Below are 48,193 nucleotides of genomic sequence, written 5' to 3'. Positions count from 1 at the left end.
GGTCGCCAGCCAGACCTTCACACCAGCAGGAACCGGGATCATCGCAGACCCAATACGCAATCGAGAATCCGGCCAAGCGCGTCCGTGTCGATATCGCTGTCCACGCGGACACGTCGGCCCCGACCAAGTTCGATCGTTACATCACTGCGCTTCCGGCGAGATGTCATCGGCGCTTCTGTGGACGTGGGCTGCGCTGCTTCGGATACGATAACCGGCACCAAGGTCGTGGTCGCCTGTTTTGCTGGTTCGTCGGATTGGCAAAGCTCCTTGTGCCACCGGAACAACTGACTGACATGGATACCGGCCGCGCGGGCAATGTCGGAGATAACCGCGTCGGGCTCAAAGCATGCCGCGACGAGCCGCACCTTGTCCTCATGTGTCCAGCGCCGACGGCGCTCTACAGATGTGATCACCTCGATGGGATGCTTCGTCATATGACTACTCCTAGTGTTACCACTAGGACTGGCAGTCAGCAGGCCGTCATCGCAAGACGGCCTTCACCGTGGGCTTACGGGAGAGGGGCGGAAATCCGGGCAACAAAAAAGGCGCGGAGCCGAATGGCTGACGCGCCTTAAAAGCCGGAACCATGGGATCAATTACTTGATCTTGGTTTCCTTGAACTCGACGTGCTTCTTGGCAATCGGGTCGTACTTGGTCTTGCTCATCTTGTCGGTGAACGTACGGCTGTTCTTCTTGGTGACGTAGAAGAAACCCGTGTCCGCCGTCGACAGCAGCTTGATCTTAATGGTCGTAGCTTTCGCCATGGTTTTCTGCCTTCTGGAAAAATGTAAGCCGTGGACGGCCAGTCGGAGCCCACGGCGAAATCTGGCGCGAAATTACAAATCGCGGGCGAAAAGTCAACTCTGTTTCGACTGGAAAAGCGGTCTGGCCAGGGAAACCAGCACGTAAAAGGCGAAGAAAGCCGCCAGCGCCCAGGCAAAACCGTCATTGCCGGCCACATCCATGGCCGCACCGATTCCCTGTGGACCGGCAACCGTCCCCACCGCGTAACAGAAGATGAAGGCCGCATTGGCGGCCGCAAGGTCGGGTCCGCTGAGGCGCGCGCCCAGATGCGCGAGGCCCACCGTATAGAGGCCGGAGACGCAGCCGCCCCAGAAAAACAGCACCACGGCCATCATCAGCCAGTTGTGGATGAGGAAGGGCAGGGACAGCGCGCCGATCACGCCGAGCACGGCCATGCCGAACAGCAACGGACGACGGTCACGCATCTTGTCGGAGATCAGGCCGAGCGGGATCTGGAACGCCATGTTGCCGACACCCATGATGGTCAGCAGCACGGCCGCATCCGGCTCCGGCATGTTTTCGCGCAGGGCGTAGATCGTGAACAGTGACAGGCCACCAGCCGACACCGCGCCGAATGCGAAGACGGCTGCCGTCGCGGAGGGCACGAGCAGGATATAATGGAAGAAATGGCGTTCCGGCTTTTCGTCCAGCACCGGGCTTTCGCCGCGCGCGATGAAAATCGGGATGATCGCCATGAGGATGATGATCGCGCCAACGGCAAAGGGAAGAATGCCGTCGCTGCCCAGCTGGGAGAAGAGAAGGGGGCCAAGCGCAAAGCCGACGGCCAGCATGGTGGCATAAATGCCGAGCACAAGCCCGCGTCTGCGTGGTGGCGCCGCCTGGTTGATCCAGAACTCGGACAGGATGAACAGCATGGTGGTGGCGCCATGGAATGTGAAGCGCAACGGGAACCACATCCAGAAGGCCTGGGCATAATAGAAACCGAGGCCGCTCGCCGCCGCAATCACGATCGCCAGGATCATGGTGCGGGCAACGCCGAAATCATGCGCGAGCTTGGTTGTCAGCGGCGCTGCCAGCATGGAGGCGACACCAGCCATGGCGGCATTCAGGCCGATCTGTGTTGCCGGGATGCCGCGTTTTTCGAGGATGATGCTGAGAAGGGGCAGGCCGAGACCGATGGCGATGCCAACCGCGCTTATGGCAGCCGTGGCTGCGATGAGAGACGGCCAATGAATCTTTTCGACATGGCCGTTCTCGTCGGTCGTCGGCTGCGACATTCAACAATCCTTACAGTCGGCTGCGGACGAAACGCCCGTGACGCGTGGTATAGAAGGGGACGGGATTTTCGAATGAGAGGTCGCGATCCGCTTCCATCAGTCTCTTCACGTCTTCCAGCACCATTTGTGTGATGCGGGCGAGTTTCACACCCGAAATCGCTGCAATGTCAAGCCATTGCAGGTCTTCCAATTCGTCCGTATCGCGCAATTGCGTCAGGTCGAAGACGGTTTCGTCGCAAAAGGCCAGAAAGAAGTGGGTATCGTAACGCCTCACATGACCGGGCGGCGTGATGGCGCGGGCAATATACCGCAGTCGGGAAAGGTCGGGTGCTGGGCCTGCAGGCACGATGGCCGTTTCCTCATTCAACTCCCGCAGGGCGGCCAGCGCCAGAGCGCGGGCGCGACGTGATGTCATGCGGGTGGACGGGCCGGCCAGCAGCTTCTCCAGAACCTGTGGATGGAGATCTCTGGAAAAGGGTAGTGCATGGTCCCCGGGATCGCGCCGGCCACCGGGAAACACATAGACATCCGGCATGAAGACATGGCCGCTGGCACGCCGACCCATCAGCACGCGCGGTGCGGAACCGGAACGATCAATCAGGATGAGGGCGGCGGCATCCCTTGGGCGAAGACGGGCGGTCACCGTCCTTGCGGAAGGCTCGTCTGGTGCCGGCGTAAGGTTCACCGGCACGTCGCTCATTCCAGAGGTCCGCCCCGGCCGGGATCAATGTCTTCGCGTTCGCCGCCGAAGCCATGCATCTTCAAGGCCCATTGCAGGCCGATGACACCGCCCTTGATGGGCTGGATGGTGAGGATGGCGGACAGCACCGTCAACGGCGCCCAGATGGCCAGATGTATCCAGGGCGACATGTCCCACACCATATCGGTCATCATGAAGCCGCCGAGCGCCACATGGCCGACGATGACGATGACGAGATAAGGCGGCAGGTCGTCGGAGCGGTGGTGATGCATGTCGGCGCCGCAATGGGCGCAGCTATCGACGGGTTTCAGGAAGGCGCCGAACAGGCGGCCGGTGCCGCAGGCCGGGCAACGGCATTTGAGGCCGCGCATGATGGAGCGGCCGAGAGGACGCTCGGTCTCGCCGGCATCGACACTGTTGCGGACCGGTTGCCGGTTTGCAGTTTCCTCTGTGGTCGCTTCCGTGGCCGTCATCATCCGTTCCTATCGTCTCGGGTGCATGCCTGCCTTGCCACGCGCGGTGCGGCGCTGGCGGCCGGCCTTGTGGAAGGAGCGTGTGCCGCCTGCCATCTTGCGACCTTCGCTGAGCATCTCGAAACGCAGCGCACCGGCAAGCGGGATCGCCTCGACCAGCTTCACATCGACCGAATCGCCGAGCTGGAAACCGAGGCCGGTTTTGTCGCCGACCAGCGCCTGATGCGCTTCGTCATAGATAAAATAGTCGCGTCCGAGCGTGGAGATAGGCACAAAACCGTCGGCGCCATAGGTCGGCAGCGACACGAACAGTCCGGCCTTGGTGACGCCCGAAACTCGGCCTTCGAATTCCTGGCCGACGCGCTCAGACAGATGATGGGCGATCAGGCGGTTGATCGTGTCACGTTCTGCTGCCATGGCGCGGCGTTCAAAGGTGGAGATTTCCGCCGCGATATCTTCCAGCTGCGCTTCTTCCGCCGCGGTGATGGCGCCTTCGCCAAGCCCCAGCGCACCGACGAGACCGCGATGCACGATCAGGTCGGCATAACGGCGGATCGGCGAGGTGAAATGCGCGTATTTCATCAGGTTGAGGCCAAAATGGCCGAGATTGTCCGGGCTGTAGATGGCCTGGCTCTGCGAGCGCAGCACCATCTCGTTGACCATGATCTGATGGGCAGTATCGGCGGCTTTCGCGAGAATGCCGTTGAACGAATTGGCACGTACCTGACCGCCCTTGGCCATCGGAATGCCCAATGTTGCCAGAAACTCGCGCAGCACTTCCTGCTTGGCGAGCGACGGGCCATCATGAATGCGATAGACGAGCGGTTGTTTTTTCTTTTCCAGCGTCTCGGCGGCAGCGACATTGGCCTGGATCATCATTTCCTCGATGAGCTTGTGCGCATCGAGACGTTCCGGGATGATCACCTTGTCGACCGTGCCGTCGGATTTGAGAACGATCTTGCGTTCCGGCATGTCGAGTTCGAGCGGCTGGCGACGGTCGCGGCCACGCTTCATCACCTCATAGGCATGCCAGAGCGGCTTCAGGATCGGTTCGAGCAACGGGCCGGTCTTGTCGTCCGTCTTGCCGTCGATGGCCGCCTGCGCCTGCTGATAGGAGAGCTTTGCGGCGCTCTTCATCATGATGCGGTGGAACGTGTGGCCGGCCTTGCGGCCTTCCTTCGAAAACGTCATGCGCACGGCAAGCGCCGGACGGTCTTCGCCTTCACGCAGAGAGCAGAGATCGTTGGAAATACGCTCCGGCAGCATCGGCACGACGCGGTCCGGGAAATAGACGGAATTGCCGCGCTTCAGCGCCTCGCGATCGAGTTCCGAACCGGTGCGGACATACCAGGAGACATCGGCGATCGCGACGGTGACGATGACGCCATCCGGATTGTCCGGCGATGGGTCTAGCTCGGCATAAACGGCGTCGTCATGGTCCTTTGCATCGGCCGGGTCGATGGTGACGAGCGGCAGGGCGCGCCAGTCCTCGCGTTTCGACATGTTGGCCGGCTGTGCAGCCTCGGCCTCGTTCATGACCGACTGCGGGAAGATGTGCGGAATGCCGTGCGCATAGATGGCGATCATCGAGATCGCCTTTTCGCTGGCGACCGAGCCGACGATATTGAGCACCTTGGCGCGTGTCAGGCCAAACCGGTTGCCACGCAGGATATCGGCCTCGATCAGGTCGCCATCCTTGGCGTTGCCAAGGTCTTCGGCGGAAATCTGCATTTCCTCGCCACGACGGTCGATCGGCATCAACCGCGCGCCGCCATCGGCCATCATGCGGATGACGCCGAGCGAAGCGTTCTGGCGCTTGTCGATAACCTTGATGATGCGGGCGGTATAGGCCGGGCCGGAAAGGTCCTTGTTCGGAAAGATCTTTGCCAGAATGCGATCATTGAGCCCGGCGGTAACCGCCTTGCCCTTGCCGCGCTTTTCCGAACTCATGCGGATCAGCACGGCGGGTGCCGCACCGGCATCATCCGGCCATTCGGCCGGCCGGCCGATCAGTTCGCCGTCCTTGTCGCGGGTGGTGATGTCGAGAACCGTGACCGGGGGCAGGGCGCCCGGCCGCGACAGCGACTTGCGGTCCTTCTTCAAAAGACCTTCCGACTCGAGATCGCGCAAAACATCCTTCAACTCGACGCGGGTTTCGCCTTTCAGGCCAAAAGCCTTGGCGATCTCGCGCTTGGAGGCGCGATCCGGATTGTCGGCGATGAATTCAAGCAAAACCTCGCGCGGCGGAACGGCACCATGAACGATGCCGGAACCCTGACTTGCGACCTTCGGTTCGCCATTGGCGCGCCGGTCGGTGCGCCTGCTTTTCGGTTGGTCGCCGTTGCGGCCGGGCTTGTTCCTGTCGCGCGGAGTCTTCACGTGATCGTCTTCTTTGCCTTGGTTGCGGCAGTTTTTGCCGGAGCTTTTTTCGCGGCCGCCTTTTTCGGTGCGGCCTTCTTGGTCTCGCCGTCAGCCGTCTTGGCGGCAGCCTTGGCCTTTGCAGGCGCCTTGGCTTTCGCCGGTGCCTTGGCCTTTGCTGGTGCCTTTTTGGCCTTGCCCTTGACCGGCGTCTTGCCGCCCTTTTCAACGATCAGGGCAAGCGCTTCTTCAAGCGTTACTGCCTGCGGATCCTTGCCCTTCGGCAGGGTGGCGTTCACCTTGGCCCAGTTGACATAGGGGCCATATTTGCCGTCACGCACGGTGATCGGGCCGCCATCTGGATGTTCGCCGAGTTCCTTCAGCGCTGCCGGGGTACCGCGGCCGCGACCGCCCGGACCCTTCGCTGCCTTTTCGGCAATCACGGTGACGGCGCGGTTGAGGCCAATGGAAAACACGTCCTCGATGCTTTCCAGATTGGCGTAACCGCCATCATGCAGCAGGAAGGGACCATAACGGCCAAGGCCTGCAGAAATCATCTTGCCGCTTTCCGGGTGCTGGCCGACATCGCGCGGCAGGTTGATCAGTGCCAGTGCCTTTTCGTGGTCGATGTCTTCCGGCTTCCAGCCCTTGGGCAGCGACGAGCGCTTGGCTTCCTTGCCTTCACCACGCTGGATATAGGGTCCGAAACGGCCCGAACGCAGTGTCAGTTCCTCGCCAGTCATCGGATCGGCGCCCAGCGCCTTCGGCTCGTTGAGACCGGATGCATCCGCTTCATTGCCATCCGACGACAGCTGGCGGGTGAAATTGCATTCCGGATAGTTCGAGCAGCCGACGAAGGCGCCGTATTTTCCGAGCTTGAGCGACAGGTTGCCGGTGCCGCAGACCTGGCAGATGCGCGGATCAGAGCCGTCTTCGCGGGTCGGGAAGACCAGCGGCGCCAGCGTCTCGTTCAGCGCGTCGAGAACGTTGGTGACGCGCAGTTCCTTGGTGTCTTCGATCTGGGCAAAGAAATCCGTCCAGAAATCGCGCAGAACCTGCTTCCAGTCGAGTTCACCGGCGGAAATCCGGTCGAGCTTTTCTTCGAGGTCAGCGGTGAAATCGTATTCCACATACTTCGTGAAGAAGCTTTCGAGGAAGGCCGTCACCAGCCGGCCCTTGGAATGCGGGATCAGCTTGCGCTTGTCGATGACGATATATTCGCGGTCGGACAGTGTCTTCAGCGTCGCGGCATAGGTGGAAGGACGGCCGATGCCGAGTTCTTCCATCTTCTTGATCAGCGAGGCTTCCGAATAACGCGGCGGCGGCTCGGTGAAATGCTGGGTCGAGTTGACCTTGTTTTTGTCGAGCTTCTCGCTGGCATTGATCTGCGGCAGACGACCATCGTCGTCGTCATCATCGCTTTTTTCGCCTTCTTCCTTCTGGTCCATGTAGGCGCCAAGGAAGCCGTCGAAACGGACGACAGAACCGACAGCACGCAGGCCGGCCTTCTGGCCATTGTTGTCGGCGATGATTTCGACCGTGGTGCGTTCGATTTCGGCCGACGCCATCTGGCTGGCAATGCCGCGCTTCCAGATCAGATCATAAAGGCGCAGCTGGTCGCCATCGAGATACTGGCGCACCTTGTCGGGCGAGCGGTTGAAATCGGTCGGTCGGATGGCTTCGTGCGCTTCCTGGGCGTTTTTCGCCTTGGTGGAATAATGACGCGCCTTTTCCGGCAGGTAACGCTGACCGAACTGGCCGACAATCGCGTCGCGGGCGGCGTCGATCGCTTCCGGAGCCATCTGCACGCCGTCGGTACGCATATAGGTGATCAGGCCGACGGTCTCGCCGCCGATATCGACACCTTCATAAAGCTTCTGCGCCACCTGCATGGTGCGCGAGGCATTAAAGCCGAGATTGGAGGAGGCGGCCTGCTGCAATGTCGATGTGGTGAAGGGAGGGCCGGGATTGCGCTTGACGGGCTTTGCCTCGACGGTATCGACCGTATAGGCGGCACCATCCAGTAGCGATTTCAGGCGGCCGGCTTCCTCACCGTTCTTGATGCCACGCGGCGGTAGACGCTTGCCATCGGCAGCCGTGAGCTTCGCTTCGAACTCGTCACCACGCGGCGTCTTCAGCAGGGCCGAGAGGTTCCAGTATTCTTCCGAAACGAAACGTTCGATCTCGTTTTCGCGGTCGCAGACGAGGCGCAGCGCCACGGACTGCACGCGGCCGGCGGAACGCGCACCCGGCAGCTTGCGCCACAGGACCGGCGACAGGTTGAAGCCCACGAGATAATCCAGCGCGCGGCGGGCCAAATAGGCATCGACCAGCGGCACGTCGATATCGCGCGGATTGGCAATCGCGTCGAGCACGGCCTTTTTGGTGATGGCGTTGAAGACGACGCGCTCCACCGGCTTGTCGCCGAGCACACGCTTCTTCTTCAACACGTCGAGAACGTGCCAGGAAATGGCTTCACCTTCGCGATCCGGGTCGGTCGCGAGAATGAGGCCATCCGAGCTTTTCACGGCATCGGCGATATCCTTGATACGCTTCTGGGACTGGGCATCGACTTCCCAGGACATTTCGAAATCCTGATCGGGCAACACCGATCCGTCCTTGGCCGGCAGATCCCGCACATGCCCGAAGGACGCCAGAACCTTGTAGCCCGCGCCGAGATACTTGTTGATGCTCTTAATTTTCCCGGGGGATTCTACGACGACAACTTTCATTCTGCTTTTCTCTGGAACGAGGCAGGCCACATAAAAACCGCGGTATTGTTGCGGCAGGGCCGGAAATCTGACCTCCCGACATGGAGGGCGTTTGCTTCGGGGTCAAGAGGGCACGGCCAAATTAGCTTGCTCAACGCAATTCAACCTATGCGATATCTCGCGTTGAGTGCAATTTTAAATAAATGCGCTATTCCTGATGAAACGTGGTGTTGAACCGGCCGTTTGGCCGCGATTTTCCGCTCGTTGGTAGGGGGTAGAATGATCTCGGGATTTGGACATGCCGGTGGCAGAGATGAGACGCGGCAGAACATCGCCTATATCCACGAGATGCTGGGACAGTTGCGTCATGTTGCGCAAGTGGAAGGGGCCGACATGCTCTGTTACCTGATCGAGATGGCCTATGTGGAGGCGGGAGATCTGCAGGCGGGACGGCGTCCGCTGTCGTCGACCAAACCGAACGGGTTGGAGCAGCGACCCTGATTATTCAGAACCATTTTTGGCACAGATCGGCCAGACGCCGATGTCAGTAGGCCAGCGACACCATGCCGCCCGAATGGCGGTGCAGCCGTCCGGCAAGATCAAGCTCCAGCAGGATGAGATAGACGGTGGAGGCTGGCAGTTCGGTGTGGCGGATGATGTCGTCCACCTCGACCGGTGTGGGCCCAAGTGCATTGACGATGATACCGCGTGCATCGTCATCCGGCGGCATCATGTCGCTGCTGTCCTTGGTCGGTTCCTCAATGATCGGCGGTGAGAACAGGTCGAGCTGCGAGAGCGGAGCGAGGGCTGCCAGCACATCGTCCGGCCCGGTGGTGATGATAGCGCCTTCCTTCAAAAGACCGTTGGTGCCGTGGCAGCGCGGGTCGAGCGGTGAGCCGGGCACGGCAAAGACCAGCCGTCCGAAATCCGCCGCCATGCGTGCGGTGATGAGTGATCCCGAACGCTCCGCCGCTTCCACCACCACGACGCCGAGTGAAATGCCGGCAATCAACCGGTTGCGGCGGGGAAAATCACGGGCGCGCGGCTCCCAGCCAAAGGGCATTTCGCTGACCGAGAGGCCGTTGCCATCGGTGATGTCATCGAGCAGGCCGAGATTTTCAGGTGGGTAGGGTTGGTCGAGGCCGCCGGCCAGCACGGCAATCGTGCCGGTATCGAGGCTGGCGCGGTGGGCAGCGGTGTCGATGCCGCGTGCCAGCCCGGAGGTGACGACATAACCGGCGCGACCGGCATCCCGCGCGATCATCGCCGCAAATTTGGCGCCGCTGATCGAGGCATTGCGTGAGCCGACGATACCGACGGATGGTTTGGTGAGGGTCGAAAGATTGCCTTTGACGGCGATCAGCGGCGGCGCGCCATCGATCTGGCGCAGCGCCGGCGGATAATCCGGTTCGCCGATTCCGATGAAAACTGCGCCATAGCGGGAAGCCGCTTCCAGTTCCCGTTCCGCTTCATCGCGTGAAGCGATGCGGACGGAACGGGTGGCACCGCCGCGGCGGGAAAGTTCCGGCAGGGCTTCGATCGCGGCCTCGGCGGAGCCGAAATGATTGATGAGATCGCGAAACGTGGCGGGGCCGACATTGTCGCTGCGGATCAGCCGCAGCCACGCCAGTCTCTGGCGGTCGGTCAGCGCAATTCCCGTTCGTCCTGCGCTGCCCCCCGGCATGTCTCCCTTTCGCCGGCCTAACCCTTCTGGCCGATCCTGCTTTCCGTGCCCGCGATCAGGCGCCTGATATTGGCCTCGTGTTTCCACCACGAGATCACCGTCATGATGGCCATGACGAGCGCGATCCTTGGTTCATTTATGAACCACAACACAACCGGAATGACAAGTGTTGCAACCAGAGCGGATAGCGAGGAATATTTGGTAATCTTCACCATCGACAGCCAGACGGCGGCAAACACCAGAACCATCCATGGGGCGACGCCGAGCAGCGTGCCGATATAAGTCGCGACACCCTTGCCGCCCTTGAAACCGAGCCAGACCGGGTAGAGATGGCCCAGAAAGGCTGCAAAACCGGCCAGCGTGCCGGCATCCTTGCCGAAGAAGGCGTAGGCGATGACGGCGGCGGCCGTCGCCTTCAGGGCATCGAGCAGCAGCGTTGCGGCGGCAAGCTTCTTGTTGCCGGTGCGCAGCACGTTGGTGGCGCCGATATTGCCCGATCCGATCGAGCGGATATCACCAAGACCGGCGGCGCGTGTCAGAAGCAGGCCGAAGGGAATGGAGCCGAGCAGGTAGCCGAAGATAAGCGCGCCGAGTGCGACGCTCCAGGTAATCTGCCAGTTGAAGAGTTCGCTCACGCCTCGTCTCCCTTAAAGCGCATGCACGCAGCGACCGTTAACATAGGTGGCAACCACCCGGCCGCTGAAACGGGCATCATCGAACGGTGTATTCTTCGAACGCGACAGCAGCATGTCCTTCGACAGCAGCCATGGTTCTTCGAGATCGATCAGCGTGATATCGGCCTTGGCGCCCGGCTTCAGCGTGCCTGCGTCGAGACCAAAAATCTGCGCGGGCCGCGTCGACATGGCGTCGATCAGGCGCATCAGCGGCACCTGTCCGGCATGGTGCAGGCGAAGGGCTGCGGCCAGCATGGTTTCAAGACCGACCGCGCCATCTTCGGCATCGGCAAACGGCAGGCGCTTGGTATCGACATCCTGCGGATCATGCGAGGAAACGATGATATCGATCGTGCCGTCGGCCAAAGCATCGACCATGGAAATGCGGTCGTCTTCGGTGCGCAGCGGCGGCCACAGCTTGAAGAAGGTGCGGTATTCGCCGATGTCGTTTTCGTTGAGCGTCAGGTTGTTGATCGACATTCCGCAGGTGACATTGGCGCCGCGCTCGCGGGCAAGCCGCATGGCGGCAGCCGATTCCGGCACCGAGATTTGGGCGGCGTGATATTTGCCGCGCGTCAGGCCGGCAATGCGCAGGTCACGCTCGAGCGGGATCAGTTCGGCTTCCTTCGGCACGCCGGACAAGCCGAGCCAGCTTGCCAGCAGACCTTCATTCATGACGCCGTTGCCGAGATATTTTTCACGGGCTTCGAGCGAGATCACCGCATCGAATTCGCGCGCATAGGTGAGCGCGCGGCGCAGAAGCAGCGAGTCCGACAGGCCGTGATGGCCATCGGTAAAGGCGACGGCGCCGGCCTGGGTCAGAAGGCCGAGTTCGGTCATCTCCTTGCCAAGCAAGCCCTTGGTGAGGGCGGCGGCGGGATGCACGTTGACGATCGCGTTGTCGCGCGCCGTCTTCAAAACGAACTCCACCAGCGCGATATCGTCGATGACCGGATCGGTGTCCGGCATCATGATGAAGGAGGTTACGCCGCCAGCGGCGGCTGCACGGCTGGCGGATTCGATGGTTTCGCGGTGTTCCGCGCCGGGTTCGCCGACATGCACGCGGGCATCAACAAGGCCGGGGGTGGCGACAAGGTCCTTGCCGTCACGCACGGTTGCGCCTTCCGGGCGGCCCTGGTTCAGCGCATCGGCGCCGGCGGCGAGAATGCGGCCATCGGTGCCGACAATGATCGTGCCGGTTTCATCCAGCTTGCGCGACGGATCGATGATGCGGACGTTTTCGATGACAAGAGGTTTGTCGAGAACGGGGGCGGTCATGCGCGTTCTCCGTTGTTCTGGGAAAGAAGCAGGGTTTCCATCACGGCCATGCGCACGGCAACGCCCATTTCCACCTGTTGTTCGATGACGCTCTGCGGACCATCGGCAACGTCGGAAGAAATTTCGACGCCGCGGTTCATCGGGCCCGGATGCATCACGAGCGCATCTTCCTTGGCGGCTTTCAGCTTTTCGGCATCGAGGCCGTAGAAGCGGAAATATTCGCGCACGGAGGGGACGAAGGCGCCGGCCATGCGCTCGCGCTGCAGGCGCAGCATCATGACCACGTCGGCGTCCTTGAGGCCTTCTTCCATCGAATGAAAAACTTCCGCACCCATGTCGGCGATGCCCGACGGCAGCAGCGTCGAAGGCGCAACGACACGAACGCGGGCGCCCATGGCGTTGAGCAGAAGAATATTCGAGCGGGCGACACGCGAATGCAGAACATCGCCGCAAATGGCGACGATGATACGCGACAGTTTTCCCTTGGCGCGGCGGATGGTCAGCGCGTCGAGCAGTGCCTGTGTCGGATGTTCGTGCTGGCCATCGCCGGCGTTGACGACCGAGCAGGCGACTTTCTGGGCAAGCAGCGCGGCCGCACCGGCGGACGAGTGGCGCAAAACCAGCACGTCGGGGCGCATGGCATTGAGCGTCATCGCCGTATCGATCAGCGTTTCGCCCTTTTTGACGGACGAATTGCCGACCGACATGTTCATCACGTCGGCGCCAAGGCGTTTGCCGGCGAGTTCGAACGAGGACTGGGTCCGCGTCGAGGCTTCGAAAAAGAGATTGATCTGGGTCAGGCCGCGCAGTGTGGACGTCTTCTTTTCCCGCTGGCGGGAAATCTTCACGGCCTCATCGGCCTTGTCGAGAAGAATGGTGATGTCCTGTTCGGTAAGGCCCTTGATGCCAAGCAGATGGCGATGGGGAAAGAAGACCACGTAAACGTCCTCCGTGTCAGTCACGCGGTCTATAAAGAGTGGGGGAGGTGCCCGCAAGCGGCGACGGGCGTTATCTACGGCTTGTTTGTGATGATAGCGCCGTAGTCACGACCTTTATAGAACACGTTGGTGATCTCGACCGTGGTATCATCCACGCGATAGGGGATGACAGCACGGCATTCGAAAGGAACCATTCGAATGCCGTCACCGAGGTCTGGACGAGCGACGCCACCAGAAGGAGCGTTGCCGATGCTTTCGCAGCGCGCGATCAACTGATCGACCAATCGCTGGGCGATGGAAAAGTTCTAGCTGGCTTCGAGCATATAGGCGAAGATTGCTTCGATGTCGTCTCTTGCCGTTGGCCTGTATTCAACCGGCAGACGCTTCATGGCGCTTAGCCCCGGTGACGGTATAGAGGTTCTCGACGTGGTTACGCATCTCGGCACTGCTCAAGCTGGGACGTGGATCATCCAGCGACGCACGCACTTTATCCCGAACTGCATCGAGACGGGCATCATGCGCTTCTTCCTCGCGCAAAAGCGCATCAATGGCGGCGCGCATGACGTCGGCTGCTGTATCGTATTGACCCGCGCCAATCCGGGGTTCAATGGCTTCGACCGTTGCTTCCGGTAATTCGATGCTGAGTTTACGCGGGCTCATGAAATATCTCCGGCAATGTCGCTTAATCTAGGATCAAAGCAGCGATTTCGCAAATGCCGTCGAGCTGTGTCTCAACCATTCCCAGCTTTTTCCGAGAAAGCCGAAAATCGATTGGCGGGGCCGTTTCCACGCAATGTAACTTCCGCTAGAACCGCCTCATGATTGACATGTCGCGCGACGATGAAAAAAATGCCGAACTCAACCAGCCCAGCCTCTGGAGCGGGATCAATGCCTATCGCTCCGATCCGCTGATCGTTGACCTGACGGCCGGTCTCAACCGCAGCCTGCGCGAGGAATATGATGCGCTGGGACGGTACGTGACGTCGCCCGAGGCGCAGGATCTGGCGCGCATGGCCAATGAAAGCCCGCCTAAGCTGCGCACGCATGGACCGCGCGGCGAACGCATCGATCAGGTCGAGTTCCATCCGGCATGGCACGCCTTGATGCGCCGCTCGATGGCGACCGGCCTGCATTCTTCTCTGTGGGAAGCCGTGCCCGAGGCGCGGGGTTCATCGCATCGCGCCCGTGCTGCCCGCTTCTATCTGACCTCGCAGCTCGAATGCGGCCACCTTTGCCCGCTCACCATGACCAGCGCCTCGATTGCGGCGATCATGGCATCGCCGCGCGTGCAGAAGGAATGGGCGCCAAAAATCCTGTCGCGCAAATACGATTCGAGCAGCAAGCCGGCGCTGCAGAAAACAGCCGTCACCATCGGCATGGGCATGACCGAAAAGCAGGCCGGCACCGATGTGCGCGCCATCCGCTCGAGCGCAGAACGTGTGGGCGAGGGCGTCTTCCGTCTTTCGGGCCACAAGTGGTTCATGTCCGCCCCGATGAGCGATGCCTTTGTCATGCTGGCGCAGACACGTGACGGTATGGGATGTTTTCTCGTGCCGCGCCTTCTTGAAGATGGTTCCGCCAACGGCCTGCGTTTCCAACGCCTGAAGGACAAGGTTGGCAACCGCTCGAACGCTTCGTCGGAAGTCGAGTTCAACGACGCCTTCGGTTACCTGCTCGGCGAACCGGGCGACGGCATCCGCACCATTCTCGACATGGTGACGCTGACCCGTCTCGATTGTGCGCTGGCATCCGCCGGCATCATGCGCGCATCGCTGTCGGAAGCCGTCCACAATTGCCGTGGCCGCACCGCTTTCGGCAAGAACCTGATCGACCAGCCGCTGATGACGCGGGTTCTGGCCGACATGGCACTGGATGTCGCTGCCGCCACCTCGCTTGCCTACCGTCTGGCCGAAGCCTTCGACAAGGCGGCGACCTCACCGGCCGATGCCGCTTATGCCCGCGTCATGACGCCGGTCATCAAATACTGGAACTGCAAGATCGCACCAGCGCTGATCTATGAGGCAATGGAGTGCCTTGGCGGCAACGGTTACATCGAGGAACGCCCTATTGCCCGCCACTACCGCGAGGCCCCGGTCAACGCGATCTGGGAAGGTTCCGGCAATGTCATGGCGCTGGACGTGCTGCGGGTCCTGTCACGCGGCCGCGATCTGTTCGACATGGTGATCGCCGGTTTCGAGCGTGATCTCGGTCCTTCCGGCAAAAAGACGGTGGAAGTGCTGCGCGCAGCCATGGCTCTCGCCGAACGCGATGAGGGCGCTGCCCGTCTGCTGATCGAGCAGCTGGCGCTCGCCGCCGGTGCCGCGGAACTGGCGCGGCTTGGTGCCGGCAAGATCGTTGATGCCTTCGTGGAAACACGTCTGGCCGGTGGCTGGCGCTCCACCTACGGCATGCTCGACGCGCGATTCGACGCGTCCTACATCGTCGATCTGCTCTATCCCGCCGCGAGCTGATTTCCGGAAAACCTGCTTTTCCACACGCAAAACCCCGCCGTTAACCATATGGCGGGGTTTTCGTTGCGGCCTGCCCAATGCGCTCTAAGTTGGGGTTAACAGAAAATTAACCATTGCAAGAGGCCACAGGCTCTTTATGGGAACGACTTATTTCCATAAGTATTTGCTAATCTCAGCAGTCGCGTTTTTCGCGATACTGGCTCTGGATATCGCGGTTCCGGCCGTGGTGCTCAGCGCAATGGCATTGCTGCGGTGGGTGGTGTCGCTGGAAATTGGTCCGGCGACAATGGCGAAGGGGGCCGCATGAAGTGGTTTCTTATTTTATGGGCAGGTCCCGTCCTGCTCATCGGTGCGTGGTATGGCCTGTCCTATTACGACATGAGCTTTGGCTTTTTCATGCTGACGCGCCAGACGCATGACTTGGTTTTCGAGGTGTATAGTCAGGCGCTGGGCATTCCGGCTGAAGACATTCCGCCGCTGGTGGCGCGCGCCATCGCCGTCGACAGCCTGATCGTGTTTGCCATCATCGCTTACCGCAAGCGCAAGGCGATTGGCGCCTGGTGGAACGGCCGTCAGTCGGTCGAAGCGGCTCTGCCGAGCGACAAGAGCCTGTCCAGCGCACCCTGAAGAATGAAACTTGCGGCGGCCGAATCGATGCGTTCGGCCCGCTTGGCGCGCGATACGTCCATTTCCAGAAGTGCCCGTTCGGCGGCGACGGTCGATAGCCGCTCGTCCCAGAAGATGAAGGGCAGGGCGGTCTTGTCCGCCATCGAACGGACAAAGGCGCGGGTCGCCTGAACGCGCGGACCGGCCGAGCCGTCCATGTTCATCGGCAGGCCGATGACAAAGGCCGCGACCTTTTCCTTTTCCGCAAATGCCAGCAGCAGTTCGGCATCCTGCGTGAATTTTACGCGTTTGAGCACCGGTCGCGGCGAGGCGAAACGGCGGCCGAGATCCGACATGGCAAGGCCGATCGTCTTGGTGCCGAGGTCGAGCCCGGCAATCGCCTGGTTGGGCAAAAGCGTTTCGGCCAGTTCCTCGATTGTCAGCGTTGCCATGTCTTCGGTTCCTGTTTAGCTCTTTTTGCGAACGAATTCGGTGCGCAGCACCAGTCCCTTGATCGTATCATGCCGGCAATCGATTTCCTCAGGATTGTCGGTGAGGCGGATCGAGCGGATGACAGTGCCCTGTTTCAGCGTCTGGCCAGCGCCCTTGACCTTGAGGTCCTTGATCAGCGTCACGGCATCGCCATCGACCAGAATGTTGCCGGCGGCATCGTGCACGGCATTCTGCGCGGCAGCCTTGGCAGCGAGTTCCGAGGCGGGCAGCCATTCGCCGGTTGCTTCGTCGTAAACATATTCGTCGTCATTGCCGGCCATAATGGCCTCCTTACGTGATGCAAAATGAAGTTTTGTCCGCAGTCTGTTGAGATTGCAGCAGTTCCGGTCGCTTAACCTACGTGAGGCGGGCTTGCAACCGAGCGACCCTGGCAGTGCCACCGCAGGTCTGTCGCATTGGCCGTATATTGGCATAGAAGCATGGGTGCGATGTTGCCACCACATCGAACCGCCTTATATTGCATCCCTCACATTCCAAGGAGTTACCTCATGAAGCTCACCTGGCTCGGCCATGCCGCTTTCCGCCTCGAAACGGCCAAGGCGAAAATCCTCATCGATCCTTTTCTGACCCACAATCCCAGCTTTCAGGGACTGGATCTCAAGGATGCGACCGAAGGGGTGACGCAGATCCTGCTCACGCATGGTCATGCGGACCACGTCGGTGACACGATCGCGCTTGCAAGGGAAACGGGCGCGACGGTGTTCTGTAACGCCGATCTCGGCGACTGGCTGAGCAAACGTGGGGTCGACAATCTCGAACTGGCCGGTACGGGCGGCACTGTGTCATTCGACGGTTTCACGGTGACAATGACCAATGCGCTTCATTCCTCGGCGGAAGTGACGGAGGATGGCATTGCACATTCCCTTGGCAGTGCAAACGGCTTGATGCTGCATCTCGAGGACGAGCCTTCCATTCTCCATATGGGCGACACCGACATCTTTTCCGATATGGGGCTGATCAACGAACTGCATGCGCCGGATATCGGCATCGTGCCGGTCGGTGATCGCTTCACAATGGGGGGCGCGGTGGCGGCGCTCGCCTGCCAGCGATTTTTCGATTTCAAACACGCCATTCCCTGCCATTACGGCACGTTCGGACTTCTCGACCAAACGCCGGAAAAATTCATCAAGGGCATGGAAGGCATGAAGACCAATATCGAAGCCCCGAAGCCGGGCGTGACGCTGAGCTTCGATTGATGCCTATTACCGTGGGGCAGGATTGATTTTCTGCTCCCGTTGGTGGGGATTTGCGGCATCACGCCAAGCTTAGGCAGTTGCGAAGGGCGGGCGCGGCCATTATAGCGGGGGAACTTCTTATTCCCTCGGAGAATGCCATGTCCGTCGATCTTGCCACCGTGAAGCGGGTTGCCCGCCTTGCTCGTATCGCTGTCAGCGAAGATGAGGCCAAACGTATGGTCGGCGAGTTGAATGGCATCATCGATTTCGTCGAGCAGCTTTCCGAAGTCGATGTGACCGGTATCGAGCCGATGACGTCGGTCACGCCGATGGAGATGCGCAAGCGTCAGGACGCAGTCACTGACGGCGACAAGGCCGACGATATCGTTGCCAACGCGCCGGAAACCGATCGTAATTTCTTCCTGGTGCCGAAGGTCGTCGAATAAGCGCGGTTTCGCGCATTCCGTCCCTTTGACCCGCATCCGAAAGCCGCACCCATGACCGAACTCACCAGCCTGACCATCGCCGAAGCCCGCGAAAAACTGACCTCGAAGGCGATCACCGCCGTCGAACTGACCGACGCCTATCTCGGCGCCATCGAGGCAGCCAACGCCACGATCAACGCCTATATCACCGTGACGCCGGACAAGGCGCGCGCCATGGCAAAGGCTTCCGATGAGCGGATCGCCAGCGGAAAGGCCGGCGCGCTGGAAGGCATTCCGCTTGGCATCAAGGACCTGTTCGCCACCGAAGGCGTGCACACGCAGGCCTGCTCCCACATTCTCGATGGTTTCGAGCCGAAATACGAATCGACCGTCACCCAGAACCTCTGGGACGACGGTGCCGTCATGCTCGGTAAGCTCAACATGGACGAGTTCGCCATGGGCTCTTCCAACGAGACCTCCTATTACGGCCCGGTCATCAACCCGTGGAAGGCTGAAGGTTCCAACCAGCAGCTCGTTCCGGGTGGTTCCTCCGGTGGTTCGGCCGCAGCCGTTGCCGCACATCTGTGCGCCGGCGCCACCGCAACCGATACCGGCGGCTCGATCCGCCAGCCGGCGGCCTTCACCGGCACCGTTGGCATCAAGCCGACCTATGGACGCTGCTCGCGCTGGGGCACGGTTGCCTTCGCCTCCTCGCTCGATCAGGCCGGCCCGATTGCCCGCGATGTGCGCGATGCCGCCATCCTCCTGAAGTCGATGGCCTCTGTTGACGCCAAGGACACGACCTCGGTCGATCTTCCGATCCCGGATTACGAAGCGGCTCTCGGCCAGTCGGTCAAGGACATGAAGATCGGCATTCCGAAAGAATACCGCGTCGACGGCATGCCGGAAGATATCGAAAAGCTGTGGCAGAAAGGCATTGCCTATCTGAAGGATGCCGGCGCCGAAATCGTCGATATCACCCTGCCGCACACCAAATACGCGCTGCCGGCCTATTACATCGTCGCACCGGCCGAAGCCTCGTCCAACCTTGCCCGTTATGACGGCGTTCGTTACGGCCTGCGCGTCGACGGCAAGGACATTGCCGACATGTATGAAAAGACCCGTGCTGCCGGTTTCGGCACCGAGGTCAAGCGCCGCATCATGATCGGCACCTATGTTCTGTCGGCCGGTTATTACGATGCCTATTACCTGCAGGCACAGAAGGTGCGTACCCTTATCAAGCGCGATTTCGAATTGGCCTTCCACGCCGGTGTCGACGCCATTCTGACGCCGGCCACGCCGTCGTCTGCTTTCGGTATTGCCGACGAGGCGCTGGCTGCCGATCCGGTCGCCATGTACCTCAACGACATTTTTACCGTGACGGTGAACATGGCCGGCCTGCCGGGCATCGCCGTTCCGGCCGGTCTCGACGCCAAGGGCCTGCCGCTTGGCCTGCAGCTGATCGGCAAGCCGTTCGAGGAAGAAACGCTGTTCCGCACCGCCCACGTCATCGAACAGGCCGCCGGCAAGTTTACCCCGGCCAAGTGGTGGTAAGCGGACTGAAAATTCGAGACATGACAATCGCCGATCACCTTGTGGTCGGCGAAGTCGGTTTTGCGGCATGGAAATCCAGCGATGCGTTTGATGAGGTCTATCTCGACCCGGATGTGATCGAACGTGTGGGCCAGGAATTTGCGATCTTTGCCGAAAACACGTCAGGCGATGTACACGTTGCCGAACTCAAGGGTGTGATCGTCGGCTGGACGGCCCGGGATAATGATCGCGATTATATTTCCGATGTCTGGGTTCATCCGGACCATCAGGGCAGGGGCGTCGGCCGTGCGCTCGTCCTCCATATCCTCTCTGTCATTGCCGCAGAAGGGCATCCGCTTGCGCGCATCGACACACATGCCAGCAATGCCAATGCGATCCGGCTTTACGAGCGCTGCGGTTTTGAAACCGTCTGGCGCGGTATAGAGTTTTCCAAGAGCATGAATGTGGACCTCGAAAAGGTTCATCTGGAGAAACGACTGACTTGAGGTCTGGAAACCGGAGGAGGGTTTATGGCATCGGAGACTGCGGCATTGGTTGAAGCTTTCGATCGTCTTGCGACGGCCGGTTTCGTCATGGGAACGGAATGGGAAACCGTTCACAATCTCTGTCAGGCCCATGAGGGCAAACCGGATTTCGACTGGGGAAATGCGCTCTGCCATAGCATCGAAGGCGATGAGTGGAATGCCGGCTATTGGTACCGGCGTGCGGATAAGCCGGTAGCCGCTGGTTCGTTCGCCGAGGAGTGGGCGGCGATGCGGGCGGTGTTGACCGGCGGTTCGTGAAGCATCAATCGGACTGCGACGGGTAGTTTTGTCTGTTGTGAACAATCGTCAGGATGTCGAGTTCGCTGGCGGATATGATGCGGTAGACAATCGTGTAAGGCAGTCCCGAGATGGCAAATTCACGGGTGTTTTCCATGTCGCCAACACGTCCCATCAATGGAAAACTCTCGAAAATCTCGATGACCTGCCGGATGCGCGATATGACGCGATCTGCAGCCATGCGGTCATTTTTTGCGATGTGACGATGAATGTGTCTCAGGTCGGCAATAGCCAGCGGCGTGAGATTAACGTTCAAGTCCAAAGCTCTCCCACACGGTCTTGGCGGGTACCATACATGACCGGTCTTCGGCCTGCTTCAGTGCAGCTTTGATCTTGCTTTTTTTCCAGGCGAGATAATCCGCGTCGCTGGCGGGCGCCTGCGGCTCGGTCAGTTCTTCAAAGCTGAGATTTTCCTTCAACTCGCTCATGAAGACAAGCATACCGTGAAATCGAAGGCCCGCCAACTGCCTTCTTTGAAGCAGCGGACGCCGGTACAGCGCCCGCCATCAATAGTTACCGATTATCCTGCTCGGCTCTCACCAGCACCAATCCTCTTTCCGTGATGCGATAAGGTTTGCCGCCCTGCGAGCGGATCGCCTTTTTCTGCTTCAGCTTTCGAAAGGTCGGCAGGTCGAGGCGTGAAAAGGCCCAGCCTTCGCGGGTGATGAGTTGCAGTTTTTCTATCCTGCGATCGTCGTCGCGGGTGATCTCGATCCGGCCGCCCTGGGCGAGCAGGTGGAGGATGCGCTGTTCGGCGCGGGAAATGTCCATGATCTGATGTCCGGAAAATGCCTATGGGAAGGCATGCAAAAACGCGTCCGGCGTCAGGAGACGTCGGGGTTTGTCGTTTTTGTCTGGGCCGGCGGCGTTTGGCGGGCCGGCCCCTTACCGGGTCTCTTTCGAGAACATCAAAACTCCATTGGTTATGACGATATTTTTATGAGGTTTTCCACTGTCGTCAAGAGTGGTTGCGGATCGTCAGATGAGGTTGCGCTGGTCAAACCCGGTCTGCGATGGTCTACTTGCCGCACAACAGGGGCCGCCATGATCAGCATTCGCAATGCGCGTGACGACGAGACCGCAATCTTAAGGGAAATCGGGGTGAGGGCCTGGGAGCAGGCTGTTGCGCCTATTGGTGCCACCGCAGACATGCGCGCCAATGCCGAAATCGCCTTTGAAAATTTCACAAAATCATCCTGGCTGACCATCACTGTTGCCGAACTCGATGGCGTCGTGGCCGGCTGGGCTTCGCGCGAAGGGCTGGACGAGACGATTACCGATTTCTGGGTCGATCCCACGCTGCAGCATCAGGGCGTCGGGACTGCATTGCTGGCCGAGGTCGAAGATGAAATCGTGCGGCAGGGTTTTGTCGTGGCCCGGTTGGAAACCCATGCCCGCAATACGGATGCGGTCGGTTTTTTCGAAAAGAACGGTTATTCGATCAACTGGCTGTCCGTCGCCTATGCACCAAAGCTCGATCAGGATGTGCAGTCGGTCGGGCTGTCGAAACAATTGGCCGCGGAAGAACCGGCGACTTACGGGCCGGGCTTCTGATCATTCCATCAGGGCAAACAGCGCAGCGAGCGTGCCGGTTGGTGCAAATATCCAGAACGCGGCAGCGACGACATGCAGTACGACGATGAGCATCAGTGTGGAGCGGAAGGGCTCCTTGCGGGTCTTGTGCCGTAGTATCTGCTGTGCAGTGACCGCGCCAAAACTGCCGCCGAAAAGGGCGAGTGACAGCAGGGTGTTTTCGCTGATCCGCCATTGACCTTGCCGCGCGGCTTCCTTGTCCCACCAGTAGACACAGAAGACCACGACGTTGAAGAGAAGGTAGATCAGGAAGAGTGTGAGGGGCTGTCCGAGTTGCATTTTTCCATGATGACCGCTGCCGGTTAAGTTTCTGTCCCATTCTCAACCTCTGTTTTGGCCCCATCGCCGGCCATGTGCTTGCACCGCCGCGCCATTTGCTCTACCTCCAGACATCAACGCAAAGACCAATTTACGAGCATCAGATGACCCTTGTCGACGTCCGTACCCCCGATCCGAAACGCTTCATTCCCGGCGCCACCGGCGATTGGGAAGTGATCATCGGCATGGAGGTGCATGCGCAGGTCCTGTCGAATTCGAAATTGTTCTCCGGCGCCTCGACCGAATTCGGCAAGCCGGCCAATGCCAATGTTTCGCTCGTCGATGCCGCCATGCCGGGCATGCTGCCGGTCATCAACGAGGAATGCGTGCGTCAGGCCGTGCGCACCGGTCTTGGTCTGAAGGCGCAGATCAACAAGCGCTCGATCTTTGACCGCAAGAACTATTTCTATCCCGACCTGCCGCAGGGTTACCAGATCTCGCAGTTCAAGGATCCGATCGTCGGCGAAGGCCAGATCGTCATCTCGCTGGGTCCGGACCGTCAGGGCCAGTTCGAGGATATCGAGATCGGCATCGAGCGCCTGCATCTGGAGCAGGACGCCGGCAAGTCGATGCATGACCAGCATCCGACCATGTCCTTCGTCGACCTGAACCGTTCCGGCGTGGCGCTGATGGAAATCGTGTCGAAGCCCGACATGCGCTCGTCCGACGAAGCTAAGGCCTATATGACCAAGCTGCGCTCCATCGTGCGTTACCTCGGCACCTGCGACGGCAACATGGACGAAGGTTCGATGCGCGCCGACGTCAACGTCTCCGTTCGTCGTCCGGGCGAAGGTTTTGGCACGCGTTGCGAAATCAAGAACGTCAACTCCATCCGCTTCATCGGTCAGGCGATCGAATATGAAGCACGCCGCCAGATCGGCATTTTGGAAGACGGTGGCGTGATCGATCAGGAAACCCGCCTGTTCGATCCGGGCAAGGGCGAAACGCGGTCGATGCGTTCCAAGGAAGATGCGCATGACTATCGCTATTTCCCCGATCCGGACCTGTTGCCGCTGGAATTCGACGATGCCTTCATCGATTCTCTGCGCGCCGACCTGACCGAACTGCCGGACGACAAGAAGGCCCGTTTCGTCGCTGAACTCGGCCTGTCGATCTATGACGCTTCGGTTCTCGTTTCGGAAAAGGCGATTGCCGATTATTTCGAAGCCGTGGCTGAAGGCCGCGATGGCAAGATTGCCGCCAACTGGGTCATCAACGACCTGCTGGGCGCCTTGAACAAACTGGGCAAAGACATTGAAGAGACACCGGTTTCTCCAGCCCAGCTCGGTGGCATCATCGACCTGATCAAGGCCGAAACGATTTCGGGCAAGATCGCCAAGGATCTCTTCGAAATCGTTCTCACCGAAGGTGGTGATCCGGCGGAAATCGTCGAAGCCCGCGGCATGAAGCAGGTCACGGATACCGGCGCCATCGAAAAGGCCGTGGACGAGATCATTGCCGCCAACCCGGATCAGGTCGAGAAGGTGAAGGCGAAGCCGACGCTCGCCGGCTGGTTCGTCGGTCAGGTGATGAAGTCCACCGGCGGCAAGGCCAACCCGCAGGCCGTTCAGGCGCTGGTCAAGGCAAAACTCGGCATCGAGGAATAAGGCCGGATGGTCTATTTCGTCCGAACAGCCGGCCCGAAAGATGTCGATCAGGTGCACAAGCTCCTGATCGAAACTTTCCATTCCACCTATGACGGCATCTACGGGTCCGAGACGGTGGAAAAGCTTTTGCAGTCGTGGAATTCGCCTTCCGCCATCAAGGAACGGATCGGCCGCAAGGGCGGCGAATATGTCGTGGCCGACAGCGGCCGCGACATTGGCGGCATCGGTTTTGCAGCACCTTATGCCAAGATGGACAAGACGGTGATGCTGCATCAGCTTTACGTCAAGCCGTCGGCGCAGGGCGATGGCGTCGGCCGCGATCTCTTTGCCGAACTCGAAACCTGCTTTCCCGATGCGGAAATCATGCGTGTCGAGGTGGCCCTTCAGAACGAACGCGCCATATCCTTCTACAGCCGGCTCGGTTTTGTCGAAGTCGACCGTATGGAGGAGTTCGGCGGACCCAATTCCGGTCTGCCGGCGGTGGTGATGGAAAAGCGGTTGCCGCAATAGGGTTTGTGCCCACCGCTTGTGAGGGAGGAGACTGTCATGAGCGAAACGGACCTGATCATCCGCAGGGCGCGGGAAACCGATCTGACGGACATCATCGCGATGTTCGCAGCCGACGAGAAGGGCGGTCATGGCGATACGACCGATCCCGATGCCTTCGAGGACTACCTGAAGGCGTTTTACATCATCGATGCGTCCCACAACGAAAACCTGTTCGTTGCCGAACTGTCCGGCGAGGTGGTCGGTACGTTCGAACTGCTGTTCACCCGCACGCTGACCGGGCGCGGCTCGCTGACCATGATTCTCGAGGCGGTGCAGACGCGGCCCGACATGCGCAGCCGCGGCATCGGCAAGGCCATGGTGGATTATGCCGTGGAAGAGGCGCGTCGCCGCGATTGCCGGCTGGTGCAACTGACCAGCAATGCCACCCGCACCGATGCCCATCGCTTTTATGAACGTCACGGGTTCGAAAAGAGCCATGCCGGCTTTAAGATGAAGCTGAAATAGGCGTGACAGCGGTTTGGAATCTCTGGACATCAGAGCCTTGAGATTGCATAAGCGGACATCTGAACTTCCCTCTCTCGTTTGAGGCCGACGGAAATATGAAACAGCTTCTTCTGCAGATTTTTACCTGGTGGAACGGTCAGACGATCGGGACGCGTTTCTTCACATGGAAACATGGCAAGCGCGTTGGCCAGGACGAGCTCGGAAACACCTATTACGAAGGCACGATGACCTCCTGGGGCATGCCGCGCCGCTGGGTGATCTATAACGGTTATGCCGAAGCCTCGGCCATTCCTCCGGGCTGGCACGGCTGGATGCATTACCGCACCGATACGCCGCCATCTCAGGAAGAGTATTCGCCGCGCGAATGGCAGAAGCCGCATCAGGCCAACCTCACCGGTTCGGCTGCCGCTTACCGTCCGCAGGGTTCGCTCTCGGGTGCCGGCGAGCGTCCACGCGTGACAGGCGATTACGATGCCTGGACGCCGGGCAACTGAACCGGATACGCTGATTTCCGCGACCCGGCCTGTGGGCCGGGTGTGCAAACGGCCAGAACCTTCGGCTTTTGGCCATAATCCCTGACTACGCGTTGCCAATGCCCCCCACGGTGAGGGCGTTCCACGGGTAGATTGATGAGATTGTCGATGACGTTTTCGAAAAAGCTGTTGGCCGGTGTTCTGCTCGGTGTTTTGCCGTTTGTGGCGCCGCAGATGGCGTCGGCTGCTCGGCTCGAAAACCCGGTCGCCGTTTTTGCCGGCATCGACAAGATTACGGGCCGCATCACCACGTTCGACGTTTATGTCAACGAAACGGTGCAATATGGTGCGCTACAGGTGACCCCAAAGGTCTGTTATTCGCGCGACGATACCGAAGCGCAGAAGATCGATGGTTTTGTCGAGGTCGACGAAATCACGCTCGACCGAAAGATCCGTCGTATCTTTACCGGCTGGATGTTTGCCGACAGCCCCGGTCTCAACGCCGTCGAGCACCCGATCTATGACGTTTGGCTGACGGGCTGCAAGGCCGAGTCCGACGTGCCGGCACCTGCGCCGAGCAACTGATTGCTCTGGCCCGGAAAAGGGCAGAGTCGTCCCTTGGCGATCTTCAGATTTTCAAAAAGCACCCGCCATTTGCGGGTTATGCGGTCGGGGCACTGAAAGCTGCCTCGAAATTTAGTTTATAATTGACACCTCTCAGTGCCCCGTTCGACGGTTTTTGTCCGCGACTTCGGTTCTTCTGCGAAAGCCATCCCGGTGTTTCCACCGACTGGCGATCATGTGTGCCGCACAGGCACGCCCGGCGCGCTTCTTTCGGGCTTCAGAGGCATTGCGAGGTTTTAACGCCCGCAACACCTCCCCCGTGTCGCCGGAGGAGAACCAGTTTCCGCGAACCCAATGCATGAGGTTTTGCGTCTCACCCTCATACACTGCGCCGGCTCCAACTCGCCGGGACGCCTCCCGGTGTATCCACGATGGAACGGGAGAATTGTAGGCATGGGTTTGGGGAGGGTGGACGAAGCCATTGCCAACTATTTTACAAGTGATTGATTTGGCTAGGATATATTTTCAGAAAGAGTGGATTTTTGCCTGAAAATGTTCTGTTTGCGACATGAGGCGAAGCCACGCAGGCCGATGCAAGCGAAGTGGATTTGCATTTTACTGTAAGAAGCTGAAAAGTCTTTCGGAGCAATCTATGATTGGGTGACGCCGATGGCTACAATTGCGCAACGTATCAACGATCTCATTTCCGAACGTGAACCAGATGATCTGTGTGATGACTGCATCACGAAGTTACTAGGCCTAGCAAGGCGTCAGATGTCAGCTATGACAACTGCGGCTCTAGGAACGACATCTGATTTTAACCGCGCGAGCGGTATTTGCTGCAACTGTGGTGACGCAAAATTGGTAGTTCACGCGCGGTCAAGACGCAGATCTTAGACGTGTATTCTGAGCATTAAGAATGGGATAAGATGTTGGATTAGTTTGGATGCTCGCCCAGCAACCATACCACTAAAACGCCAGATGCGGTGGCTCAACGGTCGCCTGCAGCATCACCAGATATTCCGCCTTCGGCACATCGATCGCGCCAAAGGTTTTCAGGTGATCGGTGGTGAACTGCGTGTCGAGCAGGCGAAACCCTTGCGCGCGCAGGCGCTCGACCAGATGCACGAGACAAATCTTCGATGCATCGGTGCGGCGGGAAAACATGCTTTCGCCGAAAAAGGCCGCACCCAGCGACACGCCATAAAGCCCGCCCACCAGTTCGCCGTCTTCCCACGCTTCGACGCTATGGGCGTGTCCGAGGTCGTGCAGCTCGGTATAGAGCGCGCGGATGGTGGAGTTGATCCAGGTGCTGGGGCGGTTGTCGACGGCTTCCGCGCAGCCGTCCATGACGGCGGCGAAGGCGGTGTCGAAACGGATGTCGAACGGTGCCTTGCGGATGGTTTTGGAGAGGCTTTTCGAGACGTGAAACGTGTCGAGGGGGATGATGCCCCGCAAATCCGGCTCGACCCAGAAGATTTCCGGGTCGTCCGCCGAATCGGCCATCGGAAACAGGCCGATGGAATAGGCACGCAGGAGTACATCCGCTGTAATCGTCGGATTCTGGCCCCTGCGTGTCCCTGCCATGGCTATCCTTTAAGCGTTGACGCTGGCCAGATAGTTTTCCAGCCAGTGGATGTCGTAATCGCCCTTGGCGATATCGGCATTGTCGACCAGATCCTGGAACAGCGGGATCGTCGTCTTGATGCCGTCCACGACGAACTCGTCGAGAACACGGCGCAGACGCATCATGCATTCGTCGCGGGTGCGACCATGGACGATCAGCTTGCCGATCATGCTGTCATAGAAAGGCGGGATCTTGTAGCCGGCATAGGCACCTGAATCGACGCGAACGCCGAGACCGCCCGGAGCGTGGTAGTAGGTGATCGTGCCGGGCGACGGCACGAATGTGCGCGGGTCCTCGGCATTGATGCGGCACTCGATGGCGTGGCCGGAAAACACCACGTCGTCCTGGGTGACGGACAGACCCTTGCCGGAAGCAATGTGGATCTGCTCATGCACCAGATCGATGCCGGTGATGGCCTCGGTGATCGTGTGCTCCACCTGCAGGCGGGTGTTCATTTCGATGAAATAGAACTCGCCGTTTTCGTAGAGGAATTCGATCGTGCCGGCACCGCGATATTTCAGCTTGCGCATGGCATCGGCGCAGATTTCGCCGATCTTCATCCGCTGCTCGACATCGAGGGCAGGGGAGTTTGCTTCTTCCCAGACCTTCTGGTGACGACGCTGCAAAGAGCAGTCGCGTTCGCCCAGATGCACCGCGTTGCCTTCGCCATCGCCCAGAACCTGGATTTCGATATGGCGCGGCTTGCCGAGATACTTTTCCATGTAGACGGCATCATTGCCGAAAGCGGCCAGCGCTTCGGAACGGGCCGACGAGATGGCTTCCGAGAGATCGGCCTCGCTATGGGCAAGCTTCATGCCGCGACCACCACCGCCGGCCGTCGCCTTGATCAGGACCGGGAAACCGATCTTACGGGCCACTTCCAGCGCGTTTTCCGGCAGCACTTCGCCATCGGAACCCGGAACGACCGGGATGCCGAGATCCTGCGCCGTCTTCTTGGCGGTGATCTTGTCGCCCATGATGCGGATATGATCCGCGGTCGGCCCGATGAAGGTGATGCCGTGAGCGTCGAGGATATCGGCGAACTTGGCGTTTTCCGACAGGAACCCGTAGCCCGGGTGAACAGCATCCGCACCGGTGATCTCGCAGGCCGCGACGATCTGGTGGATGTTGAGGTAGCTGTCACGCGACGGCGGCGGGCCGATGCACACACTCTCGTCGGCGAGACGCACGTGCATGGCATCGCTGTCGGCCGTCGAGTGCACGGCAACCGTGGCGATGCCGAGTTCCTTGCAGGCGCGAAGAACGCGAAGCGCGATTTCGCCGCGATTGGCTATGAGGACCTTGGAAACCATCAGGCTCACCTATGCTTTATTCGACGATGACGAGGGCTTCGCCGTATTCGACGGGCTGTGCGTCATTGACGATGATTTCCTTGACGACGCCCGAACGCGGCGACGGAATCTGGTTCATCGTCTTCATCGCTTCGATGATGAGCAGCGTCTGGCCTTCCTTGACGGTGGCGCCGACTTCGATGAACGGACGGGCGCCGGGAGCCGGCGACAGGTAGACGGTGCCGACCATCGGGGCCGGAACAGCGTTCTTGTTGTCACGCGGCGATGCGGCCGGGGCGGCAGCAGCCGGAGCGGCGATTGCGGCAGGTGCTGCGGCAACCGGAGCAGCAGCGGCCATGACCGGAGCCTGGACGTATTGCGGAGCGGAACGGGAAACGCGGATGCGCAGGTCGTCCTGTTCGATTTCGATCTCGGTGAGATCGGTGTCGTTGAGGATGTTGGCGAGATCGCGGATCAGTACCTTGTCGATACCGCTTTTCTTTTCAGACATGGCAAACCCTATATGTCGTTGTCTTTATTCAGCTGATTATGTCTTTGAAGGCATGCAGCGCGAGAATGTAGCTCGTCGGGCCAAAACCGCAGATGACGCCCTTGGCAGCCGGCGCGATCATCGAATGATGCCGGATTTCCTCACGCGCATGCACGTTCGAGATATGCACTTCGATCACCGGAATGGTGATGGACTTGATGGCATCATGCAGCGCCAGCGACGTGTGCGTATAGGCGCCGGCATTAAATGCGATGCCCGCAGCCTTGTCGCCGGCCTCATGGATCCAGTCGATCAGAGTGCCTTCATGATTGCTCTGGCGGAAATCGACCTCGAAACCGAGATCCCTGCCCACCGCGATGCAACGGTTTTCGACGTCTTTCAGCGTGCCGGCACCATAGATGCCGGGTTCACGCTTTCCAAGCATGTTGAGATTGGGCCCATTGAGGACGAAAATCGTCTTGCTCATCAAGTCTTCCGTCGAAAAATCTGGGCCACCTATAGACCGGTGAACCGTCTAGGGAAAGCCCCCGGCCGTGAAACCCGTGCATAACCGGGGTTTGCGGCCTTCGGGGCGTTGTTAAAAACCGGTTTTGGTCAAGGTCAGCAGCTGCCTTTTCCGCATTTGCGGATATTGGCGATCTTCTCTTCGATGGCATCAGCGCCTTGCGCGCCGATCAGTGCCTCGTTGCCGACAACGTAATAGGGCGTGCCGGTGATGCCGAGCGCATTGGCGAGGCGATAGGTGGTCTTGACGTTGGCCTCGTTCGGCTGGTCCTTCATCGACTGGCGCAGTTTCGCCTCATCGAGGCCGAGCGAGGTTGCGACTTCCATCGCCGTTGCTTCGGTGGCGCGGGTCTCGCCGCCGAGCAGTTTGCGGTGGAAGTCCGGGTACTTTTCAGGCGCGGTCAGGCGCACCGCATTGGCGACCTGGTGGGCGGCAACCGATTCCGGGCCGAGGATCGGAAACTCCTTCAGGACGAAACGGACATTCTTGTCCTTTTCCAGAATGGCATCCATGTCCTCGAGCGCGTGTTTGCAGTAGCCGCAATTGTAATCGAAGAATTCGACGACGGTGACGTCACCGTCCGGATTGCCGAGCACGATGTCGTTCTTGTCGGAAAAGATCGCATCCTTGTTTTCGATGATGGCAGGTCCGGCCTGGCTCATGCGGCTTTCGTACTGCTTCTTCTCGTAGGCCTGCTGGACCTCGATCAGAACTTCCGGGTTGGCGATCAGGTATTCGCGAACGAAGGCGCCCATTTCCTTCTTCTGCGCATCGGTCATTTCGGCCGATGCCGGCTTCACGGCCAGAAGTGAGGAGGTCGCGAGCACCGTGGCACCCATGAGTGCAAAGAGGGTCGTGCGAAGGCGAGGGGCCATGATGGTCATATTCATCCTGTTCTCAATTCTATCGTCGTGATCTGCGAGAGTAAGCCAGCGCCGCCCGTGTGGAAACCGCAAAAACAGGCTCATCGCCGCCGCATTCAGTAAAGGCCTAAGAGAATGCAAAAACGGCCGCACGATGGCGGCCGTTTTCGATGTTCACATTTTGCGGCTTAGAAGAAACCGCGGCGCTGCCACCAGCCGGCCTTTTTGGGCTTTTCTTCGCCTTCGGCCGGCTTCTGTTCCGAAGCGGTCGACTTGATCACCGGATCGGAGGAGGAGACGTTTTCGCCACGGTTGGCGCGCGCGGGCTTTGCAGCTTCCGCATCTTCCGTCACCGCGACAGCTGCCTCTTCGGCGACTGCGGCAGGAGCGGCGTCCACCGGCTTGACGTCCTCAGCGGCGACCACCGGGGCTGTTTCAGCCGGGGCCTCCACGACCGGGGCTTCTGCCTTGGGGGCTGCCTTCTTGCGGGAGGCGCGTGCCTTCGGAGCGGCCGGGGCCGGTTCTGCTTCCGCGACAACCTCTTCCTCGGCCGGAGCGGCTGCAGCCTTGCCACGACGCGTGCGGCGCGGCTTCTTGGCTTCTTCTGCCGGAGCGGCTTTGTCAGCCTCGGCGGCAATCTCTGCCACGGCAACAGGTGCGGCGTCTTCAGCGGCAGCGACCGGTTCGGCCTGCTGTTCGCCTTCAGCGTCGCTTACAGAAGCTTCGGTTTCGCCATCGTCTTCGCCGGAAGCTTCAACGACATTGCCTTCTTCATCGGTGCGATTACGACGGCCACCGCGCTTGCCACGACGGCGACGCTTGCGGCGTGCGCCTTCATCGCCTTCGGCTGCTTCTGCAGAAGCCTGACCTTCGGTGGCGTCGTCATCACCTTCCTCGCCGTCTTCGTCGGCATCATCGGAAATGCTGTCGCCATCGGCAGACTGTGCCTGCGCGTCACCATTGCGATCACCGTTCTTGCCACGACGGCGGCGGCGACGCTTGCGCTTGCGGCCATTCTCGCCGTCTTCGCCACGGGCTGGCTGTGCCGGAGCGGAAGCGGCGGCCTCGACGGCTTCTTCCTCTTCGTCGATCTCGTCTTCGATGACGATATCGTCATCCTCGTCCTCGACCGGAATGTTCGCAAACTGCATCAGGCTTTCGATCTTGACCGGGTTTTCCACCGGTTCGCCACGATCGACTGCGAAGTGGGTGGCACCCACGTTGTGATCGGACTCGATGAAGATCGAGACGCCGAAACGCTTCTCATAATCCATCACCGTCTGACGCTTGTGGTTCAGAAGGTAGAGGGCGATTTCAGGCGTGGTGCGCACGGTGATGTCGTGCGTGGTGTTCTTGAGCAGATATTCCTCGATGCCGCGCAGCACGTGCAGGGCGATGGAGGACTGCGAACGGACGTGGCCGGTGCCGCCGCAATGCGAGCAGACCTGCGTGGTCGATTCCAGAACCGAGGCGCGGATACGCTGGCGCGACATTTCCAGAAGACCGAAATGCGAGATGCGGCCGACCTGGATACGGGCGCGGTCGTTCTTCAGGCAATCTTTCAGCTTCTTCTCGACAGCGCGGTTGTTGCGCTTTTCTTCCATGTCGATGAAGTCGATGACGATCAGGCCGGCAAGGTCGCGCAGGCGCAGCTGGCGGGCGACTTCTTCAGCCGCTTCCAGGTTGGTCTGCAAAGCCGTGTCTTCGATCGAGTGCTCGCGGGTGGAGCGGCCGGAGTTGACGTCGACGGCAACCAGAGCTTCGGTCTGGTTGATGATCAGGTAACCACCGGACTTCAGCGTGACCTGCGGCTGCAGCATGCGGTCGAGCTGCGCCTCGATGCCGGAGCGCGAGAAGATCGGGTGCATGTCGCGGTAAGGCTGAACGACGCGGGCATGGCTCGGCATCAGCATCTTCATGAAGTCTTTCGCTTCACGATAGCCTTCCTCGCCGGACACGATGATCTCGTTGATGTCCTTGTTGTAAAGGTCGCGGATGGAACGCTTGATCAGCGAGCCTTCTTCGTAAACCAGGCAAGGCGCGGTCGACTGCAGCGTCAGCGTGCGGACGTTTTCCCACAGGCGCATCAGGTATTCGAAGTCGCGCTTGATCTCGACGCGGGTACGGTTGGCACCGGCGGTACGCAGGATCACGCCCATGCCCTGCGGCACTTCGAGATCGCGTGCGATTTCCTTGAGGCGCTTGCGGTCGGTCGGCTGGGTGATCTTGCGGGAAATGCCGCCACCACGTGCGGTGTTCGGCATCAGCACGGAATAACGACCGGCCAGCGACAGATAGGTGGTCAGGGCTGCGCCCTTGTTGCCGCGTTCTTCCTTGGCGACCTGAACGAGCAGGATCTGGCGACGCTTGATGACCTCCTGGATGCGGTACTGCTTGCGCGGCTTGCGCACGACGCGATCCGGAACCTCTTCCATGGCGTCTTCGGCGCCGACGGATTCGATCTCTTCCTTCTCGTGGTTGTCATCGTCATCATCGTCGTCGTCATCACGACGGCGACCGCGCGGCTCGACTTCTTCCGAAATCGAGTCGGTTTCGACCATGGCAGCCATTTCGCCGGGCGTGCTGTCGTCGTCATTGCCGTCAGTGCCGGCCTCGGCAGCGGGTGCCTCTTCTTCGGCTACCTTCTTGCGGGCGCGGCTACGGCGCGGCTTTTTCGGCTTTTCTTCGGCAACAGGTTCAGCGGCGGCTTCAGCCTCTACTTCCGGCTGCGCGACAGCTTCAGAAGGTTCTTCGCCAAGTGCTGCTTCGACCTGTTGGACGACTGCTGCGGGCAGGCCCACATCCGGCTGATCCTGCAGGGCAGGGTCAATGATCGGGTCGACGGCATCGGCATCGGCGATGCGCTGCTGCTCTTCCGCTTCGGCCTGTTTCAGGGCCTGACGGTCGGCGAGCGGAATCTGGTAATAATCGGGATGGATTTCCGCGAAGGCGAGAAAACCGTGACGGTTGCCGCCGTAATCCACGAAGGCTGCCTGCAGCGAAGGTTCTACGCGCGTCACCTTGGCGAGATAGATATTGCCGCGGATCTGCTTCTTGTGCTGCGATTCGAAGTCGAATTCTTCAATCCGGTTGCCCCGAACGACTACGACCCGCGTCTCCTCTTCGTGAGACGCGTCGATAAGCATTTTGTCTGCCATTGAATATGTGCTCCTCGGCGCGAACGCGCAGGGGCACGGATGCCTGTCGCAAGGACAGGCCGATCATGCGTCGCGGTTGTTGCGCCGGATAAGATTATTCCCGCAGGGACCATCCGTGGCGACCGCAACCCGATAGCCGTCGGGGCTTGTGGCTCCCTCAGCATCTCCAGGTTTTGAAAAACGTGCCGCGACATCTATGACCAGACGAGAATGACGATACGTGAAGACCCGGATGGGTCCGATGAATATGCTCCGTGCGAGCGATACGATGCCCGCGACTGGGTACTGTTCCGGCCACCGCCGGTGCGGATAGTGCTTCAGAGCCAAAGTGCAGCGACGACGGATGTATGCCCGTGTATGGCGCCAGGTCCTTGTCGGCTGGCTGCCCGTGGCAGTCCTATCCCGTCAACACTTTGACCCTTCTTCGTCTTTTATGTTTTAATTGTTGCTATGGCAAGGGAAAAGCCGGTCGCGCCTTATTGTAGATCAATTCCTGCGCACTGGTATATGACAGCCGTCGAACGTGATTCGCGGCATGCGCAGGGCGCGCGTTGATATGGTGCCCGACTGCTCTTGCGGCGAGTGCGATCGGTGAAAAAACATCGAACTCGAACGGAAAACTCCAGATATTTTGCGCAGATGCGGTTTTGCTACTCGCGGTGGTGCCGCAGTGAAGATATCGAGCAGATAGGGCAGTGCTTTTATCGTGTGAGGTAAAGGACCGTGGAAAGACGCCAGAAAGGCGTTCATTCGCAAACTTGGGGCAGCATTTGGCGGCGGGAATGAAGACTGAGATCACGGATACCTGCGGATCTGGCGGCGGTGGCGTGGTGATTCGCGGCCTGCGTAGTGGCGTCATCCTGTCCCTGCTGGCGCTTTCACCGATCCTGTTCGGCGATCTGTCGGCCGTTGGGCCGCGCCATGCGCAGGCCGCCGCCAGTGACGAGACCGATAAGCCCCTGCTGGCTTTCGACGCACGTATTGCCGGCGATGATGCGCGCACGCGCGTCGTGCTGGACTTTGACGGCAAGCCGACTTTTTCCGTGCATTATGTCTCCAATCCCGATCGCGTGGTGATCGACCTGCCGGCGACGGCGTTCGGCTTTTCCCCGCAGGATCTGACAGCGCGCGGTCTTTTCAAGGATATCCGTTATGGCGCGATGGGGGAGGCGAGTGCCCGGCTTGTGCTGACCGCCATTCGCCCGGTGAAACTCGTCATGGCCGAGGTGCAGAAGAACGACGATCACGGTTATCGTCTTGTGCTCGATGCCGAGATGACCACCGACAAGGCCTTTGTCGAAATGGTGCGCAAGCAGGTCTGGGACACGCCCGGCGACGTCAACGCGATTTCGCAAGCAAAGGACGATGTCTTCACGATCGCGATCGATGCCGGCCATGGCGGCATCGATGCGGGTGCGACCGGCGCCGACGGCAAGGTGCAGGAAAAGACCATCACGCTCGCTTTTGCGCAGGCGCTTAAGGCCAAGCTCGATGGCAAGGCCGGCATGAAGGCCTTTCTGACACGTGAGGACGATCATTTCCTGTCGCTGTCGGAGCGTGTGACGCGGGCGCGTCAGGGCAAGGCCGATCTGTTCATTTCGCTGCATGCCGATACGCTGCGCGAAAAGGATATTCGCGGCGCGACGGTCTACACGCTGTCCGACAAGGCTTCCGACCGCATGGCGGAAAATCTCGCCGCGCGCGAAAACCTCTCCGACCAGCTGGCCGGCTACAGCCTGCAGGACGGGCCGCCTGAAGTGGCCGATATCCTGATGGATCTGACGCGGCGCGAAACGCAGGCCTTTTCCATCTCGCTCGCCGATCGGGTCGTTTCGTCCTTCGAGGGGCAGGTGGGGCTGATCAACAATCCACGCCGCTCTGCCGGTTTCCAGGTTCTGCGCGCGCCGGACATTCCGTCCGTGCTGCTGGAACTGGGGTTTCTCTCCAATGTCGAAGATGAAAAACTGCTGCTGGATGAACAATGGCGGGAAAAGGTAACGCGCCTGATTGCCGAAGCCGTGCTGCAATATCGAGGACGTGCCATGGCCGATGGCGGTTGACGGAAGAAGGATAACGGTGCCGCGATCGTGATGAGAGTGCCGTATCTACCACACTGCACGGACTATCCGGCTGACATGCCTTGGGAATAACGTCGCCAAGCCCTATTTTATTCACATTCGGACGGTTATTCGACCCGGTACGATGAGCGACAGATTTGAATGGTGCCCGTGGCGCGTGCTGTGGGCGCAGGTGTCGCGAATGCGCGCAAAGGCTTGTACTCTTAGGCCTCGCCGTGCAAAACGCCTGAAAATATGCGATTGTGCTTTTTTGCATCCTACGACGATAGACGGTAGCGCCTGATGATCAGACTGATTGGATACATGTTCGGACTGGGCTGCGTGCTCTTTCTCGTGGTGGCGGGGGCCGCGGCCGTTTATCTGGTCGGCGTGACCCGCGATCTGCCGGACTATGAGGTCCTCAATTCCTACGAGCCGCCTGTCGCGACCCGCATTCATGCCGGCAATGGCGCGCTGATGGCGGAATATGCCCGCGAACGCCGCCTGTTCCTGCCCATCCAGGCCGTGCCGGATCGCGTCAAGGCCGCGTTCCTTTCGGCGGAAGACAAGAATTTCTACAATCACCCGGGTGTCGATATTACCGGTCTCGGCCGCGCCATCGTCAACAATATCCAGAACCTCGGTTCCGGTCGCCGCCCGGAAGGTGCATCGACGATTACCCAACAGGTGGCCAAGAACTTCCTGCTTTCGGCGGACCAGACGATGGACCGCAAGGTGAAGGAAGCGATTCTCTCCTTCCGCATCGAGCAGACCTATTCCAAGGACAAGATTCTCGAACTGTATCTCAACGAGATCTTCTTCGGCATGAATTCCTACGGCATTGCCGGTGCCTCACTGACCTATTTCGACAAGTCCGTCACCGAATTGACGATTGCCGAATCGGCCTATCTCGCTTCGCTGCCGAAGGGCCCTGCCAACTATCACCCGTTCCGCCATGCCAAGGCAGCGATCGAGCGTCGCAACTGGGTGATCGATCGCATGGCCGAAAACGGATACATCACCGTTGAGGATGCGACAGAGGCAAAAACGCATGATCTGGGCGTCACCATGCGCCGCAGTGGTCCGTCGCTGCTCGGCACGGACTTCTTCGCCGAGGAAGTGCGTCGCCAGATCATCGGCAAGTATGGCGACAAGGCGCTTTATGAAAGCGGCCTTTCGGTACGCACTTCCATCGATCCGGCCATGCAGCTTCAGGCACGTGCGGCGCTGCAGCGCGGTCTGGTCGATTATGACGAGCGTCGTGGTTTCCACGGACCGGTGAAGGAAATCGCCGCCAGCGGTGACTGGGGGCCGGAACTTGCAAAGATCCCTTCGCTGCGTGACGTGCCGGAGTGGAAGCTTGCGGTCGTGACTGCCGTTTCGGCCACCGGTGTCGATATCGGCCTGCAGCCGGAAACGGCAGCCGGCGGCAAGGTTGTCGATGAGCGCGAGCGCGGCCACATCGATGCCGAAAACATGAAATGGGCCTATCGCGACGCGAGCGGCGAGCGCAAGACGGCACGGTCTCCCGAAGGTGTGCTGAAGGCGGGCGACGTGGTTTATGTCGAGCCGCTTGCCGGCAAGCAGGGTTCCTATCGTCTTCGCCAGCCGCCCAAGGTGCAGGGTGGTCTTGTCGCCATGGATCCGCATACCGGCCGTGTTCTCGCGATGGTCGGCGGCTTCTCCTACGCCCAGTCCGAATTCAACCGTGCCACGCAGGCCATGCGCCAGCCGGGTTCGTCCTTCAAGCCGTTCGTTTACGCAGCGGCGATGGACAATGGTTATACGCCGGCATCCGTGATCATGGACGCCCCGATCGAGGTCGTGTCCGGCAACGAGGTCTGGCGCCCGACCAACTATGGCGGCGAGGATGGCGGTGGTCCCTCGACGCTTCGCACCGGTATCGAAAAGTCGCGCAACCAGATGACCGTTCGTCTGGCGCAGGACATGGGCATGGATCTGGTCGCCGAATATGCCGAGCGTTTCGGCATCTATGACAAGATGGCGCCTTACCTGCCGATGGCGCTCGGTTCGGGTGAAACCACCGTTCTGCGCATGGTGTCGGCCTATTCGGTCATCGCCAATGGCGGCAAGCAGATCAAGCCGACGCTGGTCGACCGTATTCAGGACCGTTACGGCAAGACCATCTTCCGCCATGAGGAGCGCACCTGCGAAGGCTGCAACGCCAACAGCTGGGCAAACCAGGAAGAGCCGGTTCTGGCCGACAATCGCGAACAGGTTCTGGACCCGATGACGGCCTATCAGGTCACATCCATGCTTGAGGGTGTGGTCATTCGCGGTTCGGCTGCCGGCAAGATCCATGTTGCGGATCGTCCGATCGCCGGCAAGACCGGTACGACCAACGATTCGAAGGACACCTGGTTCGTCGGCTTCTCGCCGGATCTGGTCGCCGGTCTTTATATCGGCTTCGACAACCCGGCGACGCTTGGGCGCGGCGCGACCGGCGGCAGCCTTGCCGCACCGATCTTCGCCAATTTCATGGAAGCCGCCGAAAAGACCCGCGACGCCGGAAAGTTCCAGGTGCCGCAGGGCATGCAGTTCATCGCCGTCAACCGCAAGACCGGCATGTTCGCCAACGAAGGCGAGCCGGACACGATCGTCGAGGCCTTCAAGCCCGGCACGGGTCCGTCCGATACGTTCAGCGTGATCGGCATGGAAGACACGATGCCGGCGGAAGAAATCCTGCGCACCTCGCCGCAGGCGCAGCAGGCGGTGACTTCCGGTGCCGGCGGCCTGTTCTGATCCATTCATGACAAAGTTCGAAGCGGCGGGCGGGGTTTACATCCTCGCCCGCCGTCTCTATGTCAGCCCTCATTTCCAAGTAAAATACGGGAAGCAGCGACGCATATGCGCAACGAAATGATCAACGTCACCGACGAAATCAAGCAGGCCATAAGCCTGCTGAGGAGGCATCTTTGACTGGGATCAGGCGGTAAGACGACTGGACTGGTTGAACAACAAGTCAGAGGATCCCAACCTCTGGAACGATGCCCAGGAAGCCCAGAAGCTGATGCGCGAGCGCCAGCAGCTGGATGACAGCATCAACGGCGTGAAAGCGCTGGAGCAGCAGCTCAACGACAATATCGAACTCATCGAAATGGGTGAGGAAGAGGGCGACGAGGCGATCATCAAGGACGCCGAGGATGCGCTGAGAGCACTGCGTGCCGAGGCCAACCGTCGTCAGGTCGAGGCCATGCTTTCGGGTGAAGCAGACAGCAACGACACCTATGTCGAAGTGCATTCCGGCGCCGGCGGCACGGAAAGCCAGGACTGGGCGAACATTCTTCTGCGCATGTACACGCGCTGGGCCGAACGTTCGGGCTACAAGGTCGAGGTGCTGGAAGTCCATGACGGCGAAGAGGCAGGCATCAAGTCGGCCACCATTCTCGTCAAGGGCCACAATGCCTATGGCTGGATGAAGACCGAATCGGGCGTGCATCGTCTCGTGCGCATTTCGCCTTACGATTCCAACGCGCGCCGGCACACCTCGTTTTCGTCGATCTGGGTTTATCCGGTCGTCGACGACTCGATCAATATCGAGGTGGCCGAAAGCGATTGCCGTATCGACACCTACCGTGCCTCGGGTGCGGGTGGTCAGCACGTCAACACCACCGACTCGGCCGTGCGTATCACGCATATCCCGACCGGCATCGTGGTGGCCTGCCAGCAGGAACGCTCACAGCACAAGAACCGCGCCAAGGCCTGGGACATGCTGCGTGCCCGTCTTTACGAGGCCGAGCTGAAGAAGCGCGAAGATGCGGCCAATGCCGAAGCGGCCTCGAAAACCGATATCGGCTGGGGTCACCAGATCCGTTCCTATGTTCTGCAGCCTTACCAGCTGGTCAAGGACCTGCGCACCGGCGTCGAATCGACGGCTCCGAGCGATGTTCTCGACGGTGATCTGAACGAGTTCATGGAAGCGGCACTCGCCCACCGCATCAGCGGCAAGGCGGATGTTGCCGGCGGCGATCTAGACTGATCAGGCGCACATGCGAGTAATGGAAAAGGCGGCTTCTTCGGAGGCCGCCTTTTTTGTTTGCGGCGAATCAATCCGAAAACTGTTCGGCCAGAATGCGATCGGACCAGGAATGATCGGGATCCGACAGGATGCGCGCCTTCATGTCCTTGCATTGGGCAACGCGGATATGCAGCACCGACTTGACCTCGGTATTGTCGGCAACCGCGTTGACCGGGCGTTTCTCCGGTTCAAGGATATGAATATCGACACAAACCCGGTTGGGCAGAAGCGCACCACGCCAGCGGCGCGGGCGAAAGGCGCTGACGGGTGTCATGGCCAGTAGCGGCGCTTCGAGCGGCAGGATCGGGCCGTGGGCGGAAAGATTGTAGGCGGTGGAACCGGCCGGCGTTGCCACCATCAGGCCGTCGCAGATCAGTTCCTCCAGCCGCACCTTGCCATCGATCTCGACACGCAGTTTGGCGGCCTGATAGCTCTGGCGGAACAGATAGACCTCGTTGATGGCAAGCGCCACCGAGCTGGTGCCATCGGTATTAGTGGTGGTCATGCGCAGCGGATGGATGGCGTTTTCGACGGCGACCGAAACGCGGTCATGCAGGTTGTCCGTGCGATAATCGTTCATCAGGAAGCCGACAGAACCGCAATTCATGCCATACACACGTTTTCCGGAATTGATGCTGTCATGCAGGGTCTGCAGCATGAAACCGTCGCCGCCGAGCGCCACGATGACATCGGCCTCGTCCACCGGCGTCTGGCCGTACATGCGGGTCAGTTCTTCGAGTGCGGCCTGCGCTTCGGGCGCGATGGACGCCAAAAATGCGAGGCTTTTCTTCTGCGACATCAACGGCACCTTCTTTAATGGCCGCCCTTGGTACATGAAAAAAGAGGAGGGCGACAAGGCCGACAAACGGCTTGATCGGAGCCAAGCACCGATGGCGGTGCTGCGCATGCAGAAATGTCAAAGTCTGTGGAAAAGAATCGTCGCGCCGGAGCCGGGTGAACGGCTGGAAACGGACTGCGGTGTTTGGATGGTCGTTTCGAGCCTTCCGATGTTTCCGACTGACGACATGTGAATGCCGAAAGTCGGAAAATCGAAAAGTGGTGCCCCCGACAAGGTTCGAACTCGTGACCCCCTGATTACAAATCAGGTGCTCTACCAACTGAGCTACAAGGGCAATGTGGTGCGAAGTACCATATTTTCGTTGGCTGTAAAGAGGAAATTGTCGCGAACGCGCAAGAAGCGGATTTGACGGTTGATAATTCGGGTTGTCGGTGTGGATATCTGCGACTGGTGCGCCCCGGCGATCGGCCGGCTGGTCCTGAGACAGCCAGGCCAACGCCGAACCAAGAATCAGCAAAACGCTCTCGACCGCGTGGCATCGCGCCATTACTTATGGCGCAGCCAAGAAGACGGAGTGCCCGATGAATTTTCATTCTGCCTATGCCCACGGTTTTGTGCGCGTCGCCACAGCCACGCCGGCCTGCGAAATCGGTGATCCGGCCTTTAACGCAAAGGCGGTGCTGGAACTGGCGCGGCAGGGGCATGATCAGGGCGTGGCGCTGATGGTGTTTCCCGAGCTCGGCATTTCCGGTTATTCGATCGACGACCTGCTCGGCCAAGCGGCGCTGCTCGATGCGGTCGAAACCGCGTTGAAGGTGCTGGTGGAGGCAAGCCGCGATCTCATTCCCGTCCTGCTGGTCGGGGCGCCGCTGCGCCATCGTGGCCGGCTTTTTAACTGCGCCATCGTCATCCACGCGGGAAAAATTCTCGGCGTCGTGCCGAAGGCGCATCTGCCGAACTACCGCGAATTCTATGAAAAGCGCTGGTTCGCTTCGGGCCGTACGGTGCGTGGTCAGGAGATTGCCGTTGCGGGGCAGGTGGTGCCTTTCGGGATCGATCTTCTGTTCGAGGACAAGGCCATCGCCGATTTCGTCTTCCATGTGGAAATCTGCGAGGATGTCTGGGTACCGGCGCCGCCGAGCGATTTTGGCGCACTTGCGGGGGCGACGATTCTTGCAAATCTTTCTGCCAGCAATGTCACCGTCGGCAAGGCGGATGTACGAAAACAGCTTTGCGCCAACCAGTCGTCCCGCAATATCGCCGCCTATCTCTATTCGGCCGCCGGCCCGGGCGAATCGACCACCGATCTCGCTTGGGATGGTCAGGCCTGCATCTATGAACTCGGTAACCTCTTGGCGGAGACGGAACGTTTCCCGGAAGGTTCGCAGATGTGCGTGGCCGATATCGATGTCGAGCGTTTGGCGCTGGAGCGTCTGCGCACCGTGACGTTTGAGGATGCGGCCGAACGGGTTCTTCGCGCCGATCAGCCTTTTCGCCGGATCGGCTTCGAGTTTGCGGCACCGGAGGGTGATATCGGCCTGAAGCGTTCCGTTGCACGTTATCCCTTCGTGCCCTCGGACCCGGCGCGGCTCGATCAGGATTGCTACGAGACATTCAATATCCAGGTTCAGGGGCTGATGAAGCGCCTGAAGGCGACCGGCATCAAGCGACTGTGCATCGGCATTTCCGGTGGTCTCGACAGCACCCATGCGCTGCTGGTGGCGGCACGCGCCTTTGATCGTCTCGGCTGGCCGCGCACCGACATTTTAGGCTTCACCATGCCGGGTTTTGCCACCGGTGACGAAACGCTCGGCAATGCCTGGTCGTTGATGCGCAGCATCGGGATTACGGCGGAAGAGGTGGATATCAAGCCGCTGGCGCTGCAATTGCTAAAAGATCTCGGCCATCCGTTTTCCGGTGGCGAGCCGGTTTATGATGTGACGTTCGAGAATGTGCAGGCGGGTCTGCGTACGGACTTCCTGTTCCGCGCCGCCAACCAGCGCAATGCCATCGTGCTGGGTACCGGTGATCTTTCCGAAATTGGGCTCGGCTGGTGCACCTATGGCGTCGGCGACCAGATGAGTCATTACAATGTCAACGGTTCGGTCTCCAAAACGTTGATCCAGCACCTGATCCGCTGGGTGATCAACAGCGGCAGTTTCGATGCTGAAGCGAATGCCACGCTGGAGCGGGTGCTCGGCACGATCATTTCGCCGGAACTGGTGCCGGCGGGTGAAGACGGCGTCATACAGAGCACCGAGGACAAGATCGGCCCTTATGACCTGCACGATTTCACGCTCTATTACCTGACGCGGTATGGGCTGAAGCCGTCGAAGATTGCCTATCTGGCGCATCATGCCTGGAAGGATGTCACGGCTGGCGCATGGCCGCCGAACTTCCCGGATGAAAAGCGTCGGGAATATGATCTTTCGACGATCCGGAAATGGCTGCAGACGTTTCTGTTCCGTTTCTTCACGATCAGCCAGTTCAAGCGTTCGGCCTCACCGAATGGACCGAAGGTGACTTCGGGCGGTTCGCTGTCTCCGCGTGGCGACTGGCGCGCGCCGTCTGATGGCAATGCGCGGGTTTGGTTGAGGGAACTGGAGGAGAATGTGCCGGAGGCGTGAGCGGTATAAGGAGTGAGACTGCGAAGGCTGGCTCCCCACGATCTCCCCCCTTGAGGGGGAGATGTCACCGAAAGGTGACAGAGGGGGGTAAGCAACGGTGCGGCAGGTGGGTGCAATCGGCATTTGCGCAAGGATTACCCCCTCTGTCCTGCCGGACATCTCCCCCTCAAGGGGGGAGATCGGCTGAACGGCATGCTCCGCATTTCATATGCGACAGCACTGCCCTCAAGGGGGATTGGCTGGGCGCACTCTTCGCATCTCTCTTGAAGCCTCGTTCCTACCGCCACATGCCGCGCATACGCGCCGTCACATCGATGCGCACCTGTTTGCGGGCCGCCTTTTCCGCTTCCGACATCGGCTCCACCACCGGCCATGCCGTGTTTTCGAAAAATTGCAGAAGCGTTGCCGGGATGAAGCGGGTGCGGGCGGCATAAACGTGCCGGTCGCCCTGCGAATGCTGGCCGTGGGTGAAAAAGCGCTGCGGCGTGACCAGATGCAGGCTGTCCTTGGCGCGGGTCATCGCCACGTAGAGCAGGCGGCGTTCTTCCTCGACTTCGGCGCTGGTGCCGACGCCGAGATCGGAGGGAATGCAGCCGTCGACGCAATTCAGCACGAAGACCGAGCGCCATTCCTGCCCCTTGGCCGAATGGATGGTGGAGAGGATCAGGTAATCGTCATCCAGCAGCGGCACGCCGGCCTGATCGCTGGTGGCGGTGGGCGGGTCGAGTGTCAATTCGGTCAGGAACCGTTCGCGCGAGACGTAGCCCGAGGCGATCTGTTCCAGCTGCAGCAGGTCGGCCTTGCGGGTGTCGGCATCCTCGTGGATGCGCTCCAGATGCGGTTCATACCAGTTGCGCGCCGTGCCAATTTCCGATGGCCAGCCTTCGCCGCGCCGCACTGAGGCGAGCATCTCCACAAACGCCGTCCAGTCCTCGCCGCTGCGGGGCGGGGCGGGGATTTCTTGCAACGCTGCCAGCGGTTCGGGATCGGTTGCGATCGCGTCCAGAATTTTGCCGGCCGTCTGCGGACCGACTCCGGGGATGAGCTGCATCAGCCGGAAACCGGCAACACGATCACGCGGGTTCTGGGCGAAACGCAAAGCCGCCAGCAGATCCTTCACATGCGCGCTGTCGAGAAATTTCAGGCCGCCGAATTTCACGAAGGGAATGTTGCGGCGGGTGAGTTCCACTTCCAGCGGGCCGGAATGGTTGGAGGAGCGAAACAGCACGGCCTGATTTTTCAGGCTCATGCCGGTTTCGCGGTTCTCCAGAATTGTTTCGCAGATGTAATTGGCCTGCTCGTTTTCATCACGCACGGAAACGAGGCGCGGGCGCTCGGCCGATTGCCGTTCGGTCCAGAGGTTCTTGGTGAACCGTTCGCGTGCCAGATCGATGACGCCGTTGGCGGCGGCAAGGATCGTTGTGGTCGAGCGATAATTGCGGTCGAGCGTGATGATATCGGCCGGCGGTTCGAAGGATTTTGGGAAGTCGAGAATGTTGCGGATGGTGGCGGCGCGGAAGGAATAAATCGACTGCGCATCGTCGCCGACAACGGTCAGGCCACGCCCGCCGGGTTTCAACGCCATCAGGATGGTCGATTGCAGGCGGTTGGTGTCCTGATATTCATCAACCAGAACGTGGTCGAACCGCGCGCCGATATCGGCGGCGAGAAGCGGTTCCGACATGGTCTGCGCCCAATAGAGCAGGAGATCGTCGTAATCGAGAACGTTCTGGGCCTGCTTGGATTCCACATAAGTGGCGAAAAGCTCGCGCAACTGCGCTTCCCAGCTGGCGCACCACGGAAAATAGGTTTTCAGCACCTCGCCGAGTGCTGCTTCCGAGTTCACCACACGTGAATAGATGGCGAGGCAGGTCCCCTTGGTCGGAAACCGGCTTTCGGTCTTGGAGAAACCCAGTTCGTGCCGGATAAGGTTCATCAGGTCGGCACTGTCTTCGCGGTCGTGGATGGTGAAATCCGGGTCGAGGCCGATCTGGTCCGCGTATATCCGCATCAATCGTGCGCCGATGCCGTGAAAAGTGCCGGCCCATGCCAGCGCATCGGTCATCACGCCCGCATTGGCGCCCAAAACCTGGCCGCAGATGCGCTCGACGCGCTTGCCCATTTCGGAAGCCGCACGGCGGGAAAAGGTCATCAGCAGGATACGGCGCGGATCGGCACCATTGACGATCAGGTGGGCGACGCGATGTGCCAGCGTGTTTGTCTTGCCGGAACCTGCACCGGCGATCACCAGAAGCGGGCCACTGTCACCGGTTTTGGCATCGGTCGCGCCATGCTCGACGGCGCGGCGTTGGGCGTCGTTGAGTTTGTCAAGATAGGCGAGGCTCATGAGCGGTTCCGAATCATGGAGTGATTCCTAGCTGATTCTGTCGGCCAAGCGGAGAGACATGCGCGAGGTCATGGTGGGTTCATCTCACGCGTGCATCAATTTTTGGAGGTTGTGGAACAAAAGAGCGTTTGGGGAATTTTACCAAGTCCTAAAACGAAGAGGGCCCGATGCCGCATCGCATTCTTGTTGTCGAAGATCAACTGCTGATCGCGCTGCATATCGAGGACGCCGTTCTGGCGCTCGGGCATGAAGTGGCGGGCATTGCGGCCAATCAGGCCGACGCTCTGGATGCCGGCGACGACGCCGACATCGCGCTTGTCGATGTCCATCTCCAGGATGGTCCGACCGGGCCGGATATCGGCCGGGAACTGGCGGCGCGCGGACTGACGGTCATCTTCATGACCGCCAATCCCGAAGCGATCGCCAGCGGTATTCCCGGCACGCTCGGTGTCATCTCCAAGCCGCTGTTCGATCTCGAACTGATCGGCTCGATCCAGTTCGCAGCGGAAGTGCGCGACGGTCGCAATGCGACGCCGCCCGAGCGCATGCGCTGTTTCGACAGGCGGGCGACCGCGCTGCACTGAGCTTGATCAGCCTTTTGCGAGGTGCTGACGCGCCGCATAAAGCGCGATGGCGGCCGCGTTCGAGACGTTGAGCGACTTGATGGCGCCAGGCATGTCCAAGCGTGCGAGCGCATCGACGGTTTCGCGCGTCTTCTGACGCAGGCCCTTGCCTTCGGAGCCGAGTACGAGCGCGACTTTTCCACCGGCAAACGTGCCTTCGAGCGGCTCTGGTCCTTCCGAATCAAGGCCGATCGTCTGGAAACCGAGTTTCTGCAATTCGCCGATTGCATCGGCGAGATTGCCGATCTGGATATAGGGCATCATTTCCAGCGCGCCGGAGGCGGACTTTGCCATGACGCCGGATTCCGTCGGGCTGTGGCGCTGTGTGGTGATCAGCGCGCCGGCCTCAAACGCAACGGCGGAACGCATGATGGCACCGACATTGTGCGGATCGGTGACCTGATCGAGCACGAGGATGAGATTGCTTTCCTTCAACGCCTCGAGACGGCGCACCGGCAGCGGTTTGGTTTCGACCATCACGCCCTGGTGGATGGCATCGGGGCCGAGATGTTTGTCGATATCCTGCGGCGATACGAATTCGACCGGGAAGGGCAGGGCGTGGGATTCGCCGATATCAAGACGCACGAAGGCGTTCTGCGTGACCGTCAGCTTGACGATCTTGCGCTCGGGATTGTCGAGGACGGCGCGCACCGTGTGCAGGCCATACAGAAACACCTGGTCGGGCTGCAGCTGCGGCGCCTTCCAGTTCTCATGCGCAGGTTTTGGGCGCTTGCGCGGATCCGGAGTCGGGATCTCGCCGCGCTCGCGCTTGGCATCGCGCACATTGCGGCGCAGGGTGGCGTAATGGCTGTCACGGCCGGCTTTGTCGTTTTGATCATTTTTGCTCATGCCGCCTTATAGCGCCAGCCGATGCCGGGGCAAAGCCCTGTAACCGCTGGTATGCCGTGCTTTGACGCCGATGAACTCTATCCACAGGGTGAGGGGACATTCATCAGCCTGACACATCAATCTGTGTTTTTTCTCTGTTTTTCGTTTCGACCCGTGTTGACAGCAGCGAAAGTGCCCGTCATATACGCCGCACAGAACGAGACGGCAGTTTCGCCCAACGTTCTGAAGAGCTTGGTTCTCGATCCAGACGAAATACTGGAGGGATGCCCGAGTGGTTAAAGGGGACGGACTGTAAATCCGTTGGCTACGCCTACGTTGGTTCAAATCCAACTCCCTCCACCATTTCGTTGCATGGATCGAACCAGACCCCGCGGGTATAGCTCAATGGTAGAGCAGCAGCCTTCCAAGCTGAATACGCGGGTTCGATTCCCGCTACCCGCTCCAGATTTCCCCGATCATTACCATTTTGTCTCTCCATACGAGCGCGCCCGCCGGGGTGGCCGATGTCGCGCATGCGGATGTCTTCCGTTGCGCTTTTCGCCAAGGAGAGGATTTTTATCATGATGTCTTTACCCGCCATTATCGGCATTTCGCTCGGCGCTTCCGCTTTTGCAGCCTTCACCGGCAAGAACCGCCACAAGCCCCTTGGTCGTCGCATGCTTTATTTCTTCGGCGGCTTTATCGGCACGATCATCCTGCTCATCGCCGTCAACTTCGGCCTTTATGTCATGAGCCGCTAAGCGCGGGGCAGGGCGCTTTGTTGTCGCCGCTGCGCATTTATAGCAAACAGGAAAGCGGTTCCTTCGCGGGGCTTGGAGTTGAGCGAAGGACACCCTAAATAGGGCGCAGCAATTAAGTCTTGCGCATTCGTAGTGAAAGCCTTAAACGGCGACACCAAATCCGT

At 60.0% G+C, this 48,193-nt stretch carries 49 protein-coding genes and 3 tRNA genes; 23 read left to right on the top strand and 29 right to left on the bottom strand.

Annotated features, from left to right (window positions below; translation table 11 throughout):
• Positions 1–38 precede the first annotated feature (38 nt).
• The 7 genes from tnpA to topA form a co-directional block, all read right to left on the bottom strand.
• Positions 39–434: an IS66-like element accessory protein TnpA gene (gene tnpA / locus J2T09_RS22270; protein ID WP_306838676.1), complete on the bottom strand. Its 396-nt coding sequence runs from the start codon at positions 432–434 to the stop codon at positions 39–41.
• Positions 435–596: 162 nt separating this feature from the next.
• Complete coding sequence (gene rpmG, locus J2T09_RS22265; RefSeq protein WP_052637931.1) at positions 597–764, bottom strand: 50S ribosomal protein L33; 168 nt, start codon at positions 762–764, stop codon at positions 597–599.
• A gap of 93 nt (positions 765–857) precedes the next feature.
• Complete coding sequence (locus tag J2T09_RS22260; protein WP_306838670.1) at positions 858–2,042, bottom strand: MFS transporter; 1,185 nt, start codon at positions 2,040–2,042, stop codon at positions 858–860.
• A gap of 10 nt (positions 2,043–2,052) precedes the next feature.
• On the bottom strand, positions 2,053–2,742 hold the full coding sequence (locus J2T09_RS22255) for an NUDIX hydrolase (RefSeq protein ID WP_306838667.1): 690 nt from the start codon (positions 2,740–2,742) through the stop codon (positions 2,053–2,055).
• Positions 2,739–3,215 (bottom strand): DUF983 domain-containing protein, encoded by a 477-nt coding sequence (locus J2T09_RS22250; protein WP_306838665.1) that lies wholly within the window; start codon positions 3,213–3,215, stop codon positions 2,739–2,741. The genes J2T09_RS22255 and J2T09_RS22250 overlap by 4 nt, the downstream gene beginning before the upstream one ends.
• Positions 3,216–3,224: 9 nt before the next feature.
• Complete coding sequence (rnr, locus tag J2T09_RS22245) at positions 3,225–5,594, bottom strand: ribonuclease R (protein ID WP_306838663.1); 2,370 nt, start codon at positions 5,592–5,594, stop codon at positions 3,225–3,227.
• Entirely contained in the window at positions 5,591–8,305 is a 2,715-nt protein-coding gene (topA, locus tag J2T09_RS22240; protein ID WP_306838660.1) for a type I DNA topoisomerase, read from the bottom strand. Before topA ends, rnr begins: the two co-directional genes overlap by 4 nt.
• A 258-nt stretch (positions 8,306–8,563) precedes the next feature.
• Here topA and J2T09_RS22235 point away from each other — a divergent pair, with 258 nt between their 5' ends.
• Positions 8,564–8,785: a hypothetical protein gene (locus J2T09_RS22235; RefSeq protein WP_306838659.1), complete on the top strand. Its 222-nt coding sequence runs from the start codon at positions 8,564–8,566 to the stop codon at positions 8,783–8,785.
• 43 nt (positions 8,786–8,828) lie between these two features.
• Here the strand turns inward: J2T09_RS22235 and dprA are convergent, their stop codons facing one another.
• The 6 genes from dprA to J2T09_RS22205 all read right to left on the bottom strand — a co-directional run bounded on the left by dprA (position 8,829) and on the right by J2T09_RS22205 (position 13,518).
• Positions 8,829–9,968 carry a DNA-processing protein DprA gene (gene dprA, locus J2T09_RS22230; protein ID WP_306838657.1) on the bottom strand — a complete coding sequence of 380 codons (1,140 nt, stop codon included), beginning with the start codon at positions 9,966–9,968 and terminating at the stop codon, positions 8,829–8,831.
• A 17-nt stretch (positions 9,969–9,985) separates the two neighbouring features.
• Entirely contained in the window at positions 9,986–10,603 is a 618-nt protein-coding gene (plsY, locus tag J2T09_RS22225) for a glycerol-3-phosphate 1-O-acyltransferase PlsY (RefSeq protein ID WP_306838654.1), read from the bottom strand.
• A gap of 12 nt (positions 10,604–10,615) precedes the next feature.
• Positions 10,616–11,920, bottom strand: coding sequence for a dihydroorotase (locus tag J2T09_RS22220; RefSeq protein WP_306838652.1), 1,305 nt, complete (start codon positions 11,918–11,920; stop codon positions 10,616–10,618).
• Complete coding sequence (locus tag J2T09_RS22215; RefSeq protein WP_306838650.1) at positions 11,917–12,858, bottom strand: aspartate carbamoyltransferase catalytic subunit; 942 nt, start codon at positions 12,856–12,858, stop codon at positions 11,917–11,919. Before J2T09_RS22215 ends, J2T09_RS22220 begins: the two co-directional genes overlap by 4 nt.
• 74 nt (positions 12,859–12,932) lie before the next feature.
• Positions 12,933–13,142: a type II toxin-antitoxin system RelE/ParE family toxin gene (locus tag J2T09_RS22210; protein WP_306838648.1), complete on the bottom strand. Its 210-nt coding sequence runs from the start codon at positions 13,140–13,142 to the stop codon at positions 12,933–12,935.
• A gap of 85 nt (positions 13,143–13,227) precedes the next feature.
• Positions 13,228–13,518: a ribbon-helix-helix domain-containing protein gene (locus tag J2T09_RS22205; RefSeq protein WP_306838646.1), complete on the bottom strand. Its 291-nt coding sequence runs from the start codon at positions 13,516–13,518 to the stop codon at positions 13,228–13,230.
• 167 nt (positions 13,519–13,685) lie between these two features.
• Between J2T09_RS22205 and J2T09_RS22200 the strand changes: the two genes are divergently transcribed.
• Positions 13,686–15,329 carry an acyl-CoA dehydrogenase family protein gene (locus J2T09_RS22200; RefSeq protein WP_373458575.1) on the top strand — a complete coding sequence of 548 codons (1,644 nt, stop codon included), beginning with the start codon at positions 13,686–13,688 and terminating at the stop codon, positions 15,327–15,329.
• Positions 15,330–15,632: 303 nt separating this feature from the next.
• Complete coding sequence (locus tag J2T09_RS22195) at positions 15,633–15,956, top strand: DUF6105 family protein (RefSeq protein ID WP_306838642.1); 324 nt, start codon at positions 15,633–15,635, stop codon at positions 15,954–15,956.
• Here the strand turns inward: J2T09_RS22195 and ruvX are convergent.
• Both ruvX and J2T09_RS22185 read right to left on the bottom strand, forming a co-directional pair.
• Positions 15,902–16,387, bottom strand: a complete 486-nt coding sequence (gene ruvX / locus J2T09_RS22190; protein ID WP_306838640.1) for a Holliday junction resolvase RuvX — start codon at positions 16,385–16,387, stop codon at positions 15,902–15,904. The two genes, J2T09_RS22195 and ruvX, sit on opposite strands and share 55 nt — an antisense overlap.
• A 15-nt stretch (positions 16,388–16,402) precedes the next feature.
• Complete coding sequence (locus J2T09_RS22185) at positions 16,403–16,708, bottom strand: alkylphosphonate utilization protein (RefSeq protein ID WP_306838638.1); 306 nt, start codon at positions 16,706–16,708, stop codon at positions 16,403–16,405.
• A 228-nt stretch (positions 16,709–16,936) separates the two neighbouring features.
• On the opposite strand from J2T09_RS22185, the gene J2T09_RS22180 reads away from it, so the two are divergent.
• From J2T09_RS22180 to J2T09_RS22160, 5 genes are all read left to right on the top strand, one after another.
• On the top strand, positions 16,937–17,644 hold the full coding sequence (locus J2T09_RS22180) for a metal-dependent hydrolase (RefSeq protein ID WP_306838636.1): 708 nt from the start codon (positions 16,937–16,939) through the stop codon (positions 17,642–17,644).
• Positions 17,645–17,781: 137 nt separating this feature from the next.
• Positions 17,782–18,069 carry an Asp-tRNA(Asn)/Glu-tRNA(Gln) amidotransferase subunit GatC gene (gene gatC / locus J2T09_RS22175; RefSeq protein ID WP_306838634.1) on the top strand — a complete coding sequence of 96 codons (288 nt, stop codon included), beginning with the start codon at positions 17,782–17,784 and terminating at the stop codon, positions 18,067–18,069.
• Between the two features lie 51 nt (positions 18,070–18,120).
• Complete coding sequence (gatA, locus tag J2T09_RS22170) at positions 18,121–19,602, top strand: Asp-tRNA(Asn)/Glu-tRNA(Gln) amidotransferase subunit GatA (protein ID WP_306838632.1); 1,482 nt, start codon at positions 18,121–18,123, stop codon at positions 19,600–19,602.
• Between the two features lie 20 nt (positions 19,603–19,622).
• The gene (locus J2T09_RS22165; RefSeq protein ID WP_306838629.1) at positions 19,623–20,087 is read left to right on the top strand and encodes a GNAT family N-acetyltransferase; all 465 of its coding nucleotides are present in this window, start codon (positions 19,623–19,625) and stop codon (positions 20,085–20,087) included.
• A gap of 24 nt (positions 20,088–20,111) precedes the next feature.
• Positions 20,112–20,384 carry a hypothetical protein gene (locus tag J2T09_RS22160; protein ID WP_306838627.1) on the top strand — a complete coding sequence of 91 codons (273 nt, stop codon included), beginning with the start codon at positions 20,112–20,114 and terminating at the stop codon, positions 20,382–20,384.
• Positions 20,385–20,388: 4 nt separating this feature from the next.
• On the opposite strand, the gene J2T09_RS22155 is transcribed toward J2T09_RS22160, so the two are convergent.
• The 3 genes from J2T09_RS22155 to J2T09_RS22145 form a co-directional block, all read right to left on the bottom strand.
• On the bottom strand, positions 20,389–20,679 hold the full coding sequence (locus tag J2T09_RS22155) for a type II toxin-antitoxin system RelE/ParE family toxin (RefSeq protein ID WP_306838624.1): 291 nt from the start codon (positions 20,677–20,679) through the stop codon (positions 20,389–20,391).
• On the bottom strand, positions 20,669–20,851 hold the full coding sequence (locus J2T09_RS22150; RefSeq protein ID WP_306838621.1) for a hypothetical protein: 183 nt from the start codon (positions 20,849–20,851) through the stop codon (positions 20,669–20,671). Before J2T09_RS22150 ends, J2T09_RS22155 begins: the two co-directional genes overlap by 11 nt.
• 85 nt (positions 20,852–20,936) lie before the next feature.
• Positions 20,937–21,194, bottom strand: a complete 258-nt coding sequence (locus tag J2T09_RS22145) for a YjhX family toxin (protein ID WP_306838619.1) — start codon at positions 21,192–21,194, stop codon at positions 20,937–20,939.
• 273 nt (positions 21,195–21,467) lie between these two features.
• On the opposite strand from J2T09_RS22145, the gene J2T09_RS22140 reads away from it, so the two are divergent.
• Positions 21,468–21,977: a GNAT family N-acetyltransferase gene (locus J2T09_RS22140; RefSeq protein ID WP_306838617.1), complete on the top strand. Its 510-nt coding sequence runs from the start codon at positions 21,468–21,470 to the stop codon at positions 21,975–21,977.
• Here the strand turns inward: J2T09_RS22140 and J2T09_RS22135 are convergent, their stop codons facing one another.
• Complete coding sequence (locus J2T09_RS22135) at positions 21,978–22,295, bottom strand: DUF1294 domain-containing protein (RefSeq protein WP_306838615.1); 318 nt, start codon at positions 22,293–22,295, stop codon at positions 21,978–21,980.
• Between the two features lie 143 nt (positions 22,296–22,438).
• Between J2T09_RS22135 and gatB the strand changes: the two genes are divergently transcribed.
• The 5 genes from gatB (at position 22,439) to J2T09_RS22110 (ending at position 26,013) form a co-directional block, all read left to right on the top strand.
• Positions 22,439–23,941: an Asp-tRNA(Asn)/Glu-tRNA(Gln) amidotransferase subunit GatB gene (gene gatB, locus J2T09_RS22130; protein ID WP_306838613.1), complete on the top strand. Its 1,503-nt coding sequence runs from the start codon at positions 22,439–22,441 to the stop codon at positions 23,939–23,941.
• A gap of 6 nt (positions 23,942–23,947) precedes the next feature.
• The gene (locus J2T09_RS22125; RefSeq protein WP_306838611.1) at positions 23,948–24,451 is read left to right on the top strand and encodes a GNAT family N-acetyltransferase; all 504 of its coding nucleotides are present in this window, start codon (positions 23,948–23,950) and stop codon (positions 24,449–24,451) included.
• Positions 24,452–24,487: 36 nt separating this feature from the next.
• A complete protein-coding gene (locus J2T09_RS22120; protein ID WP_306838609.1) occupies positions 24,488–24,955 on the top strand; it encodes a GNAT family N-acetyltransferase in 468 nt (155 codons plus the stop codon).
• A 95-nt stretch (positions 24,956–25,050) separates the two neighbouring features.
• On the top strand, positions 25,051–25,449 hold the full coding sequence (locus tag J2T09_RS22115; RefSeq protein ID WP_306838607.1) for an NADH:ubiquinone oxidoreductase subunit NDUFA12: 399 nt from the start codon (positions 25,051–25,053) through the stop codon (positions 25,447–25,449).
• A 147-nt stretch (positions 25,450–25,596) separates the two neighbouring features.
• Positions 25,597–26,013: a DUF2155 domain-containing protein gene (locus J2T09_RS22110; RefSeq protein WP_373458567.1), complete on the top strand. Its 417-nt coding sequence runs from the start codon at positions 25,597–25,599 to the stop codon at positions 26,011–26,013.
• 948 nt (positions 26,014–26,961) lie between these two features.
• On the opposite strand, the gene aat is transcribed toward J2T09_RS22110, so the two are convergent.
• The 6 genes from aat to J2T09_RS22080 all read right to left on the bottom strand — a co-directional run bounded on the left by aat (position 26,962) and on the right by J2T09_RS22080 (position 33,948).
• Positions 26,962–27,579 (bottom strand): leucyl/phenylalanyl-tRNA--protein transferase, encoded by a 618-nt coding sequence (gene aat, locus J2T09_RS22105; RefSeq protein WP_306838603.1) that lies wholly within the window; start codon positions 27,577–27,579, stop codon positions 26,962–26,964.
• Positions 27,580–27,588: 9 nt separating this feature from the next.
• Positions 27,589–28,932, bottom strand: a complete 1,344-nt coding sequence (gene accC / locus J2T09_RS22100) for an acetyl-CoA carboxylase biotin carboxylase subunit (protein ID WP_306838601.1) — start codon at positions 28,930–28,932, stop codon at positions 27,589–27,591.
• Between the two features lie 16 nt (positions 28,933–28,948).
• On the bottom strand, positions 28,949–29,422 hold the full coding sequence (accB, locus tag J2T09_RS22095; RefSeq protein ID WP_306838599.1) for an acetyl-CoA carboxylase biotin carboxyl carrier protein: 474 nt from the start codon (positions 29,420–29,422) through the stop codon (positions 28,949–28,951).
• A gap of 28 nt (positions 29,423–29,450) precedes the next feature.
• The gene (gene aroQ, locus J2T09_RS22090; protein WP_306838597.1) at positions 29,451–29,888 is read right to left on the bottom strand and encodes a type II 3-dehydroquinate dehydratase; all 438 of its coding nucleotides are present in this window, start codon (positions 29,886–29,888) and stop codon (positions 29,451–29,453) included.
• Between the two features lie 134 nt (positions 29,889–30,022).
• Entirely contained in the window at positions 30,023–30,802 is a 780-nt protein-coding gene (locus tag J2T09_RS22085; RefSeq protein WP_306838595.1) for a DsbA family protein, read from the bottom strand.
• A 176-nt stretch (positions 30,803–30,978) separates the two neighbouring features.
• The gene (locus tag J2T09_RS22080; RefSeq protein ID WP_306838592.1) at positions 30,979–33,948 is read right to left on the bottom strand and encodes an Rne/Rng family ribonuclease; all 2,970 of its coding nucleotides are present in this window, start codon (positions 33,946–33,948) and stop codon (positions 30,979–30,981) included.
• 782 nt (positions 33,949–34,730) lie between these two features.
• Between J2T09_RS22080 and J2T09_RS22075 the strand changes: the two genes are divergently transcribed.
• The 3 genes from J2T09_RS22075 to prfB all read left to right on the top strand — a co-directional run bounded on the left by J2T09_RS22075 (position 34,731) and on the right by prfB (position 40,005).
• The gene (locus tag J2T09_RS22075; protein WP_306838590.1) at positions 34,731–36,008 is read left to right on the top strand and encodes an N-acetylmuramoyl-L-alanine amidase; all 1,278 of its coding nucleotides are present in this window, start codon (positions 34,731–34,733) and stop codon (positions 36,006–36,008) included.
• A gap of 300 nt (positions 36,009–36,308) precedes the next feature.
• Positions 36,309–38,768 carry a penicillin-binding protein 1A gene (locus tag J2T09_RS22070; protein ID WP_306838588.1) on the top strand — a complete coding sequence of 820 codons (2,460 nt, stop codon included), beginning with the start codon at positions 36,309–36,311 and terminating at the stop codon, positions 38,766–38,768.
• Positions 38,769–38,873: 105 nt separating this feature from the next.
• A protein-coding gene (prfB, locus tag J2T09_RS22065) for a peptide chain release factor 2 (protein ID WP_306838585.1) occupies positions 38,874–40,005 on the top strand; the annotation gives its coding sequence in 2 pieces (ribosomal slippage) (positions 38,874–38,942 and positions 38,944–40,005; 1,131 coding nt in all).
• 67 nt (positions 40,006–40,072) lie between these two features.
• Here prfB and J2T09_RS22060 read toward each other — a convergent pair.
• A complete protein-coding gene (locus J2T09_RS22060) occupies positions 40,073–40,843 on the bottom strand; it encodes an NAD kinase (RefSeq protein WP_306838583.1) in 771 nt (256 codons plus the stop codon).
• Between J2T09_RS22060 and J2T09_RS22055 the strand changes: the two genes are divergently transcribed.
• The gene (locus J2T09_RS22055; protein ID WP_306838581.1) at positions 40,806–41,075 is read left to right on the top strand and encodes a hypothetical protein; all 270 of its coding nucleotides are present in this window, start codon (positions 40,806–40,808) and stop codon (positions 41,073–41,075) included. The genes J2T09_RS22060 and J2T09_RS22055 overlap by 38 nt on opposite strands.
• 26 nt (positions 41,076–41,101) lie before the next feature.
• Here the strand turns inward: J2T09_RS22055 and J2T09_RS22050 are convergent.
• A tRNA-Thr gene (locus J2T09_RS22050) sits at positions 41,102–41,177 on the bottom strand.
• Between the two features lie 247 nt (positions 41,178–41,424).
• Between J2T09_RS22050 and J2T09_RS22045 the strand changes: the two genes are divergently transcribed.
• On the top strand, positions 41,425–43,470 hold the full coding sequence (locus J2T09_RS22045; protein WP_306838579.1) for an NAD(+) synthase: 2,046 nt from the start codon (positions 41,425–41,427) through the stop codon (positions 43,468–43,470).
• 277 nt (positions 43,471–43,747) lie between these two features.
• On the opposite strand, the gene J2T09_RS22040 is transcribed toward J2T09_RS22045, so the two are convergent.
• Complete coding sequence (locus J2T09_RS22040) at positions 43,748–45,817, bottom strand: ATP-dependent helicase (RefSeq protein WP_306838576.1); 2,070 nt, start codon at positions 45,815–45,817, stop codon at positions 43,748–43,750.
• A gap of 167 nt (positions 45,818–45,984) precedes the next feature.
• Between J2T09_RS22040 and J2T09_RS22035 the strand changes: the two genes are divergently transcribed.
• Positions 45,985–46,401, top strand: a complete 417-nt coding sequence (locus J2T09_RS22035; protein WP_306838574.1) for a response regulator — start codon at positions 45,985–45,987, stop codon at positions 46,399–46,401.
• A 6-nt stretch (positions 46,402–46,407) separates the two neighbouring features.
• Here the strand turns inward: J2T09_RS22035 and J2T09_RS22030 are convergent, their stop codons facing one another.
• Positions 46,408–47,289, bottom strand: coding sequence for a TrmH family RNA methyltransferase (locus tag J2T09_RS22030; RefSeq protein ID WP_306838572.1), 882 nt, complete (start codon positions 47,287–47,289; stop codon positions 46,408–46,410).
• 257 nt (positions 47,290–47,546) lie between these two features.
• On the opposite strand from J2T09_RS22030, the gene J2T09_RS22025 reads away from it, so the two are divergent.
• The 3 genes from J2T09_RS22025 (at position 47,547) to J2T09_RS22015 (ending at position 48,029) form a co-directional block, all read left to right on the top strand.
• Positions 47,547–47,631: transfer RNA gene (locus J2T09_RS22025), tRNA-Tyr, on the top strand.
• Between the two features lie 28 nt (positions 47,632–47,659).
• A tRNA-Gly gene (locus J2T09_RS22020) sits at positions 47,660–47,733 on the top strand.
• Positions 47,734–47,849: 116 nt separating this feature from the next.
• Positions 47,850–48,029: a hypothetical protein gene (locus J2T09_RS22015; protein WP_306838570.1), complete on the top strand. Its 180-nt coding sequence runs from the start codon at positions 47,850–47,852 to the stop codon at positions 48,027–48,029.
• Positions 48,030–48,193: the final 164 nt, after the last annotated feature.

This window comes from Neorhizobium huautlense, from assembly GCF_030811685.1.
In the GTDB taxonomy this organism is placed as follows: Bacteria; Pseudomonadota; Alphaproteobacteria; order Rhizobiales; family Rhizobiaceae; genus Neorhizobium; species Neorhizobium huautlense_A.
Note: the sequence above shows the minus strand (reverse complement) of the source record. Positions and strands in the feature narration are given on the sequence as shown.

What these genes read in the sequence shown, in the direction of transcription:
- tnpA (WP_306838676.1), bottom strand. Translation starts at nt 434, where the DNA reads ATGACGAAGCATCCCATCGAGGTGATCACATCTGTAGAGCGCCGTCGG.
- rpmG (WP_052637931.1), bottom strand. Translation starts at nt 764, where the DNA reads ATGGCGAAAGCTACGACCATTAAGATCAAGCTGCTGTCGACGGCGGAC.
- J2T09_RS22260 (WP_306838670.1), bottom strand. Translation starts at nt 2,042, where the DNA reads ATGTCGCAGCCGACGACCGACGAGAACGGCCATGTCGAAAAGATTCAT.
- J2T09_RS22255 (WP_306838667.1), bottom strand. Translation starts at nt 2,742, where the DNA reads ATGAGCGACGTGCCGGTGAACCTTACGCCGGCACCAGACGAGCCTTCC.
- J2T09_RS22250 (WP_306838665.1), bottom strand. Translation starts at nt 3,215, where the DNA reads ATGACGGCCACGGAAGCGACCACAGAGGAAACTGCAAACCGGCAACCG.
- topA (WP_306838660.1), bottom strand. Translation starts at nt 8,305, where the DNA reads ATGAAAGTTGTCGTCGTAGAATCCCCCGGGAAAATTAAGAGCATCAAC.
- J2T09_RS22235 (WP_306838659.1), top strand. Translation starts at nt 8,564, where the DNA reads ATGATCTCGGGATTTGGACATGCCGGTGGCAGAGATGAGACGCGGCAG.
- dprA (WP_306838657.1), bottom strand. Translation starts at nt 9,968, where the DNA reads ATGCCGGGGGGCAGCGCAGGACGAACGGGAATTGCGCTGACCGACCGC.
- J2T09_RS22220 (WP_306838652.1), bottom strand. Translation starts at nt 11,920, where the DNA reads ATGACCGCCCCCGTTCTCGACAAACCTCTTGTCATCGAAAACGTCCGC.
- J2T09_RS22205 (WP_306838646.1), bottom strand. Translation starts at nt 13,518, where the DNA reads ATGAGCCCGCGTAAACTCAGCATCGAATTACCGGAAGCAACGGTCGAA.
- J2T09_RS22200 (WP_373458575.1), top strand. Translation starts at nt 13,686, where the DNA reads ATGTCGCGCGACGATGAAAAAAATGCCGAACTCAACCAGCCCAGCCTC.
- J2T09_RS22195 (WP_306838642.1), top strand. Translation starts at nt 15,633, where the DNA reads ATGAAGTGGTTTCTTATTTTATGGGCAGGTCCCGTCCTGCTCATCGGT.
- ruvX (WP_306838640.1), bottom strand. Translation starts at nt 16,387, where the DNA reads ATGGCAACGCTGACAATCGAGGAACTGGCCGAAACGCTTTTGCCCAAC.
- J2T09_RS22185 (WP_306838638.1), bottom strand. Translation starts at nt 16,708, where the DNA reads ATGGCCGGCAATGACGACGAATATGTTTACGACGAAGCAACCGGCGAA.
- J2T09_RS22180 (WP_306838636.1), top strand. Translation starts at nt 16,937, where the DNA reads ATGAAGCTCACCTGGCTCGGCCATGCCGCTTTCCGCCTCGAAACGGCC.
- gatC (WP_306838634.1), top strand. Translation starts at nt 17,782, where the DNA reads ATGTCCGTCGATCTTGCCACCGTGAAGCGGGTTGCCCGCCTTGCTCGT.
- gatA (WP_306838632.1), top strand. Translation starts at nt 18,121, where the DNA reads ATGACCGAACTCACCAGCCTGACCATCGCCGAAGCCCGCGAAAAACTG.
- J2T09_RS22165 (WP_306838629.1), top strand. Translation starts at nt 19,623, where the DNA reads ATGACAATCGCCGATCACCTTGTGGTCGGCGAAGTCGGTTTTGCGGCA.
- J2T09_RS22160 (WP_306838627.1), top strand. Translation starts at nt 20,112, where the DNA reads ATGGCATCGGAGACTGCGGCATTGGTTGAAGCTTTCGATCGTCTTGCG.
- J2T09_RS22150 (WP_306838621.1), bottom strand. Translation starts at nt 20,851, where the DNA reads ATGAGCGAGTTGAAGGAAAATCTCAGCTTTGAAGAACTGACCGAGCCG.
- J2T09_RS22145 (WP_306838619.1), bottom strand. Translation starts at nt 21,194, where the DNA reads ATGGACATTTCCCGCGCCGAACAGCGCATCCTCCACCTGCTCGCCCAG.
- J2T09_RS22140 (WP_306838617.1), top strand. Translation starts at nt 21,468, where the DNA reads ATGATCAGCATTCGCAATGCGCGTGACGACGAGACCGCAATCTTAAGG.
- J2T09_RS22135 (WP_306838615.1), bottom strand. Translation starts at nt 22,295, where the DNA reads ATGCAACTCGGACAGCCCCTCACACTCTTCCTGATCTACCTTCTCTTC.
- gatB (WP_306838613.1), top strand. Translation starts at nt 22,439, where the DNA reads ATGACCCTTGTCGACGTCCGTACCCCCGATCCGAAACGCTTCATTCCC.
- J2T09_RS22125 (WP_306838611.1), top strand. Translation starts at nt 23,948, where the DNA reads ATGGTCTATTTCGTCCGAACAGCCGGCCCGAAAGATGTCGATCAGGTG.
- J2T09_RS22120 (WP_306838609.1), top strand. Translation starts at nt 24,488, where the DNA reads ATGAGCGAAACGGACCTGATCATCCGCAGGGCGCGGGAAACCGATCTG.
- J2T09_RS22115 (WP_306838607.1), top strand. Translation starts at nt 25,051, where the DNA reads ATGAAACAGCTTCTTCTGCAGATTTTTACCTGGTGGAACGGTCAGACG.
- J2T09_RS22110 (WP_373458567.1), top strand. Translation starts at nt 25,597, where the DNA reads ATGACGTTTTCGAAAAAGCTGTTGGCCGGTGTTCTGCTCGGTGTTTTG.
- aat (WP_306838603.1), bottom strand. Translation starts at nt 27,579, where the DNA reads ATGGCAGGGACACGCAGGGGCCAGAATCCGACGATTACAGCGGATGTA.
- accC (WP_306838601.1), bottom strand. Translation starts at nt 28,932, where the DNA reads ATGGTTTCCAAGGTCCTCATAGCCAATCGCGGCGAAATCGCGCTTCGC.
- accB (WP_306838599.1), bottom strand. Translation starts at nt 29,422, where the DNA reads ATGTCTGAAAAGAAAAGCGGTATCGACAAGGTACTGATCCGCGATCTC.
- aroQ (WP_306838597.1), bottom strand. Translation starts at nt 29,888, where the DNA reads ATGAGCAAGACGATTTTCGTCCTCAATGGGCCCAATCTCAACATGCTT.
- J2T09_RS22085 (WP_306838595.1), bottom strand. Translation starts at nt 30,802, where the DNA reads ATGGCCCCTCGCCTTCGCACGACCCTCTTTGCACTCATGGGTGCCACG.
- J2T09_RS22080 (WP_306838592.1), bottom strand. Translation starts at nt 33,948, where the DNA reads ATGGCAGACAAAATGCTTATCGACGCGTCTCACGAAGAGGAGACGCGG.
- J2T09_RS22075 (WP_306838590.1), top strand. Translation starts at nt 34,731, where the DNA reads ATGAAGACTGAGATCACGGATACCTGCGGATCTGGCGGCGGTGGCGTG.
- J2T09_RS22070 (WP_306838588.1), top strand. Translation starts at nt 36,309, where the DNA reads ATGATCAGACTGATTGGATACATGTTCGGACTGGGCTGCGTGCTCTTT.
- J2T09_RS22055 (WP_306838581.1), top strand. Translation starts at nt 40,806, where the DNA reads ATGGACGCCAAAAATGCGAGGCTTTTCTTCTGCGACATCAACGGCACC.
- J2T09_RS22060 (WP_306838583.1), bottom strand. Translation starts at nt 40,843, where the DNA reads ATGTCGCAGAAGAAAAGCCTCGCATTTTTGGCGTCCATCGCGCCCGAA.
- J2T09_RS22045 (WP_306838579.1), top strand. Translation starts at nt 41,425, where the DNA reads ATGAATTTTCATTCTGCCTATGCCCACGGTTTTGTGCGCGTCGCCACA.
- J2T09_RS22040 (WP_306838576.1), bottom strand. Translation starts at nt 45,817, where the DNA reads ATGAGCCTCGCCTATCTTGACAAACTCAACGACGCCCAACGCCGCGCC.
- J2T09_RS22035 (WP_306838574.1), top strand. Translation starts at nt 45,985, where the DNA reads ATGCCGCATCGCATTCTTGTTGTCGAAGATCAACTGCTGATCGCGCTG.
- J2T09_RS22030 (WP_306838572.1), bottom strand. Translation starts at nt 47,289, where the DNA reads ATGAGCAAAAATGATCAAAACGACAAAGCCGGCCGTGACAGCCATTAC.
- J2T09_RS22015 (WP_306838570.1), top strand. Translation starts at nt 47,850, where the DNA reads ATGATGTCTTTACCCGCCATTATCGGCATTTCGCTCGGCGCTTCCGCT.